Here is a 54,389-nt window from a genome sequence, read left to right on the forward strand (position 1 = left end):
CCCTGCGCGAGCGCTCGCGCCGCACGCAGTACCCCGAGGAGAGGACCATCGTTGGCTGACCGCCTGACCCCCGTCGCCGTCATCGGGCTCGGCCGCTTCGGCACGGCCCTCGCCCTCGAGCTCGTCCGACGCGGTGCCGAGGTGCTCGCCGTCGACCGCGACCCCGTCGTCGTCCAGCGGATGGCGGGCCAGATCGGCCAGGTCGTCGCCGCGGACTGCACCGACCGCGAGGCGCTCGAGGAGCTGGGCGTCGCCGACTTCGAGCGCGCCGTCGTCGCCGTCGGCAGCGACCAGCACTCGAGCATCCTCACGACGGCGCTGCTCGACGAGCTCGGCGTCGAGCACATCTGGGCCAAGGCCCTCGACCGCCAGCACGAGCGGATCCTGCGCCGCGTCGGCGCCCACCACGTCGTCCTGCCGGAGGAGGAGATGGGCGCGCGCCTGGCGCACCTCGTGTCCGGCGAGGTCAGCGACTACCTGCAGGTGAGCCGCGACTGGGTGCTGGCGACGGCGACCCCGCCGCAGGACCTCGTGGGCGTGCCGCTCGGGGAGAGCGGCCTGCGGCGCCGCCACCGCGTCACGGTCGTCTCCGTCAAGCACGCCGGGGCCGAGGAGTTCACCTACGCGGACGCGAGCACGACCCTCGCCTACGGCGACGAGGTCCTGCTCGCGGGGCGCACGGCCGACGTCGACCGCTACGTGCGCTCGCGGTAGCCGGCCCGGCGACCCCCGGGCGAGGGGGCTCCTCGGGACGACGAGGGGCCCGCACCCGTGCGGGTGCGGGCCCCTCGGGGCGTGCGGGTGCTCAGGCGGTGAGCTTGCGGCTCACCGAGATGGCGCGGGTGACCATGTGGTCGAGGGCGCCGTTGGTGACGTCGTCGACCGGGGCGTCGTTGCCGCCGCCGGTGACGTGGCCGACGCCGTAGGGGTTGCCGTCGACGAACTTCGAGCCGTCGGTGTAGCCCGGGGTCACGACGATGCCGCCGAAGTGGTGGATGGTCGTGTAGAGGCTGAGCAGGACGGCCTCCTGGCCGCCGTGCAGCGTCTGCGACGCCGTGAAGCCGGCGTACACCTTGTCGGCGAGCAGGCCCTTCGCCCACAGGCCGCCCAGGCTGTCGATGAAGACCTTGAGGCGGCCGGCCACGTTGCCGTAGCGCGACGGGGAGCCGAAGAGGACGACGTCCGCCCACTCCATGTCGTCGGCGGTCGGCTCCTGCGGGCGGTCCGTCGAGCCCTCGGCGCCGGCGGCGTCCTCGCGGCCCACGGCGAGGAGGCGGACCTCGGCGCCCTGCTCCTCGGCCGTCGCGGCCAGGCGACGGGCCATCGTGTCGATGGTGCCGGTCATGGAGTAGTAGATGATCGCGACCTTCGTCGCCATGGGTCCTCCAGGGCTGGGGGCGGCGCGCCGGCCGGCGACCGCTTATGTGAACGTTGGACTACCTGGAGGGTAGACGAGGGCGGCGACGACGTCGAGGCCGGTCGCCCGTCGTCCGCGACACGTCCTCCGGTCGGGCGGGTGCGGGGTCCCCGCGCCGGCGCCCGAGCGCCACGCCCGCGCTCGCCGTGCTGACGAGGGCCAGCGCCACGAGCTCGGCCGTCGCCAGGCCCTGCCCCAGCACCACGAGCCCGGCGATCGCGGCGGCGACCGGCTGCAGGCTCATGAGGACGCCGAAGACGCGGGTGGGCAGGCGGCGCAGCGCCGCGAGGTCGGCCCCGTAGGGCACGACGGAGGACAGGAGCGCCACGGCCAGGGCGGCGAGCAGCAGGCCCGGGCGCTCGACGACCCCGAGCGCGCCCCCCAGCCCGAAGGGGGCCACGAGGACGGCGCCGACGAGCAGCGAGACGGCCAGCCCGCCCGTGCCCGGCACGAGGCGGCCGACCCGGGCGCTGGCGAGGATGTAGCCCGCCCAGCACGCCCCCGCGGACGCGGCCAGCACGAGGCCGAGGACGTCGAGGCCCTCGCCGGCCGCGGCGTCGCCGAGGGCCCGGACGCCGAGGAGCACGACCCCGGCCAGGGCGAGCGCCGACCACAGCGCGTCCTGCGCGCGGCGGGCCTGCACGACCGACAGGACGAGCGGGCCGAGCAGCTCCACGGACACCGCGACGCCGAGGGGCAGCTGCTCGATCGAGAGGTAGAACAGCGCGTTCATGCCGGCCATGGCGGCCCCGAGCAGCGCGCACCCCGCCAGCGCGCCCGCCGACCAGCGGTGGACGCGCGGGCGCAGCAGCACCGCGAGGAGGCCGCCCGCCAGCAGCAGCCGCAGCAGGACGGTGCCCGGCGCCCCCAGCGCCGGGAACAGCGTGCTCGCGACGGCGCTGCCGAACTGGACGCTGCCGATCGAGACCGCCATGAGCAGCGGCGCCGGCACCCGGTCGACCGGCCCCAGGACGGGAGGGGCTGCGGGAGGGGGCGCGGCGCTCACCCGAGGTTCCTACCCCGGGCAGCCCCGGCGGCGGGCGGCGGGGCCGCTGGGCGGACGCCGGTGGCGTCCGCGGAGGAGGGCCACGGCGTCCGCCGCGCGCGGCGGAGAAGGGCTACGAAGGCCGCCTCTCGGGGCTCGCGCGGCGGAGGAAGGCTACGAAGTCCGCCCGCGGGAGCCTCCTCGGTGGAAGAAGGGCTACGACGTCCGCCTCCGGGGAGCCCGCGCGGCGGAGAAGGGCTACGACGTACGCCTCCGGGGAGCCCGCTCGGGGAGACGCGCGACGGCGCCTCCCCGACGGAGGCTCAGCCGCGGCTCTCGCCCTCGGGGTCGTCGCGCTCCTCGCCGTCGACCGCTGCGTCGTCCGGCGTCGCCTCGTCGGCCGGCGCGGCCGTCCCCTCCGGCGTGGCCCCGCCCTCCGGCGCCGCGGGGTCCTCGGGCGCCCAGGGGCGGTCGCGGTCGTCGCCGGAGGCGTCGAGGCCGCGCAGGTAGGCCTCGAGGTCGGCGGCCAGCTCGTCGCCGTCGGGCATCTCGTCGGCCGGGAGCGACGGCGCGAGCAGGCCCGGGCCCTCGAGCGCGCGGCCGGCGAGGACGGCGTCGTAGGTGTGCTCCATCGCCGTCACCGCGCTGCGGGTGTCCTCGTCGCCGGCGACCTGGCGGTCGACCTCGGCGAGGACGTCCTTCGACGCCGCGACGAGCGGTCCCGTCGGCAGCTCGAGGTCGGCCGTCTCGCCGAGGGCCTCGAGCAGCGCGATGGCGGCCGGCGGGAAGTCCGCCTGCGCGAGGTAGTGCGGCACGTGCGCGGTGAAGCCCACGGTCGGCAGGCCCGCCTGCCCGAGGCGCTGCTCGAGGAGCGCGCCGACGTGGCCCGGCACCTCGACCTCGCCGATCCAGCGCGGGCGCCCCGCGATGAGGGACCGGTCGCTGGCGTGCGGCGTCAGCCCCACGGGGCGCGTGTGCGGCGCCGCCCAGGGGATGCCGTGGAGACCCACGACCATGCGCACGTCGAAGCGCTCCGCGAGGAGGCGGACGGCGGCCGTGAAGCGCTCCCACTGCAGGTCCGGCTCCGGCCCCGACAGCACGAGGAAGGGCCGCCCGGCCGCGTCGCGGACGGCGTGCACGAGGATCTCGGGCATCGTCACGGCGTCGAAGCGGTCGGTGCGGAAGGTCATGCGCGGCCGGCGGTCGCGGTAGTCGACGAGCTGGTCGGCGTCGAAGCGCGCGACGGGCTCGTTCTCCAGCTCGGCCAGGAGCGTGCTGACCGCCAGCGAGCTCGCGGACCCGGCGTCGACGAAGCCGCGCAGGGCGTGGACGAGCACGGGCCGCTCGCCGGGCGTGAGGTCGGAGGTCTCGTAGACCTCGACGAGGTCGTGGGGATCGAGCATGTCCTCCCCAACGCGCGAGGGGCGCTCCTGCATCCCGGCGCCGCCGTCAGGGGCTCCGGCGTCCCCCGTCCGGCCCGCCCCGAGGGCGACATGGCCACACGTCGCCCCAGTCGCGGGGCACCGGAGGGCGACATGGCCACACATCGCCCGAAGGGAGGTCGGGAGGGCGACATGGCCACACGTCGCCCCGAGGGGAGGTGGGGGAGGGCGACATGGCCACACGTCGCCTCGAAGGGGAGGTGGGGAGGGCGACATGGCCACACGTCGCCCTGGAGGTGCGGGGAGGGCCGCGGCGCCCAGGACGCCGAGCCCCCGCGGCGGCACACTCGCGGGCATGACCCCGCCCACCGGAGACCGCCACCCCCAGGAGGACGGCGCCCCCCACGACGCCGCCCCCCACGACGACCGGCGCCCCGGCGCCCGGCCGGACGACGTCGAGGCGGGCCGCCCCGACCCCCGCGACCCGGCGCTCGGGCTGCGTCTGGAGGCCCGTCAGGTGACCTCGCCGCTGGCCCACCACGGCGAGGGCCCGGTGTGGGACGAGCGGGTCGGCGCGCTGCGCTGGGTCGACATGCTCCGCGGCGACCTGCTCTCGTGGACGCTCCCGCAGGGGTGGGACGGCGAGCGCGCCGCGGACGACGACGTCGAGCGGCACCACCTCGGCGACGTCCTCGCCGTCGTGCGCCCCCGCGAGCAGGGGGGCTTCGTCGTGGCCCTCGAGCGCTGCCTCGCCCTGCTCGACGAGGGCGACCTGGGCCGCGTCCCGCCGCGCCGGCTGCCCGACGTGTGGGACGACCCGACGATCCGCTTCAACGAGGGGGCCTGCGACCCGCAGGGGCGCTTCTACGCCGGGTCGATGGCCTACGACGCCCGCGAGGGCGCCGCGACGCTCTACCGCCTCGACCCCGACCACTCGGTGCACGTCGTCCTCGAGGGCCTGACGATCTCCAACGGCCTGGCCTGGTCCCCCGACGGGTCCTGCGCGTACTACCACGACACGCCCACCCAGCGGCTGTGGCGCCTCGTCGTCGACGACGACGGCGAGGTCGTCGACCGCCGCGCCCTGCGGGAGACGCCGGAGGAGAAGGGCGGCCCGGACGGCCTCGCCGTCGACGAGGAGGGCTGCGTGTGGGCGGCCCTCTTCGGCGGCTCGGCGGTCCACCGCATCTCGCCGGACGGGGACCTGCTGGCGGTGGTCGACGTCGGCGCCCGGCAGGTCACCGCGTGCGCCTTCGGGGGCCCGGACCTCGCGGACCTCTTCATCACGACGTCGGCCGAGGGCCTCGAGGAGGCCGAGCCGGGTGCCGACCCGGCCGCCGACCGCGACGACGACCCGCTCGCCGGGGCGCTCTTCACGGTGCGACCGGGGGTGCGGGGCCTGCGGGTGCGGCCCTTCGCGGGCTGAGACCCGCGCCCGATCGCGCCGGGGGGCGCGACCGCCGCCCCGTAGGGTGGGCCGGGACGGCCGACGGGTCGGGCGCCCTCCTCCTGCGGGGCCGCGGGCACGCCGCGGCCGACCACGGGGGACGGCGACCGAGGTCCCGGCCGGTGCGCGGCGCCGCCGCGCGCAGATCCGCACGGGTCGGGCCCCTCGGGCCGGGCCCACCGACCCGAGAGGCCGGGTGCCCGTGATCGCTCTCGTCGGCGCCCACGCCGTGGCCGCGCTCGTCGCGCCCGCCCTCGTCCGCGTGCTCGGGCGCCGCGCCTTCCTCGTCCTCGCGCTCGTGCCGGCCGCGTCGCTGGCGTGGCTGGTGCACCTGCTCGTGGCCGAGGGGCCGGGCGTCGAGCGGTCCGAGGTGGTGCCGTGGGCGCCGTTCCTCGACCTCGAGCTGGCCTTCCGCGTCGACCCGCTGTCGCTCGTCCTGGCCCTGCTCGTCACGGGCGTCGGCGCGCTCGTCCTCGCCTACTGCACGTCGTACTTCGACGACGGCGAGGAGGGCCTCGGCCGCTTCGCCGGGGTCCTCGTCGCCTTCGCGGGGGCGATGCTCGGCCTCGTCCTCGCCGACGACGTCCTGCTCCTGTACGTCATGTGGGAGCTGACGACCGTCTTCTCGTACCTGCTCGTCGGCCACCTCACCGAGCAGCGCGCGAGCCGGCTGGCGGCCATGCGGGCGCTCGTCGTCACGACCTTCGGCGGGCTCGCGATGCTCGTCGGCCTCGTCGTCCTGGCCGAGCGGGCGAGCACCTACCGCCTGTCCGAGATGGTCGCGGACCCGCCCGTCGTCGACGCGGCCACCACGACGGGGCTCGTGCTCGTCCTCGTGGGCGCGCTGTCGAAGTCGGCGATCTGGCCGTTCTCGCTGTGGCTGCCGAGCGCGATGGCCGCGCCGACCCCCGTCAGCGCCTACCTGCACGCCGCGGCGATGGTGAAGGCGGGCGTGTACCTCCTCGCCCGGCTGGCCCCCGGCTTCGCCGATGCCCCCGGCTGGCACCCCGTCGTCCTCGGCCTCGGCGGCGTGACGATGCTCGTCGGCGGCTGGCGGGCGCTGCGCCAGTACGACCTCAAGCTGCTCCTCGCCCACGGCACCGTGAGCCAGCTGGGCTTCATGACCGTCGTCGTGGGGCTCGGCGGGCCCGACGGCGCCCTGGCCGGCCTGGCGCTCGTCTGCGCCCACGCCCTCTTCAAGTCGGCGCTCTTCCTGTCGGTCGGGGCCATCGACCACGCCACGGGCACGCGCGACCTGCGCCAGCTCTCGGGCGTCCCGCGCCGCCTGCCCGTCGTCACGGCCGCCGCGCTCCTGGCGGCGGCCTCGATGGCCGGCGTCACGCCGCTCGCCGGCTTCGCCGCCAAGGAGTCCGCCTTCGACGCCCTGCTGCACCGCCCCGAGGGGTGGGCGACGGCGGCCCTCGTCGTCGTCGTGGTCGGCTCGGGGCTGACGGCGGGCTACACCATCCGGTTCTGCTGGGGCGCCTTCACCGCCAAGGGCCGCGAGCCCTCGCCGGCGCACGGCGTCGGGCTCGGCCTCGACGCGGTGCCCGCGGTCCTGGCCCTCGGCGGCCTCGCCGTCGGCCTGGCCACCGGCCCGTGGGAGGCGCTGCTGGCGCCCTACGCCGAGAGCGCCGGCGGTGAGCCCGAGGTGCACCTGGAGGCCTGGTACGGCCTGTCGCCGGCCTTCGGGCTCAGCGTCGCCTCCCTGGCCCTCGGCGCCGCCCTCTTCGCCGCCCGCCGCGCCGTCCTGCGGGTGCAGGCGGCCGCGCCCGTCCTCGTCGACACCGAGCGGGGCTACGCGCGCCTCGTCCGCCTCACCGAGCGCCTGGCCGTCGAGGCCACGGGCGCCACGCAGCGCGGCTCGCTGCCCGCCTACCTGGCCATCATCTTCACGGTGCTCGTCGTCGGGCCCGGCCTCGCCGCGGCCCTCTCGGGCGCGTGGGACGTGCGCGTGCGCTGGTGGGACACGCCCGCGCAGCTCGCGGTCGCCGTCGTGGTCGCGGCGGCGGCGGTCGCGACGACGCGCTCGCGGCGGCGTCTCAAGGCGGCCGTGCTGCTCGGCGTCACCGGGTACGGGACGGCGCTGCTCTTCGCCCTCCACGGCGCACCGGACCTGGCCCTCACCCAGGTCCTCGTCGAGACGGTGAGCCTCGTCGTCTTCGTCCTCGTGCTGCGCCGCCTGCCCCCGTACTTCTCCGACCGGCCGCTGCGGCGCAGCCGCTTCCTGCGCGCCGGGCTCGCGGTGGCCGTGGGCGCCGCGGTGAGCGCCCTCGGCCTCGTCGCGGCGGGCGCCCGCACCGCCGTTCCCGTCTCCGAGCCCTTCGCCGACCTGGCCTACGACGAGGGCGGCGGCCGGAACGTCGTCAACGTCATCCTCGTCGACATCCGCGCGTGGGACACCGTCGGCGAGCTGTCGGTGCTGCTCGTGGCCGCCACGGGCGTCGCGAGCCTCGTCTTCCTCGGCCGCCGCTTCGGCCACCTCGACGTGGAGGAGGGGCGCGAGGCCGCCGTCGTGCCCGCCGCCTCCTTCCCCTCCGCCCGGGCGGCCCGGGCCGAGGCGCCGCTCGCCCCGCCGCTCGGCGCGGCTCCGGGCGACGGCGGGGGACCGGGCGACGGCGCGGGCGACGACGCCGAGCCGCCGGACGCGGGCGTGCCGGACTCCCGCGAGGAGGCGGCGCCCCGCAGCTGGACGCGCACGGCGCCGTCCCTGCCCGCGGAGCGGCGCTCGGTCATCTTCGAGACGGTCACGCGGCTGACCTTCCACACCGTCGTGCTCTTCTCGCTCTACCTGCTCTTCGCCGGGCACAACCAGCCCGGCGGCGGCTTCGCGGGAGGGCTCGTGGCGGGCCTCGCGCTCATGGTCCGCTACCTGTCCGGGGGCCGGCGCGAGCTCGACCGCGCGGCGCCCGTGCCCGCGGGCCTGCTGCTCGGCTCGGGCCTCTTCCTGTCCGCCGGCGTCGGCCTGGCCGCGGCGCTGCTCGGGTACACGCCGCTGCAGAGCGCGGTGCGCGACCTCGAGGTGCCCGTGCTGGGCGAGGTGCACCTCGTCACGGCCCTGTTCTTCGACCTGGGGGTCTACCTGCTCGTCATCGGCCTCGTCCTCGACGTCCTGCGCAGCCTCGGCGGCGGCGTCGACGCCCACATCGAGGCCGACGCCGAGGAGGGCCGCGCGACGGCCGCGCTGTCGGTCTCGGGCCCGCTCGCCGGCTCGGGGGTCGCCCCGGGGCCCGACGGGGGCGGGGCGGGAGCCGCGCCGCCCGACCGCGAGGAGGTCGTGCGCGCCGCCGCGGCGCCGGGCCGGGGCCCGGGTGGTGCCGGCGACGACGCCGGCCACGACGCGGGGGAGGGGCGCCCGTGAGCCCGGCGCTGGTCCTCGTCGCCGTCGTCTTCGTGCTCGTGGCGACGGGCGTGTACCTCGTCCTCGAGCGGAGCCTCACGCGCGTGCTCGTCGGCGTCATCCTCATGAGCAACGGCATCAACGTGCTCTTCCTCGTCGCCAGCGGGGCGGCGGGGGAGCCGGCGCTCGTGGGCAGCGCCGAGCCGGTGCGGATGAGCGACCCGCTGCCGCAGGCGATGGTGCTGACGGCCATCGTCATCACCCTCGGGCTCACGGCCTTCCTGCTCGCCATGGCCTACCGCAGCTGGCAGCTGCACGGGCACGACGAGGTGCAGGACGACGTCGAGGACCGGCAGGTCCGCGGCCGCGCCGTGCGCGACGAGACCTCCGGCAGCTACGACCCGGACGACGAGGAGGCCCCCGTGGAGGAGCGCTCGGAGGACCGCCGGCGCGCCCACGCGAGCCCCTCGCCCCGCGACCCCTCGCCGGGCGACCGGTCGCCCGGTGACGGCCCGCGCCGCGCCGCGCAGCGCCGGGAGGAGGGGCCGTGAGCGGCGTCGGGGCCCTCGCCGCCGCCCACCTCGGCGGGACGCTGCACGGCCTGCTCTCCCTCGGCGCCGACGACGCCCCCACGGGTCCGCAGGGCCTGGGGCTGCGCGCGACGCAGGGCCAGGTGCTCGAGTGGCCGACGCTCGTGCCGCTGCCCGTGCTCGTGCCCCTCGTGGCCGCCGGCCTCGCGCTGGCGCTGGCGCGGCACCGCCGGGCCCAGGCGGTCGTCAGCACCGTCGCGCTCTCGGTCGTCCTCGCCACCTCCGTGGCGATGCTCCTCGCGGTGCAGGACGTCGGGACCCTCGTCGTCACGGTGGGCGGCTGGCCCGCCGCCAGCGGCATCTCGCTCGTCGCCGACCAGCTGTCCACCCTCATGCTCAGCGTCTCGAGCGCCGTGACCCTCGGCGTCCTCGTGTACTCGGTGGCGCAGGGCGCCGCGGACGGCGACGACGGGGCGCCCGTCGCGATCTTCCACCCGACCTACCTCGTGCTGTCGGCGGGCGTCTCCAACGCCTTCCTCTCCGGCGACCTGTTCAACCTCTACGTCGGCTTCGAGATGCTGCTCGCGGCGAGCTTCGTGCTGCTCACGCTCGGCGGCACGAGCGCCCGCATCCGTGCCGGGTCGACGTACGTCGTCGTCAGCATCGCCAGCTCGCTCGTCTTCCTCGCCGCCATCGCGCTCGTCTACGCGGCCACCGGCACGGCCAACCTCGCCCAGCTGCCCGAGCGCCTCGACGCCCTCGACGACGGCGTGCGGCTCGCCCTGCAGCTGGCGCTGCTCGTGGCCTTCGGCATCAAGGCGGCCGTCTTCCCGCTGTCGGCGTGGCTGCCCGACTCCTACCCGACGGCGCCCGCCCCGGTCACGGCCGTCTTCGCCGGCCTGCTCACCAAGGTCGGCGTCTACGCGATCATCCGCACGCAGACGCTGCTGTTCCCCGAGGGGCGGCTCGACGACCTCCTGCTCGTCGTCGCCCTCGCCACGATGCTCGTCGGGATCCTCGGCGCCGTGGCGCAGAGCGACGTCAAGCGCCTGCTGTCCTTCACGCTCGTCAGCCACATCGGCTACATGGTCTTCGGCATCGCCGTCGGCTCGGTCGCCGGCCTGGCCTCGGCGATCTTCTACGTCGTCCACCACATCACCGTGCAGACGACCCTCTTCCTCGTGCTGGGCCTCGTCGAGCGGCGGGGCGGCTCGACGTCGATGGACCACCTGGGCGGGATGGCGAAGCTGTCGCCGCTGCTCGGCGTCCTGTTCTTCGTGCCGGCGATGAACCTCGCGGGCATCCCGCCGCTGTCGGGCTTCCTCGGGAAGGTGGGGCTCATCCAGGCGGGGGTGGCCGACGGCGGGGTCCTGCCGCTCGTGCTCGTCGGCGGCAGCGTCCTCACGAGCCTGCTCACCCTCTACGCCGTCGCCAAGGCGTGGAACCGCGCCTTCTGGAGCCGGCCCGCGACGGTGGGCCGCGAGGAGGAGACCCGCGCCGACGACGACGAGGCGCCCGGTGCCGCGACGACGCTGTCCGGCGTCGGCGAGGTGAGCCAGCGGCAGGACGCCGTGGAGCGGGCGCAGGGCGTCTCGGCCCTCGCCACGGAGGAGGACGACGAGGCCGCCGCCGCGGGCGCGCTCACCGGCGCCGCCGTCGACCCCGAGCGCACCCCCGTCGAGATGACGCGCGTGCCCCGCGGGATGGTCGCCCCGACGGCGGCGCTCGTGGCGCTGGGCCTGTCCCTCACGGTGCTGGCGGGGCCGCTGCTGCGCGTCGCCGAGGACTCGGCGCTCGAGCTCGACCAGCGCCAGCCCTACGTCCGCGCCGTCCTCGGGCAGGCGGCGGCCGACCGCGTCGCGCCGACGACGCAGGTCGGCCCGGCGGGGGGCTCGCGGTGACCCGCGCGCGCCGCGCGGTCGTCCAGTGGCCCGTCCTCGTCTGGACGGCCCTCGTCTGGGTGCTGCTGTGGGGCGACCTGTCGGTGGCCAACGTGCTCGCGGGCGCGGTGCTCGGCCTGCTCGTCGTCCTCGTCTTCCCCCAGCCGCCGGTGCGCTTCCCCGGCGCGGTGCGCCCGGGGCCGGTCCTGCGCCTGCTGCTGACCTTCGCCCTCGACGTCGTCCGCGCGTCGCTGCAGGTGGCCGCCCTCGTGCTGAGCCGGCGCACCCCGACGAGCTCGGTGCTCGAGGTGCACCTGCGCACGGCGAGCCTCGCGCACCTCACCGCCACGGCCGAGCTCATCTCGCTCGTGCCCGGCAGCGTCGTCGTCGAGGTGCGGCCGGGCACGCAGAGCCTCTTCGTGCACGTCATCGACACCCCGGACGCCGCCGCGGCGGAGCGGGAGCGGGCGGCGGTCCTGGAGCTCGAGGCGCGGGTCGTGCGGGCCTTCGGCACGGCCGAGGAGGTCGCCGACGTCGAGGCGGGCGACGCCTCCGGACGCGGCCGGCACCCGCGGCCGCCGGTGCGCCGCCGCGTCGTCGAGGGCGGCGCCCGCGCGGGCCGCTCGCCGCGGCCCGGCGAGCCCGTGCACGAGGTGGGCGAGCCCGGCGAGGACTCCCCGCGCCGGGAGGCGCCCGACGACGCCGCGGCCGCTGACGAGGGCGCGACGACGGGTGGCCAGGGAGCGGACGGGAGCACGAGCGCAGGCGTGGGCGCGGACGCGAGCAGCAGCGAGGAGGAGCGGTGAGCGGGGTGCTGGAGGCGGTGGGCCTGGGCGGGGCGTCGGACGGCGGCGGCTGGTCGGGGGTGCTCGTGCTGCTGGCCGGGGCGGCCCTGCTGGTCGCCGGGCTCTGCGTGCTCGTGCGCGCGGTCGTGGGGCCGACGGTCCTCGACCGCGTCGTGGCGCTCGACGCGCTCGTCGTCGTCCTCGTCGCGGCCTTCGGGCTGCAGGCGGCGGTGACCCGCAGCACCGCGACGCTGCCCGTGCTGGTCGTGCTCGCCCTCGTGGGGTTCGTCGGGTCGGTGTCCGTGGCGCGCTTCGCCGCGAAGGAGACCCGGTGAGCGGCGGCGCCGTGGGCGCGGTCCTCGACGTCCTGGCCGGGCTGTGCCTCGGTGCCGGCGTCCTGCTCGCGCTCGTGGCGGCCCTCGGGGTGCTGCGGCTGCCCGACGTCCTCACCCGACTGCACGCGGCCGCGAAGCCGCAGGCCCTCGGCGTCGTGCTCGTGGCCGTGGGCGTGGGCCTCGCCGTCCGGACCCCCACGGCGATCGGGGTCGTGGCGCTCGTCGTCGTCTTCCAGCTCGTGACGGCGCCCGTGGCCGCGCACATGGTGGGCCGGGCGGCCTACCGGACGGGCAAGGTGCGCCGCGACCTGCTGCTCGTCGACGAGCTCAGCGACCTCGAGGGCGGCGAGGCGCCCGAGGGCGGGCTGCCCGACGGCTGCACCGTCCGCGACGGCGAGCCCGCGCCCTCCGCCACCCGCTCCGACCACGAGGAGCCCCGGCGGGCCTGACGCGGGTGGACCTCGTGGGCCGGGGCCCTCGCGGGTGGACCCCGTGGGCCGACGCGCCGTGCGCCGTCCCACGGGGTCCACCCGCGGTGGCCGGTGCCCCACGAGGTCGACCACCGGCGCGTCGCCGGGTCCGGGTCAGGGCTGCTCGACCACGGGGCCGACCGACGACGTCGCCAGCCGCAGGTCCGTGAAGGACCCGGCAGGGCCAGCGAGCGTCCGGATGCGCAGGGCGCTGACGTCATGGACCCCGGAAGCGTCCCGTCGGTCGTTGACCCGGAGGGACAGCGCTCCGCTGACACCGGCCAGCGCGGCCGCGGTCGCGGGACGGACCGCTGCGCGGACAGGTCCGACGGCGGTGACCAGCTGGGGCACCACTCCCGTCGGTGGCGTGAAGAGGGTGGTGTTGAGGGAGCTGGCGACGCCGGCGAGGAGCCCGGGGCTGTCGATGAAGCCGCCGATGGTCGTCGTGAGGCTCAGCAGGGTCGTGCCGGTGAGCGGAGCTCTGACGACGATGCTGAGGGACGAGGCGCGGATGTCGGCGGTGAGGGCAGCCGCGAGGTCGACCAGCCACTGCTGGAGCAGCGCGTCGACCTGGCCGGCGACGAGGTCGAGGAGTGCCTGGTCGACGATCTCGGTCCCCGGCGGCTGTCCGTTGAGGCCTCCTCGGGACGCGAGCAGCCGCTCGAGGTCGACCTCGACCGCACCCCTCGCGAGGTCGACCACCACAGGACCGGATCCGCCCAGTCTCCGCGACAGCTCTGCTGCGCTCTTCGTGGACGTGGTGCCGATGGCGACGGTCGCCGTGCCCCCGAGCACCGGACCGATGGATGCGGCGAGCGAGGCCTGGAGTCCGGCGACCGTCGCCAGCGATGTCCCGACCCGCTCACCGGCGAAGCGGTGGAGCTCCTCGACCTGTGGCGAGGCGAGCCGGAGCCGCAGCGCAGCCACCCGGTAGTCCCTCGTCGGACCGGCGCCCTTCTCGTCGCGCAGGCAGCCGTCGAGCACCGCCGCGGACGACAGGGCGCCGACCTGGAGCCTGAGCTTGGCGAGCGCCGGGAGGCCGAGCCTGTCGAGGTCGACGACCGCCTCGCCGGGGAGCTTCCCGTCGGCGTTCGGCTCGCTGGACGTCGTGCTCACCGCGCCCGCGTCCGTGACGGCCCCGGCCGCGGAGCGCGCCTCGCCGTCGCTCGCGGCGTACGCCGTCTGGTTCAGCAGGGCGGCCTCCTGGCCGGCGGCCGGCAGGACGACGACGGACGCCGCCTGCCCGCTCGCCACGCCGCTCAGCGCGGTGACCGAGAGGGGGGCGGCGTGCGCGTCGGGGCCGACCGAGGGGGCGGTGCTCGGCGTCGCGACGGCGCTCGTCCCCGGCGCGCCGGTGTGCTGCGTCGTCACGCCCGACAGCGCGACGACGGGGGACAGGTCCGCGCCGAGCAGCGTGCCGGAGAGCATCCGGGCGTCGGCGCGCGAGGCGTACCGGTAGGCGCGGTCGCAGTCCCGGGCGCCGCCGAGGAGCTCGGAGCGCACGTGCTCGGTGTCGAGCCACGAGGCGTCGGTGAGCCCCAGGGCCGGGAGGCCGAGAGGCCCGTCGCCGTCGGCCGCCCGGCCGAGGGCCGGCAGCAGGGCGACGGCGACGGCGAGCGCGCCGGCGCCGGCGATCACGCGCGCGCGGGTGCCATCGGCTCGGGAGCGACGGCGGGGGTGGCGGCTCACGGGGTCCTCCGGCGGGTGCGGGTGCGGGCGACGCGGCCGAGGAGCAGGCCGGCCGCGACGGCGGCCGCGGCGGCGGCCGCGGCGGGCAGGGCGTCGGCGCCCGTGCGGGCGAGGCGCTGGGGCAGGGACAGGGAGGTGGCGCCGCTGCTCGTGCCGGCGGTGTCCGTGCGGGCGCCGCTGCGCGAGAGCGGGAGGAGGTCGGCGCCGCCGGTGGAGGCGCCGAGCGGCAGGGCGCCGCCCGCGGTGCCCCCCGGCGTGCCGGCGACGTCGCCCGTGGCGCCGGGGACCCCGCCCGTGGTGCCGGGCGCGCCTCCCGTCGTGCCGGGGACGCCGGGCGTGCCCCCGGGGGTGCCGGGAGCGCCGGGGGTGCCCCCCGGTGTGCCGGGAGTGCTGGGAGGGCCTCCCGGGGCACCCGGCGTGCCCGGGCCCGGAGCGGGCGTCGGGCCGGGGTCGGGCGTCGGACCGGGTGCGGGCGTCGGGCCGGGGCCCGGCACGGGGTCGAGCTCGTCGCCGATCGCCGTGACGCCGACGCCCATGAAGGACCGCTCGCCCTGGAGCTCGTCGGGCGCGTCCCTCGGCAGCGCCAGGGTCATGAGCAGGTGCTCCCCCTGGCGGGAGGTGATGGACCGGTGCGGGATCGACGTCTGCCGCGGTGCGGCACCGAGTCGCTGCGGCGGCAGGACCACCCGGAGCCCCGACGGGCACACGGGCTGGGCGTCCGAGGTCGGGTGGAGCTTGCGCGAGACGCCCGTCCAGGGCTCCGCGCAGCCCGCGAGGGAGATGATCAGTCCCCGCGGGTGGTCGACCATGACGCCCTCCGCCACGAGCTGCAGGCTGAGGTCGCCGGTGGGCGCCCCCTCGATGCGGGCGTCGATCGTCCAGTCCACCTCCTCGCCCGGCGCGAGCCGGCTCAGGGCGTCCGGGTCGACGGTCGAGACGAGGCGCAGCACGTCGACCTCCTCCCGCGGCACCGAGCTCGCGGCGGCCGGGGCGGCGGCGAGGACGGGGGCGAGCGCGGCCACCGCCACCACGGCGACGACGGCGCGGGACGCGGCGCTCACCGGGCCACCTGCTCGTGCTCGTGCGCCGCCTCGTCCTGCCGCCGCGGCCAGACGGCGAGGACGACGAGACCGGCGACGGCCGCCGTGGCGGCGCCGAGGACGGCGGGGCGCTGGGCGGTCTCGACCCAGGTGCCGAGGTGCGGGAGGGCCCACACCACGCGGCCCACCCGGGTCACCTCGTAGGGCATGGGGTCCACGGAGCTGTTGGCGTCGCCGCGCAGGACGAGCCGGGCGCCGCCGGGCACCGCCGGGTCGGGGTCCGCCTGCACCACGCGGTGCGTGATGGGCAGCCGGCCCTCCCGGGTGACGGTGACGACGTCGCCGACGCCGACGTCCAGCGCGTCGACCTGCCGGACCACGGCCAGGGCCCCGGTCGGCATGGTCGGCGACATGGAGCCGGTCTTGAAGACGACCAGCGTGGCGTCGAGGACCGCGCCGAGGAGCACCAGCGCCAGGCACGCGCAGCCCAGCACCGCTCCGGTCGTGAGGGCGGCCTCGCGCAGCCGCTCGCTCGTCGTGCTCACGTCCCACCCCCGTGTGACGGTCGTGCGGGGCGCCGGCCCGCGCAGGGCCGGCGCCGCGCTCAGCGGGACTGGCTGGTGAAGGACCAGACGGGCGTGGCGCCGAGATTCTGGAGGGAGTCGGGCGAGCCGCCGGGCAGCGTGATGGCGAAGCACAGGTCGACCGGGGCGCCCGGGGCGTCGGCCGTGGCCGCGCCGAGCGAGAGGGCGCCGGTCGTGGAGCCGGTGGCGAGGGCGCTGCTCGTGACGAGCGGGCTGCCGAGGGCCGTGCTCGACGCGAAGGCGGCAGCTCCGCACTGCTCCTTGGGCACGCCGCTGCGCACCGAGTAGCGCAGGGCGTCGAAGAACGGCTGGGTCCCGTCCCCGAGGACGGCGGGGGCGAGGGTGACGTCCGCGGCAGCGCTGCGGATCTTCGTCCGCAGCTGCATGGGTGCGTAGACGAGGTCGCCCGGCGAGAGCGTCTGCGCCTGCAGCGGGGAGAAGGAGAGGGCGCCAGCGGCGCCCTGGGTCTCGCGGTCGACGAACTGGGCGGTGCCGCCGACGCCGTCCCAGACGTTCTGCTCGACCTCGAAGACGCTCGCGGCGACGCCGCTGACGCCGCCGTCCGCGGAGCCGTCGCCGTACACCCACTCGGTGTCGGTCCAGGCGGCCAGGGTGGCGGCGGAGCCGACGCCGAGGACGAGGCCGCCCGCGAGGAGCGCCCGGACGAGACCGCGGCGGCGCCGAGGCTCAGGACGAGAGGTGCGGCGCCAGCCGTAGGCGGCGGCCGGGCTGCTGGTGCTGCTGGTGCTGGCGTCGGTGCTCACGTCGGGACCCCCCGGTCGTCGGACCGGGGCTCTCCCCGGGTCCTGCTGTGCCAGGGGTCTCGGCACGCGGGGAGGAGGACCTGCGTCGTTGAAAGATGGATCTCCACCGCTCGGGGTAACTCACCGGGTGGGGAGACGGTGCTCGCCGCGCCCGGTCGGCCGGTCTCGTACCGACGAGACCGACTGCGCCGCAGGCCGACAGGAGAGGGCGGCGCCTCAGGTGAGGAGCTCGAGCAGGCCCCGCAGCACGGGCACCAGCGTGGGGATCAGTGCGGCGACCAGACCGAGGACGAGCAGGACGGCCACCACGCGCACGCCCCGCGACGGCCCGCCCTCGGGGTCACGGAGCGTGCGGAGGACCACGGGTTCAGTGGGCCTTCTCGAGGTTGCCGGGCAGGTGGCCGGTGCTCTTGCGGTAGTACGACGCCGCGTTGCGGCGGAAGGCGAGGCGGGCGACGCCCACGACGGCCCCCGACAGGAGGGCCCAGGCGATGGCCTCGGCCCACGTCGTCTCGTCCGACTCGGGGTTGATCGGGGGGTCGCCGCCGAGGCTCTTGCGCCACACGGCGGTGAGGACCTTGTTGGCGGCGATCCCGGCGGCCACGGCGCCCCCCGTGCCGACGACCTTCCAGATGGCGTCTCCCATGCGGCTCACCCTGCCGCCGCCCCCGCCGGCGGGCAAGGCAGGACGTCGCGGGTCCTCTCGCCGGCCCGGCGCCGCGCCCCGGCACCCGTCACGCTGAGTGCCGACTTCGGACAGCCAGTGGCCAGATGGGGGTCCCTGGGGGGACCATGCCGGGGGCGCCGTCGCCCGACGGCGCCGCCGGACCCGTCCGCCCCCCGCGCGGACGCCGCGGGAGCCGTGCTGACGGCCGAGAGGAGCACGTCCATGAAGGTCTTCCGCTGCGGCGACGTCGTGCCGGGCTGCACCACCGAGCTCCGCGGGGACGACGAGGAGGCGGTGCTCGAGGCCGTCGATCGCCACGCCCGCGCCGACCACGGCGTCGTGCCGGACGCCGGGCTCGTCGGGGCCGTGCGGGACCGGGTGCGCGAGGGGTGACGGCCGTGAGCACCGTTCCGGAGACCGCCGGGGGGCCGGCACCGGGGGCCGACCCCCGGAGCGCCGCCCGGCGGGCGCTGGCGGCGGTGCTCGCCGAGCCGGGGCTGCTGGGGTGCGCCGTCCAGCCCGTGGTCGGGCTCGAGAGCGCCACGGTGGCGGGCTACGAGGTGCTCGCCCGTCCGGCGGCCCACCTCGGGGTGGGCCCGGCGCCGCTCTTCGCCGCGGCCGGCGACGCGGGCGCGCTCGCGCAGCTGCACGTGCTCGCGCTGCGGCTGGCACGACCCCTGCTCGCGTCCCTGCCGCCCGACACCTTCCTCACCGTCAACGTCGACCCGCTGGCGCTCGCCGAGCCCGCCGTGGTCGACGAGCTGCTCTCGTGGGGCGACCTCGGCGGCCTCGTCGTCGAGGTGCTCGAGGGGCGATGGCCGGACGACCACGCCCGCGTGCTGGCGCCGCTCGACGCGCTGCGGACGGCGGGCGCGCTCGTCGCGCTCGACGACGTCGGCGCGGCCTGGGCCGGGCTCGCGCGCGTGCTCGAGGTGCGCCCCTCCTTCGTCAAGCTCGACGGGCGGCTCGTCGCGCAGCTCGGGCGGGACCCGGCCGTGGAGGCCGCGGTGCGCGCCGTCGGGGACATGGCCGCCACGCTCGACGCCTGGGTCTGCCTCGAGGGCGTCGAGCGGCGCGAGCAGCTGGCGACCGCCGTCCGCCTCGGGGTGCCGCTGGCGCAGGGCTACCTGCTCGGGCGCCCCGAGCGGGCGTGGCCCGCCGGGGACCTCGACGACGCGCGGGACCTGGCCGCGGCGGCGCGTCGCGGCGACGGCCTGGCGGACCTCGTCCGCAGCCCGTCGGCCGAGGAGCTGCGCACCGACGCGCGGGGCCGGCCGCTGGCCGTCCGCACGGCGCTGCCCGGCGGCGGCCGGCACGAGCATCCCGTGACGTCCCTCTCGCCCGCCACCGCGCCCCACGAGGCGCTGGCCCGCGCGATGGCGCGGCCCGAGCACGAGCGCTTCGCGCCGCTGGTCGTCACCTCCGCGGACGGGCGCGCCCTCGGGCTCGTGCACGTGGACGTGCTGGCCACGGCGGTGGCGACGGCGGCCCACCGCGCCGCGGCGGGCTGACGCCGCCGGGGTCGCCCCCTCCTCCGGACCTCGGCTGCGGGCGCTCGCCGCGCGGGACTAGCATCGGCGGCGGACGACAGGGGAGCGCCGGAGGGCGCTGAGAGTGCGGCGAGCGCCGCAGACCCTCGAACCTGACCCGGTTAGCACCGGCGTAGGGAGTCGGGCTCGACGCCGTCGCGCACCCGCGCGCGGCGTCCCCCTCGTGCACCGCACGGGAGGAGCACCACCATGTCCAGCACCGAGAGCACCACCGCACGCCCCACCGGACGCAGCCGCCGCAGCTGGCGCGTCGTCGACATCGTCACCTGCGCCGTCGTCGGCGTCGCCGCGGGCGTCGCCCTCTGGGCGTTCGGCGCCCTCTACGAGCCGATCACGGCCCCGCTGGCCTTCCTCGCGCCCCTGGCCGGCCTCGTCAACGGCGGCTTCCTCTTCCCCGGCCTCCTCGGCGCCCTCGTCGTGCGCCGGCCGGGGGCGGCCGTCTTCGCCGAGGTGCTCGCGGGCGTCACGTCGATGCTCATCGGCACCCAGTGGGGGGTCACCGTCCTCGTGTGGGCCCTCGTGCAGGGCCTCGCGGCCGAGATCGGGTTCGCCGTCCTCGGCTACCGGCGGTGGGGGCTGCCCGCCGCGCTCCTCGCCGGGGCCACCTCGGGCGTCGCCGTGGGCCTCATGGACACGACCTTCACCAGCTCGGTGACGTGGACCGCCGGCTGGAAGCTCATCTACATCGGCTCCTCGGTCGTCTCCGGGATCGTCCTCGCCGGCCTCCTGGCCCACCTCGTCGTCCGGGCGCTCGCCCGCACCGGGGCGCTGTCCGCCCTGCCCTCGGGCCGCACCGCCGAGCGGGTCTGACCGCCGTGCCCGCCCTCACCGCCGCGGCGGGGGCCCGCGGCGGCGGGCGGGCCGCCCACCGCTCCCCGGACCGGACGGCGGACCGCTCCTCCGGTCGCCCCGACGACGGCGCTGCGGAGCCCGTGGGCGTCGTCGCCCGCGGGTGGTCGTGGCGCCACGGCGGCCGCCGCCGCGCGGCCGTCAGCGGCCTCGACCTCGTCGTCGACCCGGGGGAGCGCGTGCTCCTCCTCGGCCCCTCGGGGTCGGGCAAGTCGACGCTCCTCGCGGGGCTCGTCGGGGTGCTCCCCGACGCCGACGCGCAGGGCCCCGGCGACGAGGGGGCCGAGGGCGAGGCGACCGGTGAGCTCCTCGTCGGCGGGGCTCCCGCCGGCGCGCGCCGAGGGCGCGCCGGGCTCGTGCTGCAGGACCCGGAGAGCCAGGTCGTGCTCGCGCGGGTGGGGGACGACGTCGCCTTCGGCTGCGAGAACCGCGAGGTGCCGCCCGCGGAGATCTGGCCGCGGGTGCGGGCGGCGCTCGACGCCGTCGGCCTCGACGTGCCCCTCGACCACCCCACGGCCGCCCTGTCGGGCGGCCAGAAGCAGCGCCTGGCGCTCGCGGGCGTCCTCGCCATGCGGCCCGGGCTCGTGCTCCTCGACGAGCCGACGGCCAACCTCGACCCCGCTGGCGTGCAGGAGGTCCGCGACGCCGTCGTGCGGGCGGTGGGAGCCACGGGGGCGACGCTCGTCGTCGTCGAGCACCGCGTCGCCGTGTGGGCCGACGTCGTCGACCGGGTCGTCGTCCTCGGAGCTGGTGGGGGGGCCGGTGCGGGGGGCGGGGGCGCGGTGGTGGCGGACGGGCCGCCGGAGCGCGTCCTCGCCGAGCACGGCGACGAGCTGGCGGCCCGCGGCGTGTGGGTGCCGCCCCGCTACCGCTCCGGCCCGCTCGTCCCGGGGTGGGACGCCCCGGAGCCCGGCGGGGAGCTGCTCGCCGCCCGCGCGCTGGCGTGCGCCCGCCCGGGCGGCCCGGTGGCCGTGCGCTCCGCCGACCTCGCGCTGCGGGCCGGCTCGGCCACGGCGCTCACCGGCCCCAACGGCGCGGGCAAGACGACGCTCGCGCTGACGCTCGCGGGGCTGCTGGAGCCGGTCGGCGGCGCCGTCCGCGCGTTCCCGGACCTCGTGGGGGACCACGGTCCCGGTCCCGCGCCCGGCACCGCGCCCTGGCGCTGGCGCTCGCGCGACCTCCTCCGCCGGGTCGGCACCGTCTTCCAGGACCCGGAGCACCAGCTCGTCGCGGCGACGGTCGAGGGCGAGCTGGCGCACGGCCCCCGCCTGCTCGGCCGGCCCGAGGCGGAGGTCCGCCGCCGCACCGACGAGCTGCTCGAGCGCCTCGGCCTCACCGCGCTGGCGCGCGCCCACCCCTTCACCCTCTCCGGCGGCGAGAAGCGCCGGCTGTCCGTGGCCACGGCCCTCGCCGTCGGGCCGCGCGTCGTCGTCCTCGACGAGCCGACCTTCGGCCAGGACGCGCTGACGTGGGCCGGCCTCGTCGAGCTCCTCCGCGAGCTCGTCGACGGCGGGGCGGCCCTGCTCGCCGTCACCCACGACGCCGACCTGGTCGGCGCCCTCGGCGCCCGGGTGCACCACCTCGCGCCGCCGGACCCGGCGGTGCCGCTCGCGCCGCGGGAGGACGACGGCCGGAGCGCCTCGGGGCTGCGGCGGCTCCTCGGCCGGAGGCGGGCGTGAGCGGCGCCCCCACGACCGGCACCTCGGCGACCGCCGCCGCGGCGGGTGCCCCTGCACCCACCGCGGGGACGACGACGCTCGGCGGGCTCGCCGGGGGCCTGCGGTCGACGCCGCTGACCCGGGCGAACCCGTTGGCCACCCTGCTCGGCGGGCTGCTCGTGGCCGCCGCCCTGCTGCTCACGGTCGACGTCGTCAGCGCGGCCGTCGCGCTGGTGCTCGAGGTGTGCCTCCTGCCCCTCGCCGGCCTGGCGCCGCGCCCGCTGCTCGTGCGGCTGCTGCCCGTGCTCCTCGCGAGCGTGCCCGCCGGCCTCGTCACCGCCGTCATCGGCCGCGACGCCGGCGCCGTGCTCGTGGGGCTCGGGCCTCTCACCGTCACCGAGGGCTCGCTGGGGCTCGGCGCCGCCATCACGCTGCGGGTGCTCGCCGTGGGCGTCCCCGGCGTCGTGCTCCTGCTGGCGACCGACCCCACCGACCTCGCCGACGGGCTCGCCCAGCGGCTGCGCCTGCCCCACCGGTTCGTGCTCGGCGGCCTGGCCGGCCTGCGCCTCGTGGGCCTGCTCGTCGTCGAGTGGCGGACGCTCGCGATGGCCCGCCGGGCGCGGGGCCTCGGCGACGCCCGCGGCCCCCTCGCGGGCACCCGCGTCGTGGCCGGCCAGGTCCTGGCGCTCCTCGTCATCGCCCTGCGCCGCGCCACCCGGCTCGCGCTCGCCATGGAGGCCCGCGGCTTCGGGGTGCCGGGCGCCGGGCGCACCTGGGCGCGCACGAGCTCCTTCGCCGCGCGCGACGCGGGCGTCGTCGCCGTCTGCGCCGCCGTCGCCGGCGCCGCGACCGCCGCCGCCGTGCTCGCCGGCACATGGGCGCCCGTGCTGGGCTGAGAGAGCCCTGCTCGCCGTGCGGGTGCGTCGTCCGTGCCTCTGCGTGACCTCGGGCTGCGGCGCGTCACACGCCGGAAACACTCCGCAACCACCGGGTGACACGCGTCGTGCACTGTCGCTCGCGTCACACCGGCTGAGCCGCAGGAGGACCCCGTGAGCGCCATGACCGTCACCGCCGCCACCGCACCGGGCCGCGCGCCGTCCCGCTCCCGGAGCGGGCTGCCCACGCCGCCCGTCCGCACCCTCGACCGCACGGCCGCCGCCGTCGCGGGGCTGAGCGCCGCCGGCCGGGCCGCCCGCGCCGAGGGGCTGCGCAGCCACCCCGCCGGCAGCCGCGCCCGGCGCGCCGGGGCTGCCGGCGTCGCGGCCCCCACCTCCACCTCCACCTCCACCTCCACCTCCACCGCGCCCGCCGCGCCCGCCTCCGCCCCGCGGGCGCGGACGCGCCCGAGCCGGGCCCTGCCGCGCCGCACCGCGCCGCCGCCCGTGCCGGTGGCCGAGGGGCTCGCCGTCGCGGGGCGCCCGTGGCACCTCACGACCACGGGGCCGGGGCTCTCCCGCGCCGCGCTCGACGACGACGCCCCGCTCGACGTCCTCGCCGGGCTGGAGGCGCGCGGCGCCGCCGGTGCCGCGCCGGCGCGCCTCGTCGTCCGCGCGGCGCAGCCCGCCGACCTGCCCGCCGTCGCCGCGATGCACGGGCGCTGCACCGGCACCACGCTGCTGCAGCGCTACCGCAGCGGTGGGCGGACGCCCTCCCTCACCGCGCTCGCGGACCTCCTGCGCGAGCCCCTCGCCCTCGTCGTCCTCGCCGGGCCGCGGCAGGTCGTCGCCGTCGCGACGGCGCGCGTGGGCGAGCGCCCCAGCGCGGACTTCACGACCGAGGTCGGCCTCCTCGTCGAGGACGGCTGGCAGGCCCGCGGCGTCGGCCGGGCGCTGGCCCGCCACGTCGGCGCCTCCCTGCGCCTGCTCGGGTACGGGCAGGTCGTGACGCGGTCGGCGACCTCGTCGCTGCCCCTCGCCCGGGTCATGGAGGGCGTCGGCACCACCCGCCACGTCGGCGCACCGGACGGTGGGGCCCAGCTCACGACGCGTCTCGACGTCGACGCCCTCGACGGCCTGGCCGGTGGCGTCGCGGCGGCGCCGGCCGGAGTGCTCGCCGCCCGCTGACGTCCCGCCCCTGCCGAGCGCGCGGAGGGATCAGCGAGGGCGCAGGACGGCGGTGAGCGCCCGGTGGTCGCTCGCGCCCGCCGGGTCGACGACCACCCCGACGGGCTCCCAGGCGGCGGCGTCGAGGAGCACGTGGTCGATGGGGGCGGCCAGGGCGGCGGGCAGCCCGGCCGGCCAGGTGCCCGGGGGCGCCGCGGCCGCCGACCCGGCCCGGGCGCACGCCGATCCCGCGAGGACGGCGTGGTCGGGCGTGGCGTTGAGGTCGCCCGCGACGACGCCGCCGGTCAGGCGCCCGCACAGGTCGACGGCGGCCGCGGTCTCCTCCCGCCACCGGTCCATGTCGAACAGGAGCGGCACGGCGGGCAGCGTGTGCACCGCGGCGAGCGGCGGCCCGTCGCCGTCGCGGGGCCGGGCCACGACGGCGCCGCCGCGCAGGTCCGGCGCCGGGGCGGCCTCGTAGGCGCCGAGGTCCTCGGCGACGAGCAGGTGGGTCTGCGGGCGCACGAAGGGCAGCAGCACCCCGCCCGCGCGCGGCCGCAGCAGCGCCTCGGCCGGGTCCGCGGACGCCTCGTCCGCGGGCTCCGGCGACGCCGCGGAGAGGAGCTGCACCGGGCGGCCGGCGCGCGCCAGGGCGTCGGCGACGTCCCGCGCGAGCGTCTCGGGCGCCTCGGAGAGGGCCAGCACGTCCGCCTCGCGCCGCAGCGCGAGCGCGACGACGTCGTCCGCGTCCGCGCCCTGCGGGCCGACGTTCAGCGTGGTGACGACGAGGTCGCCAGGCTGGCGCCCGGGCGCCCCGGCCGCCGGCGCCGCGTCCGCCGCGGGCGGGGGAGCGCGCCGCAGCAGGACGCCGGCGTGCCCCGCCGCCACCACGAGCAGGCAGGCGGCGAGCCCGAGGACCCACGGCGGCCACCCGCCGCGCGGACCGCGTCGCGGTCGACCGCGGCGTCCCCTCCGCAGGCGCACGAGCGCGGCCACGAGCGCCAGGACGAGCGCGAGCGCCAGGGAGCCCGCCGCGGTGACCGCCCGGAGCGTGACGAGCTGCGCCCAGGGCGTCCGCATCGACAGGCCGACGGCGGCAGGCGCCAGCGAGACCAGCGCCGTGGCGCCGACGACGACGGCGACGGCCGCGCCGAGCGCGTCGAGGACGCGGTCGGCCCGCGGCCGGGCGGCGCCGGCCGCGGGCCCCCGTCGGCTCGAGGGCGTGCGCACGGCCCGGAGCCTGGCGCACGACGTCCCGCCCCCCGCGCGCGGGGGGNATGGTGCCCGCCGCCTGAGCCGTCGGCAGCGCCCCCGGGCCCGCAGCCGGGGCCGCGCCCCGCGACGTCCCGCCCCCCGCGCGCGGGGGGCGGGACGTCGCGGGGCGCGGCCCCGGCTGCGGGCCCGGGGGCGCTGCCGACGGCTCAGGCGGCGGGCACCATGCCGTGGGGGTCGAGCACGAACTTCTGCGCGACGCCGCTGTCGAACTCGGCGTAGCCGCGCGGCGCGTCCTCCAGGCCGATGACGGTGGCGTTGACGGCCTTCGCGATCTGCACCTTGTCGTGGAGGATCGCCATCATCAGCTGGCGGTTGTAGCGCATGACCGGGCACTGGCCCGTCGTGAAGGACAGCGACTTGGCCCAGCCCGTGCCCAGGCTCAGCGACAGGGCGCCCTTCTTCGCCGCCTCGTCGATGCCGCCCGGGTCACCGGTGACGTAGAGGCCCGGGATGCCGAGCGCGCCGCCGGCCGCCGTGATCTCCATGAGGGAGTTGAGGACGGTCGCCGGGGCCTCCTGCTTCGAGCCCTCGCCGTGGCCGCGGGCCTCGAAGCCGACGGCGTCGACGCCGCAGTCCACCTCGGGGACGCCGAGCAGCTGCTCGATCTGGTCCTTCGGGTCGCCCTTGCTGACGTCGACCGTCTCGCAGCCGAAGCTGCGCGCCTGGGCGAGCCGGCGCTCGTCGAGGTCGCCGACGACGACGACGGCCGCCCCGAGGAGCTGCGCCCCGACCGCCGCGGCGAGGCCGACGGGGCCCGCGCCGGCGATGTAGACGGTCGACCCCGGCTTCACACCCGCCGTGTACGCGCCGTGGAAGCCCGTCGGGAAGATGTCCGACAGCATCGTGAGGTCGCGGATCTTCTCGAGCGCCTGGTCGCGGTCGGGGAAGGGCAGCAGGTTCCAGTCCGCGTAGGGCACGAGGACGTAGTCGGCCTGCCCGCCGACCCAGCCGCCCATGTCGACGTAGCCGTACGCCGAGCCGGGCCGGTCGGGGTTGACGTTGAGGCAGATGCCCGTCTTCCCCTCCTTGCAGTTGCGGCAGCGGCCGCACGCGATGTTGAAGGGGACCGAGCAGATCTGCCCCTTCTGGATGAACTCGACGCCCGGCCCGGTCTCGACGACCTCACCGGTGATCTCGTGGCCGAGGACGAGGCCCTCGGGCGCCGTCGTGCGACCGCGCACCATGTGCTGGTCGCTGCCGCAGATGTTGCTCGTGACGACCTTGAGGATCGCCGCGTGGGGCAGCTGCCGGCCGACGTTGGCCGGGTTGACGCCCGGCCCGTCCTGCAGCTCGAAGGTCGGGTAGGGGATCTCGTCGACCGAGACCTTCCCCGGGCCCTGGTACGTCACTCCGCGGTTGCCTGCCATGCCGGACCTCCTGGGTGCGCCCGGCCGCGCCGTCGCGGCCGGTGCTCCGGATCCTGCCCCTCCGGGCGCCGTCGCTCAACGGGTCGTCGGTCCCTGGTCGCGGCTGGGCTCAGAGCGCGTGCGCGGCCGACCAACGACGCCACGCGTCCGCGTCGCCCTCGACGACGACGTCGTCGCCCCGCCGCCACAGCGCGAGCAGGAGGTCGACCGCCCGGCCCCTCACGACGACGTCCACCGGGGCCTCGGCGGCTCCGGCGCCCGTGCCGACGACGGTGCTGCCGTCGGCGTCCCACCGGACGAGCCACCGCCCGCCGGAGCCGCCGTCCGGAGCCGGGCCGTCGGGGACCGTGTCGTCGGGGACCGGGGGCCGGTCCAGCTCCTCCACGAGGAGGTGGACCGGCGCTGCGGGCGGCGCCTCGGCGGTCCGGGCGACGACGCCCGGGTTGAGGGGCACGACGAGCAGGTGCTCGGCGACCCCGTCCCGCGCCACCGCGGCCGGCGTCGACGGCGTCCGGCCGGCGGACAGCGCGACGTCCGCGGCGTGGACGGCCGTCTCGTGGAGCAGCCGGCGCCGCCAGAAGCCCGCGGTCGGCTCCGGGCCGAAGGTCCAGGCCGGGGCCTGCGGGTCGCTCGCGCGCAGGGCGCCCAGGACGTCGTCGGCGCTCTCCCGCAGCCAGGTGCGGGGGTCCGGCCCGGGCGCCGGGACGACGTCGCGCCAGCGCGCGCGGGTCGTCGTGCCCGAGCGGACCATCGCCGCGGCCCAGCGGTACGTGCTGCCCACGTGCTCCAGCAGCGCCCCGACGTCCCAGCCGGGGCAGGCCGCGACCGGCGCCGCGAGGTCGACGTCCTCCGCCTCCGAGAGCAGGGCGTCCACCTGCTCGGCCAGGAGGTCGAGGTGGTCCGGGTCGTCCGCCGCGCTCACGCGCGGACCCTCCCCGGCGCGGACCGGGCGGTCAAGGACGCCGCCGCCACCACGGCCGCCGGCGCGGCGCCGGCGCCGGCGGCGGGTCGGGCGCCGGCCGGGGCGGGTGGGCCTCGCGCCAGCGCTCCAGCTGCACCTGCAGGTCCAGCGGGCCGACGGCGACCGGCGGCCCGGAGGCGGGGCGCAGGTACGCGTCGCGCAGGCGGCCGTTGAAGTCGGCGACGAGCTCGCGGACCTCCCGCTCCGAGCGCAGCGCCGGGACCGCGGCCCGGAGCTCGGCGCGCTCGCGGCGCAGGGCCAGGCCGACCGGCATCGCGGCCGAGAGGTCGGCGCCCTCGCGCTCGGCCCAGTCGAGGACCCACTGGTAGCTCGTGCGCTGCCGGTGCAGGTCGGGGATGGGCCGGCCCTCGCCGCGCAGCCCGGAGAAGGAGCCGCGCTCCTGCGCCTCGCGGATCTGCTGCTCGACGCGGTCGGCCACCGGGACCCCGCGGTGCCACCGTCGGCCGCCCCCCGACGGCGCGCCGGTGCCCCCACCACCGGTGCCCCCACCACCGGGGTCGCGGGGGCCGTCGCCGCCGCCCTCGCCGGGCCCGGCCCGGCGCTCCGGCCGTCGGTCCTCCACCACGCCCCCTCGGTGCCGTCGCCTCCACCATCGTCAGCCGCACCGCGAGCGGGCGTCCACCCGGGCCCGGCGTCGGGCCGGCTCCCGGCGCGCAGCCGTCGTGCCGGCGATGAGCCCGCGGGGTCGACGCGCCGCACACTGGCCGGGTGTTCCTCTTCTTCAGCAGCCGCACCGGCTGCCTCGGCTCCCTGCTCATCTTGCTGCTCGTGACCGGGGTGCTGCTGCTCGTCCTCCTCTGACCACCCGTCGCGCCGGCGCACGTCTGCTCGCGCGCGCCCCTCCCCGCTCGGCGGTGCCGCCCGGCAGGCGTCCCGCGGCCCGGCCGTGGAGCGCCGTTGCCCGTCCGCGAGCGGGTCCGGAGGGCCCCGGGGAACACGGCGGGCCCCGGAGGTGCTACACATGTCCGGTCGTCCAGTTTCGTGTGTCGTGTCATCCACGCTCGCGGTAACGAGGTGGCGGTGCGCACGAGGTCCCGAAAGGCGGGGCCGAGGCGCCGTCACCTGGGTCGGCCGGTCGCGCAGAGTGCGCGACCGACACCCGTGAAGGAGTGGTGGTCACATGGCACAGGGAACCGTGAAGTGGTTCAACCCGGAGAAGGGCTTCGGCTTCATCTCGCCGAGCGACGGCAGCGCTGACGTCTTCGTGCACCACAGCGAGATCGACATGCAGGGCTACCGCACCCTCGACGAGGGCCAGCAGGTCGAGTTCGAGGTCGGGCAGGGCCAGAAGGGCCCCCAGGCCCAGGGCGTCCGCCCCCTCTGATCCTCGGCAGGCTCGTGAGCCCCGGCTGAGCTCCGGCTCTCCGGCACCACGCAGTCGCAGGAGCAGCGTGAGCCCGCCTCCCCCTCGGGGGAGGCGGGCTCACGTGCGTTCACGGACGGACGTCGGCGGGCCCCTCGCCCAGGGGCAGCCCCGCCGCGACCCAGGCCTGCACCCCGCCCTCGAGGTCCGTCGCCCGCGGCAGCCCGACGGCGCGCAGCGACGCCGCCGCCAGGCTCGAGCTGTACCCGTGCCGGCACACGACGACGACCTGCAGGTCCGGGCCGGTGGCCTCGGGGATGCGCCAGGGGCTCGTCGGGTCGAGGCGCCACTCGAGCACGGTGCGGTCGATGACGAGCGCGCCCGGGAGCTCGCCCTGCTCCCGGCGGTGCGCCTCCGTGCGGGTGTCCACGACGAGCGCGCCGCGCGCGGCGGCGTCCACGACCTCGTGCGGGCGGAGCCGCCGCACCCCCTGCCGCGCCGCGGCCAGCACCTCGTCGACGCCCACGCCCGCAGCCTGCCCCACGTCGCGAGGCGCCGCTTCGTCCGTCCCGGTGCGTCAGCCCGCCTGCAGCACCTGCCGCCGCACGAGGACGGCGGTGCCCACGCCCTGCCGGGCGCCGGCGTCCGCGGCGCCGGCCCGGAGCATCTCCTCCGGCGAGCCGCCGAGGACCTCCCAGTACGTCTCGTGCGCGCGCAGGGACGCCATGCCGCGGTCCAGCGTGGCGGTCGTGTCGACGGCGTGCGTCGGCTCGGCGTCCATGACGTGCACGACCTCGCGGACGCCGCCCCACGGCTCGAGGCCCTCGTCGAGCAGCTCGCGGAAGACCCAGCGGTTCCCGGCGTCGCGGACGGCGTCGACGAGGACGGCCGCGAGGGCGCGGTGGTCGGCCTGGTCGGGGACCCCGCCCCAGTCGCGCGAGGCGTTCGCGACGACGACCTCGGGGCGCACCCGCCGCACCGCCCGGGCGATCGCGCGGCGCACCGCGAGGTCGGGCTGCAGGACGCCGTCCGGCAGCCCGGCGAAGTCGACGTCGTCGGCGCCCACCGCGGCGCAGGCCGCCCGCTGCTCCCGCTCGCGCAGCGGCGCGGACTCCTCCGGCGGCACCGTGTCGATGCCCGCCTCGCCGCGCGTGAGCAGCAGGTACGCCACCTGCCGGCCCTGGTCGGTCCAGCGGGCGACGGCGGCGGCCGCGCCGTACTCGAGGTCGTCCGGGTGCGCGGCGACGGCGAGCGCCGTCCCGAAGTCCTCGGGGAGCCAGGGGAGCGGGGGCTGGGGGCGCTGGGTGCTCGTCACCCTCCCAGCCTGCTCCGTCGCGCCGCCGCGGTCGAGGGTCGCGCCGGGTGCGGCGCCGGACGACCTGCGGAAGGGCCGACCACGGAGCGTCGTCGCAGGTCAGCGCGTCGGCGACCCCTCCTCCCCGCTGCTCCGCAGGTCGTCCGGCGGGAGCCGGCCCGGGGGGACCGTGGCGCGGCCCGCGCCCGCGCTGGCAGGCTGGCGGCATGCCGACGCCCCCCATGCCCGCCGACGTCGCCGAGCTCTTCGCCCGGCCGAACCCCGCCGTCATGGCGACGGTGGCCGCCGACGGGCGCCCGGTCAGCGTGGCCACCTGGTACCTCGTCGAGGACGACGGTCGCGTCCTCCTCGGCCTCGACGCCGGCCGCGCGCGCCTGGAGCACCTGCGCCGCGACGGCCGCGTCTCCCTGACGGCCCTCGCCGAGGGCGACTGGTACACCCACGTGAGCGTCCAGGGCCGCGTCGTCGAGATCGTCGACGACGAGGGCCTCGCCGGCATCGACCGGCTCTCGCAGCACTACACCGGCCGGGACTACCCGCAGCGGGACCGGCCGCGGGTCCTCGCGTGGGTCGAGGTCGACCGTTGGCACGGCTGGGGCGGCGCCGGGCAGGGCTGAGGCACCGCTCACGGCGTCGGGCCGGGGCCGGGCTGGTCGAGCGGGTCCGGCCCGTCCGCCTCCGCCGCCCGGCGGGCGCGGGCGCGGCGGCGCCCCTCGTGCATCGCGGCCGCCCGCGGCGGGGGGATGGTGCGCCCCTCGGCGACCAGCGTCGCGGGGACGGCCTGCGGGTCGGGCAGGGCGGCCCGCCACGGGTCCTCCCCGGCGGCCCGCCCGGCGAGCAGCGCGGCGGCCTCGCGCAGCGACGGGTGCCCCGGCGCCCAGCCGTCGAGGTCCTCCCAGCCCAGCGGCCAGGACACGGGCGTGCCGGGGCGCACCCGGGGGCTCCAGGCGCACGCGAGCGTCCCGCCGCCCGCGCGGGTCGGGTCGAGGAAGACCCGCCCGCCGCGGTCGGCGAGGAGGTAGGCCGTCGTCGCCACCTCCGGGCCGAGGCGCTCGGCGCGCGCCGCGAGCGCACGGGTGGCCGCGGCGGCGTCCTCCACCGCCAGGCCCCGCACGGGAACGACGACGTGGAGCCCCTTGGCCCCGCTCGTCTTGACGGCCGAGGCCAGGCCGGCGTCGTCGAGCGCCGCGCGCACGAGCCGGGCCGCGGCCACGACGGCGTCCGCCCCCGCCCCCTCGGGCGGGTCGAGGTCGAGGACGAGGCGGGACGCGCGGCCCTCGCCGTCCAGGACGGTGGGGTGCAGCTCCACGGCCCGCTGCCCGGCGAGCCACACGAGCGTCCGGACGTCCTCGACGAGCGGGTACCGGACGGTCCGGTGGGAGGCCTCCGACCACACCTCCCGCACCGCGACCCACGGCGGCGCCGAGGCGGGGAGGTTCTTCTGGACGAAGGGCCGCTGGCCCGGGCGCACGCGGACGACGGTCAGCGGGCGGCCCGCGAGCTCGGGCAGCAGCCGGTCGGCCGCCGCCTCGACGTGGTCGACGAGGTCGCGCTTGGTGGCGCCGGCGCCGTCGAAGAGCTCGTCGTCGAGGGAGCCGAGGGGGACGCCGTGGCGCTCCTCGACGGGTCCGGCGCTGCGGGGCACGGGCGCAGTCTGCGCCCGCGGGGGCTGGTGGCACGAGGCCTTGTGGTGCTATGCATAGCACCACAAGGTGTTGAGCCGGCGTGCGGACGCCGGGAGGAGGCGGTCGTGCGGATCGACAAGGACCTCGTGGCCGCGTCGGCGTCACCGCTGGTGCTGGGCCTGCTCGCCGAGGGCGAGACCTACGGCTACGCGCTGCTGCAGCGCGTGCGCGAGGTCAGCCGCGGGGAGCTGGAGTGGGCCGACGGGATGCTCTACCCGCTCCTGCACCGGCTCGAGCGCCAGGGCTGGGTCGTCGCCGAGTGGCGCACCCCGCCCGGCGAGCGGCGCCGGAAGTACTACGCCATCACCGACGACGGCCGCGCGGCCCTCCTCGAGCAGCGGCGCCAGTGGGGCGCCGTCGTCCGGGCGCTCGAGGGCGCGTGGCCCGCCGCCGCGTCGCCCGCGGCGGGCGGCCCTGCGCTGGGGACGGCGTGATGGCGCACGTGACGGAGCCCGGCGGCGGGGCGCCCGGCCGCGCGGACGGCGAGCTCGAGGTGCGGGTGGCGCAGTGGCGGGCCCACGTCGGCCGCTCGCCCGCCGTGTCCCCGGGGGACGTCGACGAGCTCGAGGCGCACCTGCGCGACCAGCTCGACGACCTGCGCGCCGCGGGGCTGACGGACGACGAGGCCTTCCTCGTCGCCGTGCGCCGCCTCGGTGCCGTCGACGCCCTGTCCGCCGAGTACGCCCGCGAGCACGGCGACCGGCTGTGGAAGCAGCTCGTCCTCGCGCCGCCGGGCGCGGGCGCGGGACGCCGGCGACTGCGGCGGGCGGTGCTCCTCGCCGTCGGCGCCGCCCTCGCGGTGCAGGTGCTGCGGCTGCTCGGCGGGGCGCTGGGCGAGGTGGCGGTCGCGGGCCTCGCGCCCGTCGTCGTCCTGCCCTTCCTCGCCGCCCTCGTCGGGGCCGGGCGCGAGGACGGCGAGCGCCTCGGAGCCCGCTGGCTCGTCGTGGCCGCCCCCTTCGTCGCCGGTGCGGCGCTCGTCCTCCTCCCGCCGTGGGCCGAGGGCTCGGCGACGCAGGCGCTCGTCGCCCTGCACCTGCCCGTCGTCCTGTGGGGCGCCGTCGGCTACGCGCTCGTCGGCGGCCGGTGGCGCTCGCCGGCCGCGCGCATGGACGTCGTCCGCGCCACGGGCGAGTGGGTCGTCTACTACGCGCTCATCGCCCTCGGCGGCGGCGTCCTCGTCGGGGCGACGGTCCTCCTCCTCGCCCCGCTGGGGGACGTCGTCGTCGAGCAGGTGCTGCTGTGGCTCGTGCCGTCGGGGGCGGCGGGCGCCGTCGTCGTCGCGGCGTGGCTCGTCGAGGCCAAGCAGTCCGTCGTGGAGAACATGGCGCCGGTGCTGACGGCCGTCTTCACGCCGCTGTTCGCGGTCGTGCTCACGGCCTCGGCGACCGTGTACGCGCTCACGGGGCTGGCGGCGGACTTCGACCGGGACCTGCTGCTCGGCTTCGACCTGCTGCTGCTCGTCGTGCTCGGGCTCGTGCTCTACGCGCTGTCCGCCCAGCGGCCCGACCGGCGGCCGGGCGCGACGGACGTCGTCCAGCTCGTCGCCGTCGTCGCGGCGCTCGTGCTCGACGCCCTCGTGCTCGTCGCCCTGCTGGGGCGCGTCGGCGACCTGGGCCTGACGCCCAACCGCGTGGCGGCGCTCGGGCTCAACGGCGTGCTGCTCGTCGACCTCCTCGTGGCCGCCGCGCTGGCGGCCGGCTTCCTCGTCGGCCGGGTCCGCGCCGACCGGCTCGCGCGCTGGCAGACGTCGTACCTGCCCGTGCTCGTGGCCTGGGCGGCGCTCGTCGTCCTCGTGCTGCCGCCGGTCTTCGGCTACCGCTGACCGCCTCCCCGCGGTCGTCGTCCGCGGTCCTGCGACGCCGCGCGGCGCGCCGCGCGGGCGCCGCGCTCGACCCACCCGTGCAGGTCGTCGTCGTCCGCGAGGGGCTCCGGGGCGACGAGCACCCAGCCGCGGGTGGGCCGGTCCCGCATGACGACGGGGCCGACGCCGTCCCGCCTTCCGCGGACCTGTTCGACGGAGGTGACCGTCCTCGGTCACCTCCGTCGAACAGGTCCGGCGCGCGGCCTCAGCGCGCGTGCGTCGGGTTGAGCACCCGGTCGAGGAAGTCGCGCGTGCGGGCCTCGCGCGGGGCGCCGATGACCTGCGACGGCGGGCCCTCCTCGACGACGACGCCGCCGTCCATGAAGACGACGCGGTCGGCGACCTGCCGGGCGAAGGCCATCTCGTGGGTGACGACGAGCATCGTCATGCCCTCGTCGGCGAGGTCGCGCATGACCTCGAGGACGTCCCCGACGAGCTCCGGGTCGAGCGCCGAGGTCGGCTCGTCGAAGAGCATGAGGTCGGGCTCCATCGACAGGGCCCGGGCGATCGCCACGCGCTGCTGCTGCCCGCCGGACAGCTCCGCCGGGTAGGCGCCGCCGCGGTCGCCGAGGCCCACGCGGTCGAGGTTCGCCTGCGCCCGCTGCTGCGCCTCCTCCTTGCCGACCTTCGCGACCTTCCGCTGCGCGACCGTGCAGTTGTCCATGACGGTGAGGTGCGGGAAGAGGTTGAAGCCCTGGAAGACCATGCCGACGTGGCGGCGGACGGCGTCGATGTCGCAGTCCGGGTCGGTGACGTCGGTGCCGCGCACGAGCACGCGGCCGCCGCTCGGCTGCTCCAGGAGGTTGACGCAGCGCAGCAGGGTCGACTTGCCGGAGCCGGACGGGCCGATGACGCAGACCACCTCGCCGCGCCGGACCTCGAGGTCGATGCCGGTGAGGACCTCGGTGTCGCCGAACCGCTTGACGAGGCCGTCGAGGACGACGACGACGTCCTCCCCGGTCGCTGGGGTGCTCATCGGGACCTCGCCGTCCTCGACTCCAGGCGCCGCACGAGGATCCCCAGCGGCACGGTGATGATGAGGTAGCAGGCGCCGGCCACGAGCACGGGCGTGAGGCTCCGGTACTGGGTGAGGGCCTGGCGCCCGAACTGCGCCAGCTCCTGCTGCGCCGTCGTGCTGCCGAGGAGGAAGGCCAGCGACGAGTCCTTCGTCAGCATGATGAGCTCGTTCGTCAGCGGCGGCAGAATGATCCGGAACGCCTGGGGGATGACGATGGTGACCATCGCCCGGCCCTGCGACATGCCGAGCGACCGCGCGGCCTCCACCTGGCCCCGGGGGACGGCCTGGATGCCCGCGCGGATCGTCTCGCCGATGTAGGCGGCCCCGACGAGGCCGAGCGCGAGCATGATCGTCACGTAGCGGTTGAGGAAGGTGCCGGGGAAGGCCAGCGGCACCCCCGTGCCGATCGCGAGGAAGACGAGCAGCGCCGGCAGGCCGCGGAAGAACTCGATGTAGGCGGTGGCCAGCCACCGGTACGGGCCGACGCTCGACAGGCGCATGAGCGCCAGGACGAGCCCGAGCACCAGCCCGAAGGCGAAGCCGAGCAGGGTGAAGGTCACCGTGTTGACGAGGGCGACCGACAGCACCGAGGGGAACTGCGCGGCGGCCACCTCGGGGTCGAGGAAGGCGCGCTGGATCTGCCCCCAGTCCGCGGTCAGCGCGACGAGCAGGACGACGGCGACGAGCAGGAGGTACTGCACCGTCCTGACGACCTGGCCCCGCCGTCGGGGGGAGCGCCACGCCGCCGCGAGGCCGGTCGGGCGCGCTTCGGCGGTGGTCGAGCTGGTCACCGGGCCTCCTGGCCTCGTGGGCCCGGGGGGGGGGGGGGGAGACCAGNGCGAGGCCGGTCGGGCGCGCTTCGGCGGTGGTCGAGCTGGTCACCGGGCCTCCTGGCCTCGTGGGCCCGCCGGGCGGCGACGCCGCCCGGCGGGGTCGTGGGTCAGCTGGCCGAGGCGCTGGGGGACGGCGACGACGAGGCGCCCGGCGTCGAGCCGAACCACTCGGTGTAGATCTCGTCGTAGGTGCCGTCCTCGCGGATGCGGTCGAGGGTGGCGTCGACCTGGTCGAGCAGCGCGGTGTTCCCCGTGCGGACGCCGATGCCGTACTGCTCACCGGTGTCGAACTCGGTCGTCACCGCGAGCTCGGGGTTGTCCGCGACGAAGTCGAGGAGCACGCCGTTGTCGTTGATGCCCGCGTCGACCTGTCCGGTCTGCACGGCCGTGAGGAGCAGACCCAGGTCCTCGAAGGTGACGAGCTCGGCGCCGGGGATGTTCTCGGCGGCGTAGTCGGCGCCCGTGGTGCCCGACTGGACGGCGAGCTGGAGCCCGTCGAGGTCCTCCGCGGAGCTGATGCCCGAGTCGGCCGGGACGAGCAGCGCCTGCGTCGCGTCGAAGTACGGCGTGGAGAAGTCCATGTTCTCCTCGCGCACGTCCGTGATCGTCATGCCCGCGGCCGCGACGTCGCACTGCCCGGCGTTGAGGGCCTCGCCGGACTGGATGGTCTCGAAGGGGATGTTGACGATCTCCTGCTCGACGCCGAGGTCGGCGGCGATCTCGTCGACGACGTCGACGTCGAACCCGACGACCTCGTCGCCCTCCTGGAACTGGAAGGGCTCGTAGGGCAGGTGGGTGCAGGTCGTGATGACGCCGTCGCTCACGAGCTCGACGCCGCCCGTGCTGCCGCTGCCGGCGGTGGCCCCGCCGTCGTCGCCGCCGCACCCCGCCGCGCCCAGCAGCGCCAGCGCGCTGACGGCGGCGGCGACGGTCGTCCTGGTCCTGCTCACGGGGTCCTCCGGTGCTCGGGTGCGCCCGCGCGCGTCGGCGTGCGGGGTGGGCGCACTCTGCCACCGCGGGCGTCGTCGGCGGCGGCGCCGGACCGTGGTCGTCGCGGACCGTGACGCCACCGTGACCGGCTCACCCCTCGGGAGCCGCCGCTGCCGGTGCGCGGACGTCGCGCGGTCGTCCGGCCCGACGCGCGGCCGGGGGCAGGCGGTGCACGGCGAGGGCGATGAGCGGGCTCCCGACGACGGTGGGGAGCACCCAGGCGAGCGGGCTCGACCACTGCGTGACGAGGAAGGCCGTGACGAAGGAGAGGTAGGACGCGCCCATGAGGCGGACGTGGGCCGGTAGCCAGCCCGGCGGGCGGCGGCGGGCCAGCGCCGTCCCGGCGAGCGCGCAGACGAGCGTCGCGACGGCGATGGTGGCGAGCCCCCACAGCCGGCCCGGGTCGAGGGCCGCGAGGGCGAGGGCCGTCGTCGTCATGACGACGGTGACGGACACGTGGACCCGGCCCGCCAGGCCGTGCCGGTCCCGCCGCTTCGGCAGCGCCACGACCACCGGACCGAGGAGCAGCCCGGCGCCGCCCGCGACGACGTGGGGGACGAGCAGGGCGGTGTGGAGGTCCATGACGGCTCCCGTCGTCCACTGTGGACTGTGTGAGTCCTGAGCGTGGCACCGTCTACTGTGGAACGTCAAGGCTGACGTGCGAGGACGGTGACGAGGAGGGGCCGGTGGCGACCACGCTCAACGCGACGGCGGCGTCGTTGCTGGGCTTCCTGCACGACGGTCCGCAGTCGGGCTACGACCTCGTGGGCACGGCGGAGCGGTCGATCGGCGACTTCTGGAGCCTCACGCGCAGCCAGGTGTACCGGGAGCTCTCGGCCATGGCGGGCGCCGGGCTCGTCGTCGCGCAGGAGGCCGGCCCCCGCGACCGTCGCGCGTACGCCCTCACCGACGACGGTCGCGCGGCCTTCCGCGCGTGGCTGGCCCGGCCGCCGGCCGAGGAGCAGATCCGGTACCCGCTGCTCCTGACCCTGGCCTTCGCGCGCCACCTCCCCCCGGGCGAGCTGGCGTCCTTCGTCGCCCAGCACCGCGCCGTCCACGCCGCCCGGCTCGCGGGGTACCGCCGCGAGCGCGCCGAGGCGCTCGACGCCGGCGCCCGGCCCGTCGACCTCGTGACCCTCGACTTCGGGCTGCGCTACGAGGAGGCGGTGCTCGGGTGGTTCGACGCGCTGCCGCCGGAGGTCACCGGCGGCTGAGGGCGGTGCCGGCCGGATCGGGGCCGCTCCCCGTGGCGACGGCCGGCGGCCCTACGAGGTGGGGACCGGGTCCGGGGCCGTGCACGTCCCGGCCGCGAGGTCGACCCGCTCACCCGGGCCACCCGTGGCCTCGTCGAGGACCTCGTCGTCCGCGACGAGCTGGACGGTGCCGCTCCCCGTCGTCACGGTCATCCACGTGGGCGGGTCGTACAGGGCTCCCATGCTCCCGACCGTGCGGTCGTCCTGGACGATCGCCACGTAGCCGAAGGGGTCGACGTCGGCGTCCTCGCCGACGCAGGCCGCGACGGTCATCCGCATCGCGGGCCCCACCCCGGTGCCCCCGGTGCCCCCGTCGCCCCCGTCGGCCCCGCACCCGGGGACCGCGGTCGCCGCGAGGAGCGCGAGCAGCACGGCGGTGGACCTCGTCGTGGTCATGCGCCATGGCACCACACGAGGCGCTCCCCGGAGCGGTCCGCGGCGCTCGCCCGAGCGGTCGCCGTCGGCGGTGGGTGCCACGCTCCGGGGGTGGACGACGACAGGCGGGCGCCCACCCCGCTCACGCCGCTGGTGCGCTCGTGACCGAGCCCGACCCGCGCCCGGCGGCCGGCCTCAGGCTGCGCCGCCTCGGCGAGGAGGACTGGCGCCTGTGGCGCCGGCTGCGCCGGGCGGCGCTCGCGGACGCTCCGGGGGCCTTCGGCTCGACCCTCGCGCAGTGGAGCGGCGACGGCGACCGCGAGGAGCGCTGGCGCGCCCGCCTGCGCGACGTCGCCCTCCACCTCGTCGTCGAGCGGGACGGCGGACCGGTCGGCGTCGTGGCCGCCACCGCGCCGGGGGAGGAGGACGTCGTCGAGCTCGTCTCGCTGTGGGTGTCCCCGGAGGCGCGCGGCGCCGGGGCGGGCGACGCCGCCGTCCGCGGCGTCGTCGCGTGGGCCGCCTCGGAGCACCCCGGGGTCGACGTCGTCCTCTCCGTGGCGTCCGGGAACGACGCGGCGGCGCGCCTCTACGCGCGGCACGGCTTCGTCGACGACGGGCCCTCTCTCGACGCCGGGTGCGAGCGGCGCCTGCGGCGCCGGGCCTGAGCGGCGCCTGCGGCGCCGGGGGTGAGCGGGACCGCCGGGAGACGTCCCGGCGGCCCCGTCGGTGCAGCGGCGGGGCCCTTCGCCCTCCGGCGCGGTCAGCGACCGCGCAGGCCCCGCAGGACCTTGCCGACGACGCCTCCGCCGGCGCCGCGCCCGGCCCCGGTCCTCGCCGTGCCGCCGCTCCTGGGCGCGCCACCGCCGCGGCGGCCCGCTCCGCCGGCGCCCTGCGCCGCGCCGCGGGCGCCGCCCCGGGCGGCCTGCTTCGCCGTGCCCATCAGCCTGTCGACGATGCTCATGACTGCTCCTCCTCGACCCCCGCGCCGTCGCGGGGGGTGCCTGACGCTAGGCCCGCGGCGCGGCCCCCGCTCGTCGACGCGGGGCGCCGGCCCCCTCGGGGTGGACGCCGCCGGCGGACGTCGTCACCCGGTCGGAGCAGCGGGCCCCGGGCGGGTCTCCCCGAGGGGGTCAAGTCGGGCGCCCCGGGCGACGACGAGACGGGGGTGAGACGACACCGCGACGCTGCCGCTGCCGCTGCGCCGATGCCCCGCGACGTCGAGGCGCTCGAGAAGGTGCTCCACGCCCTCGACGAGGGCGTGGCCGACGAGGCCGACGCCCACGCGCGGATCATCGGGGCCCTCGTGCCGGCCCTCCACCTGACGTACGGCGCCGTGTGGCTGCCGACGCCGGACGGCTCGCTCGCGCTCGCCCACGAGGCGGGCGAGCTCGTGGGCGCGCTCGCCACCGCGGCGGGCGGCGCGCGCGTCCTGCGCCGCACCGACGGCCTGCTCGGCGAGGCCGTGCGCACGCGCCGGCCCGTCGTCGCGACCGGGGACGGCACGAGCGCCTCGTGCCAGCGGTGGCAGGCGGCCGTGGGCGCCGGTGCCACGGGCGGGTGCGCCCTGCCGGTCCTGCAGGGCGGGGACGTCGTCGCCGTCCAGGAGTTCTACACGCGCGAGCAGCTGCCGTTCTTCGGCGCCCGCGCGGAGAAGTGGGAGGCCATCGGCCGCATCACGGCCCAGGCGCGCCAGCGCGCGCTCGTGGCCGCCGAGCTGGCCGAGGTCTCGGCGTCGCGCCTCGCCGTGACGACGGTCGTGAGCCGCATCACCGCGACCCGCGACGAGGCGGAGGCCATCACGACGGCGCTCGAGACGGTCCGGGACGCCTTCGGCTGGGTCTACGGCTCCTTCTGGGTCGTCGACGGCGACGTGCTGCGCTTCGCCGTCGAGTCCGGCTCCGCCGGTGACGAGTTCCGCCAGGTCACCCGCTCCGCGACCTTCGCCGAGGGCGTCGGGCTCGCCGGGCGGGCCTGGAAGGCGCGCGACCTCGTGCACGTGCGCGACCTCAGCCGCCTCACCGACTGCGTCCGCGCCCCCGCCGCCGGCCGCGCCGGCGTCCGGTCGGGCGTGTGCCTGCCCGTGCTCGTCGACGACCGCGTCGTCGCGACGATGGACTTCTTCACGACCGAGGAGAGCGACCTCTCGGAGTCCCGCGCCTCGGCGCTGCGCAACGTCCAGCAGCTGCTGTCGCAGCACCTCGAGCGCCTGCGCCGCCTGCAGTACGACGAGGAGAAGGCCCAGGAGCTCCTCGGCACCGTCTCGCAGGTGCGGGGCGCCACGGAGGACGCGCACGCGGTGGCGGGCGCCGCCGTCGCGCGCACCGCGACGCTGACGACCGACGTCGACGCGCTCGCGAGCGCCTCGGCGGCCATCAGCGACGTCATCGGGATCATCTCCAAGATCGCCGCGCAGACGAACCTCCTCGCGCTCAACGCGACGATCGAGGCCGCGCGCGCCGGCGAGGTCGGCCGCGGCTTCGCCGTCGTCGCGGGCGAGGTCAAGGAGCTGGCCCGCGAGACGGCCGCCGCCACCGAGCGGGTCGCCGAGCAGGTCCGCACCATCCAGGCCAGCAGCGTCGCGGTGTCCTCGGGCATCCACGAGACGAGCGAGATCATCAGCCGGATGGACGCCGTCCAGTCCCGCATCGCCGAGGTGCTCGCCCAGCAGGCCGCCATGGCCGAGGAGTTCGCGGCCCGGGGCTGACGCGAGGTCGACCCGGGGGCGCCCCGTCGCCGTCCTCGCCGCCATGATGGCCCGCGGCGCACGGACGACGAGGACCGCGGGAGGACCGGCGATGACGACGGACGCAGCAGAGGCCATCACCTCGGGGAGGACGGCCCTGGGCCTGGAGCTGGGCTCGACCCGGATCAAGGCGGTGCTCGTGGGGCCGGACCGGGAGGTCCTGGCCTCGGGGGGGTCCTCGTGGGAGAACCAGCTCGTCGACGGGCGGTGGACGTACGCGCTCGAGGACGTCTGGGACGGCGTCGCCGCGGCGTTCGGCGCGGTCGCCGCGCAGGTGCGCGAGCGGCACGGGGTCGCCCTCGAGCGCCTCGGCGCCCTGGGCGTGTCGGCGATGATGCACGGCTACGTGGCGCTCGACGCCGACGACGAGCTGCTCGTGCCCTTCCGCACGTGGCGCAACACGAGCACCGGCGAGGCCGTGGAGCGCCTGTCCGGGCCGATGGACTTCAACGTGCCGCACCGGTGGACCGTCGCCCACCTCGTGCAGGCGGCGATCGACGGCGAGGAGCACCTCGACCGGCTCGCGGCCGTCACGACGCTGGCCGGGTACGTGCACCGGCGCCTGACCGGTGAGCTCGTGCTCGGCGTCGGGGACGCCAGCGGCGTCTTCCCGGTCGCGTCCGCCGGAGGCGTGCCGGGCTACGACGCCGACCGCCTCGCCACCGCCCAGCGCCTGCTCGACGAGGCGCTGCCCGAGGGCGTCGCCGTCTCCCTCGCCGACGTGCTGCCGCGCGTGGCGGTCGCCGGGGAGGGCGCGGGGGAGCTCACCGAGGCCGGCGCCCGGCTGCTCGACCCGTCCGGCGCCCTGCAGTCGGGTGCGCTCGTGTGCCCGCCGGAGGGCGACGCGGGCACGGGCATGGTCGCCACCGGGTCGGTCGCGCCGCGCACCGGCAACGTCAGCGCCGGCACGAGCATCTTCGCGATGGTCGTCCTCGAGGGGCCGCTCGACCGCGTGCACCGCGAGCTCGACATGGTCACGACCCCTGCGGGCGACCCCGTCGCGATGGTCCACTGCAACAACGGGGCCAGCGAGCTCGACGCGTGGGCGCGCCTGTTCCAGCAGTTCGCCGCGGCGATCGGCGCCCCGGCCGACGACGGGGCCATCTTCGGGGCGCTCTTCCGCGCCTCGCTCGACGGGGCGCCCGACGGCGGCGGGATGCTCGCCTACAACTACCTCTCCGGCGAGCCCATCACCGAGCTCGAGGAGGGCCGGCCGCTCTTCCTGCGGACGCCGGGACGGCCCTTCGACCTGCCGACCTTCATGCGCACCCAGATCTACGCGGCCTTCGCGACCCTGAAGATCGGCATGGACGTGCTGGCCGGCGAAGGGGTCCGCCTCGACGGGATGTTCGCCCACGGCGGCGTCTTCGCGACGCCGGGCGTGGCCCAGCGCCACCTCGCCGCGGCCATCGGTGCGCCGGTCTCGGTGGGCGACCTGGCCTCCGAGGGCGGGGCGTGGGGCGCGGCCGTCCTCGCCACCTACGCCGCCGACCGCGCGGGCGGGCGCGACGGCGGGCTGTCGCTGGCCGACTACGTCGCCGAGCGGGTGGTCGCCGGGGCGCGGATCGAGACGGTCGAGCCGGACCCGGACGACGTCGCGGGCTTCGACGCCTACCTGCGCCGCTACGTCGACGGCCTCGCCGTCGAGCGCGCCGCCGTCGAGGCGGTGACGAGCTGACCGCCGGCGCCTCGGCCGCCGGTGCCGCGAGCGGGGGGCCCGCGGCCGCCGTCGTGCGCCCCTACCGCGAGCAGGACCGGGCGGCCCTCTACGACGTCTGCGTGCGGACGGGCGCGGCCGGCGGCGACGCGCGGGGCCGGCACGGGGACGACGAGCTGCTCGGCGACGTGTGGCTCGGGCCCTACCTGCACCTCGAGCCCGAGCTGGCCTTCGTGCTCGACGACGGCGGCCGCGCCGTCGGCTACTGCGTGGGCACCGCCTCGACGGCGCGCTTCGTGCGCGACTACCGCGACGTGTGGATCCCCCACCTCGGGAGCCGGCGGCCCGTGCCGCCCGCGCCGCCGAGGACGCCCGACGAGGAGGTGCTGGCCCTCCACCACGACCCCGAGCGCCTGCTGGTGCCCGAGCTCGCGGACCACCCGGCGCACCTGCACGTCGACCTGCTGCCCTCGCACCAGGGCGCCGGGCACGGGCGGGCGCTCGTGCACGCCTTCCTGGCGGCGGCGCGCCGGGCGGGCGCGCGGGCCGTCCACCTCGGCGTCGCCGCGGAGAACACCCGGGCCCGTGCGTTCTACGCGCGCCTCGGGTTCACCGCGCTCCCCGTGCCGGGCGCCGTGCCGGGCACCGTCCTGGGGCGCAGCACCGCCTGACGGCGCACGGCGCCGGGCCGCTGCCGCGCCTCAGGGCGGTGGGGGGTCCCCGTCGGCGCGGGAGGTCGAGCGGTAGTCGCGGGCCGTGCGGCCGAGGACGGCGCGGAAGTCGTGCGCCAGGTGCGCCTGGTCGGCGTACCCGAGGTCGGCCGCGACCTGCGCGACGGTCGTCCCCGGCTCCTCGCGCAGCCGCTGCGCCGCCTCCTGCAGGCGGTAGCGGCGGATGACGGCGAGCGGCGGCAGCCCGATGCAGCGCTCGGCCGCCCGCTGCACGGCGCGGGTCGAGACCCCGAGGTGACGGGCCAGCTGGTCCACGCGCACGAGGCCGCGGTCGGCCGCGACGACGTCCTCCAGGGCGTTCGCCAGGCGCCCGACCTCGTCGGGGGCGGGCAGGTGCTCCTCCGCCCAGGCGAGGAGCGCCGCGACGGCGCCCCGGCGGCCGGCGTCCTCGTCGGGGCGCGCCATGGCCGCGGCGACGTCCCGCTGCAGGTCCGGCGCCGCCACGGGCACGGTCGTGTCGCGCACCTCCCGGGGGCGCGGGTGCAGCGCCGCCAGGCCCGCCGGGCGCAGCAGCGCCCCGACGACCCAGCCGGTGCCCACGAGGTCGACGTGGGAGGCGCGGGTCGTCGGCCCGGCCAGCTCCACCCCGTCCGGCCCGACGACGAGGTTGGCCGCCGGGAAGGGCAGCAGGTGCTGGCGCGAGACCTCGCCCGGCGGCAGGTCCCAGCGGGGCACCCAGCACCAGCGGACCCGGTCGGCGAGCCGGGGCGGCGCGGCCTCGCGCGCGAAGACGGGCAGGCGCCCCGGGAACAGGACCCCGCGCCGGTCCTCGAGGTCGGCCACCGCACCCTCCCGACGTCGTCGCAGATCTCCAAGACGCCTGTGCGGCGGCGTCCCTACGGTCGCGCCATGCCTGATGAGCAGCCCACCGACGACAGCCCCTCCGACATCCCGCGCCCCGGCGTGACGGGCGAGCACACCACCGACGGGGTCCCGCACGGCGCGACGAGCCTGACGCCCTTCCTGGCCCTCCGCGGCGCCGCGGAGGCGGTCGAGTTCTACCGCACGGCCTTCGGCGCGCGGGTCGTCGACGTCACCGAGATGGGCGGCGTCGTCGTCCACGCCGACCTCGACCTCGGGCACGGCCACCTGCAGCTGGGGGAGCCGAGCCCCGCCTTCGGCCTCGTCCCGGCGCCCGAGGAGGGGGCCTGCTACTCGCTGGGCCTCTACTGCTCCGACGCCGACGCGCTGGTGGCCCGCGCCGTCGAGGCCGGGGCGACGGTGCGGGAGCCGCTCATGACCTTCGTCTCGGGCGACCGCTACGCCTCGCTGCTCGACCCCTTCGGCGTGCGGTGGTCGGTGATGTCCCGCGTGGAGGACCTGTCCGAGGAGGAGAGCGCCCGCCGGGTCGCCGCGTGGGCGGCGGAGCAGGCGGGGTCCGCCTGAGCCCGGCGGCTCCGTCGAGGACGTGGCGCACGGCGACCTGCGCAACGCCTCGTTCGGCGGGTGCGCGCGCCTCTGCCCTGCGACGACGGTGCGTCACCGCCCCTTCCGCAGGTCGGTGTGCGCGCGACTGCGCCGGCGGTGGGATCGGCGGCCCCTCAGTCGAGGCAGAACTCGTTCCCCTCGGGGTCGGCCATGACGACGTGGCCGGCGTCGAGGGGCGGCCGGGGCTCGTGGCGGGAGAGCCGGGTGGCGCCGAGGGCCACGAGCCGCTCGGCCTCCTGCTCCAGCGCCGCCATCCGCTCCTCGCCGGTGAGTCCCGGGGCGGCGCGGACGTCGAGGTGCAGCCGGTTCTTCCCCCGCTTCGGCTCCGGCACGCGCTGGAAGTACACGCGCGGGCCGGCGCCCGACGGGTCGACGACGGCGGAGGCGTCGTCCCACCGCTCCGGCGGCACGCCCATCGCCGCGAGCGCCTCCTCCCACGAGGCGAAGCCCGGGGGCGGGGCCTGGACCTCGTAGCCGAGCGCCTGCGCCCAGAAGGCGGCCAGGCGCCCGGGGCCGGCGCAGTCGACCGTCACCTGCAGCTCGCGGGGCACGGCCCGGAGTGTGCTCCGGCGGGGGCGCGGGCACCAGGGGCGAGGTGTCGGCGACGTGCCCCTGACGAGGGCCCTCGGAGGGCGATGTGTCGACGACGTGCGCCGGGAGGCGCGCCGTGAACGGCGATGTGTCGACGAAGTGCCCCTCAGAGGACTCCTGGAGGGCGGAGTGTCGACGAGGTGCGTCGCCGGCGTCGCTCTCGTCGCTAGCGTGGCGGGCGTGCGGTGGCTCCCCGGCGAGGTCGCCGACCCGCGAGCCGGGACGGCGGGTCCGGGGCTACCCCGGGCGCTGCAGGAGGAGATCGGCACCCCGCCGCAGGCACCGCGCCGCGCTCCGCGCGGCCGGGTGCCCGCACGACGGGACAGGTCGCCGGGAGCCGCCGCACCCCGGCAGCACACGCACGGTCGGCCGGGGTCCGCAGCCCCCGTCGGGCTGAGCACGTCGACGCGGCCCGCCGGCTCGTGACGACGGGACCCGCGGTCGCGCAGGCCCTCGCCGACGCGATGCTCGCCGAGGGCGCGTGGGACGCCGCCGCCCTCGCGCGCGCCGCGGCGCGCGTCGTGGGGCCGCGGCGCCGCTGGCTGCCGGCCCTCGCGGACGAGGTGCTGGCCACCTGCCCGCGCCCGCCGCGCGACGCGCCCCGGTACCTCGGTGCCGTCGTCGCGGACGCCCCGTCGTTCGCCCGGGCCGAGCAGCGCGCGCAGCGGCGCGGCCACCCGCTCCCCGTGCTCTCGCGCCCCGTCGTCGCCACGCGCGCGGGCGGGTCGCGCTGGCCGACGGCGCCGCTCGACGACGTCGGGGACCTCGCCGACCTGCTCGGCCTCGACGTCGGGCACCTCGACTGGATGGCCGACGTCCGGGGGCTCCAGCGCCGCGCCCCCGCCGGCCCGCTGCACCTGCACCGCTACCGCTGGGTCGAGCGGCCCGGCCGCGTCCCCCGGCTGCTCGAGGTGCCCTCGCCGCGCCTGCGTCGGGCTCAGCGCACGGTCCTGGACGCGGTGCTCGCGGGGCTCCCAGCCCACGACGCGGCCCACGGGTTCGTGCCCGGCCGCGGGGTGCTGAGCGGCGCGCGCGCGCACGTCGGGCGGGCCGTCGTCGTGCGCGCGGACCTCACCGCGTTCTTCGCCGCGGTGACCGCCGGACGGGTCTTCCGGGTGCTGCGCGCCCTCGGCCACCCCGAGGCGGTGGCGCACGTGCTGACGGGCCTGTGCACGACCCGCGCGCCCGTCCGCGTCCTCGCGGCGATGCCGCCCGGCGGGCGCGACGCCGACCGCCACCTCCTGCGCCGGTGGCTGGCCGAGCCGCACCTCGCCCAGGGCGCGCCGACGTCACCCCACCTGGCCAACCTGGCGGCGCACCGGCTCGACGTGCGGCTGTCGTCCTACGCCGCGGCCTGCGGGGCCGTCTACACCCGGTACGCCGACGACCTCGTGCTCTCCGGCGACGACGACGTCGCCCGGCGCGCGGGCGCCCTCCTCGACGGCGTCCGCCGGGTCGTGCGCGAGGAGGGCTACCGGGTCAACGAGGCCAAGACGCGGGTGCAGCCGCGCCACCGGCGGCAGTCGGTGACGGGCGTCGTCGTCAACGGCCGCCCCGGCGCCGGACGCCGGGAGACCGACGCGCTGCGCGCGCTGCTGCACAACTGCGTGCGGCACGGCCCGGCGTCGCAGGACCGGGAGAGCCGGGGCGAGGGCTTCCGCGCCCACCTCGAGGGGCGGGTGTCGTGGGTGGAGCACGTCTCGCCCCGGCGAGGGGCGGCGCTGCGCGCGGAGCTGGGGCGCATCGCCTGGTGAGGCGTCCGGCCCCGTAGTGCCGGGGCCCCGTCGTCATCCCTCGGCGGGCGGCCGCCACGGCTGCACGAAGTCGTTGGCCGGCCAGCCCTCGACGGCGGCCAGCAGCGAGGTGCTGCTCGCGCCGTCCAGCTGCTCGCGGACGATGTCGGCGTGGCCCGCGTGCCGGGCGACCTCGGTGACGAGGTGGACCATCCGGTAGCGCTCGACGGACGGCGTCGGCTCCGTCCGGCCGAACCACGGCGCCGGGGGCTCGAGCGCGTCGCCGCCCGGGTCGGTGCTGCCCCAGCGGTCGAGGAGCTCGGCGCGGACGCGGTCGAGGTCGGCCACCGCGCCGGCCAGCGTCTCGTCGTCGCCGAGGGCGAAGCTCGCCGCGAAGCGGGCCCGGTCCTCCGGGGTGGGCGCGCCGTCGGCGACGAGCCGGCCGCCGAGCACGTGCGCCACGTGCTTGACGAGCCCGCCGACCGACAGAGCGCTGCGGCAGGGGGTGGCGCGCGCCTGCTCCTCGGTGAGGCCGTGCGCCGCTGCGCGCAGCGCGTCGAGGTGCTCCTCGAGGTGCCCGACGAGCACCTCGCGCTCCGAGTACGTGCCGGGACCGAACACCGCGACCTCCGAGGCCGGCTGCTGCTGCGGACGGGTCGAACGGTAGGACCTCGGGCCCGCCGTGCCCAGACCCCGGCGCTACCGTCCTGCCCGTGGTCCTCCAGGTGCCGGTGGACGTCGCCCGCCCGGCTTTCGCCGACTCCGTCAGCGCCGTCCTCGCGGTCGTGGAGGGCCTCGACGAGACGGCCCTCCTCGGCGCCTCGCGCTGCCACGGGTGGACGCGGCTCGACGTCGTCGTCCACGTCCTCGGGGGGTGGCAGGAGGTGCTCGGCGGCCTGGTGTCGCGCACCGCGCAGGCGCCGACCGTCGACGCCGCGACCTACTGGCGGGCCTTCGCTGCGAGTGCGGCCGCCGAGGACCCCGTCGCGGAGCTCATGGCGCAGCGGCGCCGCACCGCGTCCTACGCCCGGCCGTCCTCGGCCGTCGCGCACCTGCGCGACGTGGGCGCGGCGCTGCTGCGGGGCGCGGCCGTCCCCGACGACCGCCACGTGTTCCAGGGTGACGTGCTCACCACCGGAGACTTCCTCGCCACCTGGGCCGTCGAGCACGCGGTGCACCACCTCGACCTGCTCGTCGACCAGGCGCCGCCGTCGTCGGCGCTCGCCCTCGCGCGGGCCACGGTCGAGGCGCTCGCCGGCGGCCCGCTGCCCACGAGCGACGACGTCGGGGCCGTGCTCGTCGGCGCCGGTCGCCGGCCGGTGCCCGAGGGCTGGGGCGAGCTCGGGCGGCGGCTGCCGGCGCTGGGGTAGCGACCCTCAGTCCGTCGCGTCAACCTCCACGGTGACCAGGGTGTCGTCGAAGCAGACGTGCCCGGCGGCCAGCAGCACGTCGTGCAGCGGCTCCTCGTAGCTCCACGCGGCGTCCTCGACGACGCGCCCGGAGGGGGTGCGCAGCGACCAGTAGGTCGACCAGCCCTTGTACGGGCAGGCCGTCTTCGTCGACGAGACGTGCAGCGCGGCGACGACGTCCTCGCGCGGCAGGTAGAAGCGCGGTGGCAGCTGCGCCTCGAAGACGGCGACCGGCTCGGTGCTCTCGGCGAGCAGCTCGCCGTCGAGCGTCACCCGCACCCGGCGAGCGCTCGGCAGGGCGTCGACCCGGTGGAAGGGGTCGCGCGGGTGGCCGACGTTCTCCTCCTCCTCGTGCCACCAGGGGCCGAGGGCGTCGAAGTCGAGGAGCACCAGGCCCGCGAGGTCGTCGTCGTCGGGCCGGAAGGCCGCGCCCGGGCGCACGACGCCGCCCGCGGACAGGTCGAGCTCCGTCCCGGCCGTGGTGTGGGCGGCGAAGGGGACGTCCGGGCCGAGCATCCCGTCGGCGGGCGCCGCGTCGGCGAGGTCGCGGGCGGGCGCGAGCTCGGCGCGCACGTCCTCCTCCGGGACGGCGTACTGGCACAGGAACCGTCGCGGCTCCCACACCGCGACGGCCCGCGTCGTGTCGAGCACCACCCCGCCCCCGAGCGCCGCCCGCACGCGCTTGCCGAGCGGCTCGAACCGCAGCGCGTCGATCGCGCCGCCCAGGACCTGCTGCTGCCTCGTCGCCATGCCGCCATCGTCGGACGCCGGCGCCGGTGCCACACCCCGGGGGCCTGGTGGGGGAGGCTCGGCAGCGGTCGGGGCAGCGGTCGGGGGGGGGGGGGGGGGGGGGGGGGGGGGGGGGGGGGGGGGGGGGGGGGGGGGGGGGGGGGGGGGGGGGGGGGGGGGGGGGGGGGGGGGGGGGGGGGGGGGGGGGGGGGGGGGGGGGGGGGGGGGGGGGGGGGGGGGGGGGGGGGGGGGGGGGGGGGGGGGGGGGGGGGGGGGGGGGGGGGGGGGGGGGGGGGGGGGGGGGGGGGGGGGGGGGGGGGGGGGGGGGGGGGGGGGGGGGGGGGGGGGGGGNGGCCCGCGCCGCCGGCCGCGGCGAGGGCGGCGCCACCGACGAGCGAGGCCGTGGGCACGCCGCCGGCGGTGCCGCCGTCACCGGCGTCGGCGCCGCCGCCCGGCATCGCCATCGAGGCGACGTCGAGCGTGCCGCAGGCGGCCGGGTCGGTGGCCTCCTCGGGCAGCGAGGGGTCGAGGTCGGACATGACGTCGCCGTCGTACGTGCCCGAGCCGTCGAGGTCGACGCCGTGCAGCACGACGACGCCGTCACCGTTGGCGATCTGCTGCGCCACCTCCGGCGAGACCTCGAGGGTGCGCGAGTAGGACGCGTCCCCGACCGGGAAGCGGTCGACCGCCAGCCCCGAGTCGGGGGAGGAGTCGCCCTCGGTGGTGAGGGAGACGGCGATGGCGCCGTAGGAGCCGGCGGCGTCGCTCACCTGCAGGGCGCCGTCAGCGCCGGAGCCCTCGGTGTCGTTCGACGGGCAGGAGTTCGTCCCGCCGATGTGGATGTGCTGGGCGTGCGGTGCACCGGCGAGCAGGCCGCTCGGCGTGATGCTGATGGTGAGCTCGGTGCCCGAGATCGAGCCGGTGACGTCGGCGGTGACGCCCGAGTCGTTGAGCTGGGTGAGCGAGCCCGTGAGGTCGGTCGAGCTCGACGTCGAGGCCATCGCCGGTGCGGCGAGCGGCAGGGCCGCGAGGCTCAGGGCGGCTGCCAGGGCGAGCGTGCGCTTCGGGTCCATGGGGCGCCTTCCGTGGTGGTGACCGCTCACCCGGCGCAGAGCGCGACGGCAGCGGGGCGGGCGAGATGCCCGCATGGCGAAGAAGATCACCTGAGGGCACCTCTTGGCTACCCCTCGTGACAGGGGATGACGCGGTGTGATTCTCGGCGCGGGCCGGGACGACGTCCGCCTCTCCCGTCCCTCGCCCCGCCGTGACGCCCGGCAAGAGGCTGCAGCCGTGCGCCGGCTGGTCGTCTCCGTCCTCACCTCCCTCGACGGTTCCTACGTCGGGCCGGGGGGCGACCTGTCGGTGCTGCCCTTCGAGGACGCCTTCGACGACCACGACCTGGCGCTGCTGAGACGGGCGGGGACGCTGGTCTACGGCTCGACGTGGTTCTCCGAGAACGGGTCGCACTGGTGCGCCGTGGCGCAGGACCCGGCGTCGGGGGGCGCGACCGGGAGATCGCGCGGCTCGTGACGTCGCGGGACGCGCTCGTCGTCAGCGACGCGACCGTCGTCGACACCGGCGCCCCGTGGGCCGCGACGACGCGCGTCGTCCCGCGCGACGACGCGCCCGCGGAGATCACCCGGTTGAAGGCCGGCGACGGCGGCGACCTGCTCGTCGTCGGCAGCGCGACGACGTGGAACCCCCTGCTGGCGCAGGATCTCGTCGACGAGCTCGTCGTCCTCGTCGGGGCCGGGCTCGCCGGCGACGGCGCACGGCTCGACGCCGGGCCGCCGGCAGGGCTCCGCCTGCTCGACGCGCAGGTGCTCCCGGGCTCGCAGCTCGTCCGGCTCCGCTACGACGCGACGCCGACCGCGGGCTGAGCCAGGGCGGGCGCGCGGCGCCCCGCCGGTCGGATCAGCCGGGCGACCAGGCGTAGGTGGCGTCCGGCTCGCCCTCCTCGGTCGCGGAGCCGTCGCTCGTCCCGACGAGCACGAAGCCGGCGCGCTCGTAGAAGGCCCGGGCTCCGGCGTTGCGGGCGAACACGTGGAGCCGCAGCCCGGCGGGGCTCGCGCGCCGGGCGGCGTCGAGGAGCGCGCTGCCGAGCCCACGGCCCTGGGCGTCCGGCGCGACGTAGAGCTGCTCGAGCCACCCCTCGTGGACGGCGGAGAGCGCGACCACGCGCCCGTCCTCCTCCGCGACGGTCACGACCTGCGACGGCAGGACGAGGTCCGTGAACCAGGCGCGCGTCTCCTCGCGCGGGTGCAGCCGCGGCAGCCAGGGCATCGCCTGCTCGCGGGCGTCGTGGTGGACGTCGGCCAGCGCGACGGCGTCGGCCGGGGTGGCCGGTCGCAGGCGCGCCGCGGCGCGGCGTCCCTCGCCGTCAGCCATGGAGGGGGAGCTTGTAGCCGCGGTGCGAGGCGACGAAGCCGAGCCGCTCGTAGAAGCGGTGGGCGTCGGTCCGCGAGCCGTCGGTGGTGAGCTGGACGACCGCGCAGCCGCGCCGGCGCGCCTCGTCGACCACCCAGCGCAGCAGCGCCGTCCCGAGACCGGTGCCGCGCAGGTCGCCCCGCACGCGGACCGCCTCCACCTGCGCTCGCGTGGCGCCACGGCGCGAGAGCCCGGGCAGCACGCCCAGCTGGAGGGTCCCGACGACCTCGCCGGCGCGCTCGGCGACGACGACCTGCTGCGCGTTGTCGGCGTCGATCCGGGCGAGCGCCGTCCGGTAGGGCTCGAGGTCCTCGGGTCCGTCGAGGCGCTCGCGGCCCGCCCCGAGGTGGTCGTCGGCGAGCATGGCCACGACCTCCGGCAGGTCGCCGGCGACGGCGTCCCGCAGCACGACCGTCGTCCCGCCCACCACCAGCTCGCCCAGCACCGCCACGGGGCCAGCATGCCGCCGTCGGTGGCCCGGGTGGCGGGTCGGCCCTGGGCCCGTCCGGCGGTGCCGAGTCCGACGCCTTCCTCCGGTCCGACGCCGCTCGTCGAGTCCGACGGTGCGCAGGCCGGGGAGGACTCCCGACCCGTGCGACGTCGGACTCGAGGCACGACGTCGGACTCGGGCCCACCCGCCCGTCGACCGTCACGGCGCGAGGGGGCCGGTGCGCCTCAGGCCGCGTCGGCGGCGCTGACCTCGAGGAGGCTGCGCCACGGGTCCTCGAAGCGCAGGGTGCGCCCGTCGTGCTGCGCGGCGACGCCGTGGCGCCGCAGCCGCTCGGCGAGGGCATCGACGTCGGACGCGGAGGGGACGACGACGGAGACCTGCCCGAGCCCGATGGTCGCCGCGCGGGCGCCGGCGCCGCGGCTGCCCCAGCTGTTCATGGCCATGTGGTGGTGGTAGCCGCCGGCCGCGACGAAGATCGCCCCGTTCCACTCGGCGGTGAGCTCGAAGCCGAGGGCGTCGACGTAGAAGTCCTTCGCGGTCGCGACGTCGCCGACCTTGAGGTGCACGTGGCCCACCTCGGCGCTCGTCGCGGGGCGCTCGACGAGGTGGTCGCGCAGGAAGCCCTGCGGGTCCAGCGGCTCGGCGCCCATGACGACCCGGCCGTCGCGGTAGGACCAGTCCTCGCGGGGCCGGTCGCGGTACAGCTCGATGCCGTTGCCCTCGGGGTCGGTGAAGTAGAAGGCCTCGGAGACGAGGTGGTCCGCGGACCCCACGTAGACCGACCGCGGGTGGCGGGCGGCCGAGGCGACGACGTCGGCCAGCGCCGAGCGGTCCGGGAAGAGGAGCGCCGTGTGGAACAGGCCCGCCTGCCCCGGCGCGGGGGCGGGCAGCCCGGGGGTGAGGACGAGGACGACGAGCGCCGTGCGCCCGCGGCCGAGCACGACGACGTCGCCCGCCGCCGCGCCCGGTGCGCCGCGGTCCGTCGCGGTGCGGGCGGCGTCGCCGGAGAACTCCTCGAGGCCCAGAGCGTCGCGGTAGTACGCCGTCATCCCCGCGAGGTCGGCGACGTGGAGGGTGACGGCGTCCATCGTCGTCGCGCCGGGCAGGAGGTCGTCCGCGGGCCGGGGCGCCGCGGTCGCGCCGTCGAGGACGGCGGAGGGGGTCGGGCGGTCCGGCATGGCGGTCTCCAGAGGTTGTCGCGTGAACCAGTGAGGTCGACGGTACGCCGCTACGGTTATCGCGACAACCATCGAGGAGGTCGCATGAGCGCGGAGTGGCTCGACCGGCGCCAGCTGGCGGCGTGGGTGCGCGTGGCGTCCGTGCTCGAGGTGCTGCCCGGCGTGCTCGACGGGCAGCTGCGGCGCGACGGCGGCGTCACGCTCTTCGAGTACTTCGTGCTGGCCGTCCTCACCGAGGCGCCCGGCGGGACGATGCGCATGAGCGCGCTGGCGCAGCAGACGAACGCCACGCTCCCGCGGCTGTCCAACGTGGTGCGGCGCATGGAGTCCCGCGGGCTGCTCGTCCGACGCCGGGCCGACGACGACGCCCGCGCCACCGACGTGGGCCTCACCGAGGAGGGGTGGGCGACGACGGAGCGGGCCGCGCCGGGCCACGTCGCCGCCGTGCGCCACCACGTCGTCGACGCGCTCACACCCGAGCAGCTCGACCAGCTCGTCGCCATCACCGACGCCCTCCTCGAGCGCCTCGACCCGACCGGCGGCATGGCGGCGACGTACCGCCGCTACGACGGCTGACGACCGTCGGGCGTCACCGCAGCTGCTGCACGAGCCGGCGCTCGCCGGCGGCCGGGTCGACGACGACCTCGGCGAGGGCGCCGTCGACGAGCGCGAGCTGCGGCGGCACGTGCCCGCAGTCGACGTCGACGACGACGGGGACGTCGAGCCCGGCGAGGGCGCTGCGGACGGCGTCGTGCTGGGTGAAGGAGCCGGACGCCGGGGCGCTCGTCCGCCCGACGAGGACGGCGGAGGCGACGTCCAACCAGCCGGCGAGGCGCATGCGCCACAGGTCGCGGGCGACGTCCGTGGCGCCGTCGCCGCCGGCCTCCAGGTGGAGCAGGACTCCGTCGCCGGCGGCGTGCGCGGCGGCGAAGGCCGGGACGTCGCCGTAGGGGGTGCCCGCGAGGGTCGACGTCGTCTCGACGCACCCGCCGAGCAGGCGGCCGCGGGCGCGCACGGGCCCGGCGCCGGGGTCGAGCACCTCCCACGTGCCGGCGCGGTCGTGGGTGGGCTCGCTGACGGCGGGGTCCGCCTCCCAGTCGTCGAAGCCCTCGGCGCGATGGGCGGTCGAGGGCCCCTGCACCAGAGCCGTTCCCGCCGGCGCGGAGACCAGGTCGAGCCAGGGGAGCAGCGGCTCGGGCACCCGGTAGGGCGTGTCCAGGAGGTTCGGGCCGTGCAGCGTCGCCCACCCGAGCCGGGTCGTCAGGGCCAGCGTGAGCGTCGAGGTGTCGGAGTAGCCGACGAGCCACGTCGGCTCGGCGGCGGCGAGGGCGTCCCAGTCCAGCAGCGGCAGCACCTCGACGGCCAGCTCGCCGCCCCACGGCGGGACGACGGCGCGGACCTCGGGGTCGACGAGCATCGCCTGCAGCTCCGCGGCGCGCTCGGCCGCCGGGGCGCTGACGTGCTCGCCGTGGCGCAGGCCCGGCCGGTCGACGACGCACGCGCCGACCCGCACGCGCAGGCCCCACCGGCGCAGGACGTCGACCGCGGCGTCGAGCCGCGGCACCAGCGGCGCCGGCACCCCGCTGGACGGCGCGGTCACCCCCACGACGTCGCCGGGGCGCAGGGGGCGGGGGAACCGGA

General features: G+C 77.8%; 61 protein-coding genes and 1 riboswitch (1 of these 62 cut by a window edge). Of the genes, 31 read left to right on the plus strand and 30 right to left on the minus strand.

Features of this window, described 5'->3' with window-relative positions:
• Window positions 1-51 precede the first annotated feature (51 nt).
• The gene (locus WDV85_RS15230; protein ID WP_339571436.1) at window positions 52-714 is read left to right on the plus strand and encodes a potassium channel family protein; all 663 of its coding nucleotides are present in this window, start codon (window positions 52-54) and stop codon (window positions 712-714) included.
• Window positions 715-805: 91 nt separating this feature from the next.
• Here WDV85_RS15230 and WDV85_RS15235 read toward each other — a convergent pair whose 3' ends face one another.
• The 3 genes from WDV85_RS15235 to WDV85_RS15245 all read right to left on the minus strand — a co-directional run bounded on the left by WDV85_RS15235 (window position 806) and on the right by WDV85_RS15245 (window position 3,805).
• Complete coding sequence (locus WDV85_RS15235) at window positions 806-1,378, minus strand: flavodoxin family protein (RefSeq protein ID WP_298803582.1); 573 nt, start codon at window positions 1,376-1,378, stop codon at window positions 806-808.
• Window positions 1,379-1,436: 58 nt separating this feature from the next.
• Window positions 1,437-2,423, minus strand: a complete 987-nt coding sequence (locus WDV85_RS15240) for an EamA family transporter (RefSeq protein ID WP_339571437.1) — start codon at window positions 2,421-2,423, stop codon at window positions 1,437-1,439.
• Between the two features lie 302 nt (window positions 2,424-2,725).
• Window positions 2,726-3,805 carry a PAC2 family protein gene (locus tag WDV85_RS15245; protein ID WP_339571438.1) on the minus strand — a complete coding sequence of 360 codons (1,080 nt, stop codon included), beginning with the start codon at window positions 3,803-3,805 and terminating at the stop codon, window positions 2,726-2,728.
• A gap of 334 nt (window positions 3,806-4,139) precedes the next feature.
• On the opposite strand from WDV85_RS15245, the gene WDV85_RS15250 reads away from it, so the two are divergent.
• From WDV85_RS15250 to mnhG, 7 genes are all read left to right on the plus strand, one after another.
• Complete coding sequence (locus WDV85_RS15250) at window positions 4,140-5,210, plus strand: SMP-30/gluconolactonase/LRE family protein (protein WP_339571439.1); 1,071 nt, start codon at window positions 4,140-4,142, stop codon at window positions 5,208-5,210.
• Between the two features lie 223 nt (window positions 5,211-5,433).
• The gene (locus WDV85_RS15255; RefSeq protein WP_339571440.1) at window positions 5,434-8,592 is read left to right on the plus strand and encodes a Na+/H+ antiporter subunit A; all 3,159 of its coding nucleotides are present in this window, start codon (window positions 5,434-5,436) and stop codon (window positions 8,590-8,592) included.
• Window positions 8,589-9,122: a Na(+)/H(+) antiporter subunit C gene (locus WDV85_RS15260; RefSeq protein ID WP_339571441.1), complete on the plus strand. Its 534-nt coding sequence runs from the start codon at window positions 8,589-8,591 to the stop codon at window positions 9,120-9,122. The genes WDV85_RS15255 and WDV85_RS15260 overlap by 4 nt, the downstream gene beginning before the upstream one ends.
• A gap of 122 nt (window positions 9,123-9,244) precedes the next feature.
• A complete protein-coding gene (locus WDV85_RS15265) occupies window positions 9,245-11,002 on the plus strand; it encodes a Na+/H+ antiporter subunit D (protein ID WP_445263361.1) in 1,758 nt (585 codons plus the stop codon).
• Entirely contained in the window at window positions 10,999-11,787 is a 789-nt protein-coding gene (locus tag WDV85_RS15270) for a Na+/H+ antiporter subunit E (RefSeq protein ID WP_339571443.1), read from the plus strand. The genes WDV85_RS15265 and WDV85_RS15270 overlap by 4 nt, the downstream gene beginning before the upstream one ends.
• The gene (locus WDV85_RS15275; protein ID WP_339571444.1) at window positions 11,784-12,101 is read left to right on the plus strand and encodes a monovalent cation/H+ antiporter complex subunit F; all 318 of its coding nucleotides are present in this window, start codon (window positions 11,784-11,786) and stop codon (window positions 12,099-12,101) included. Before WDV85_RS15270 ends, WDV85_RS15275 begins: the two co-directional genes overlap by 4 nt.
• The gene (gene mnhG, locus WDV85_RS15280; RefSeq protein WP_339571445.1) at window positions 12,098-12,550 is read left to right on the plus strand and encodes a monovalent cation/H(+) antiporter subunit G; all 453 of its coding nucleotides are present in this window, start codon (window positions 12,098-12,100) and stop codon (window positions 12,548-12,550) included. Before WDV85_RS15275 ends, mnhG begins: the two co-directional genes overlap by 4 nt.
• Before the next feature lie 135 nt (window positions 12,551-12,685).
• Here mnhG and WDV85_RS15285 read toward each other — a convergent pair whose 3' ends face one another.
• From WDV85_RS15285 to WDV85_RS15310, 6 genes are all read right to left on the minus strand, one after another.
• The gene (locus WDV85_RS15285) at window positions 12,686-14,209 is read right to left on the minus strand and encodes a choice-of-anchor G family protein (RefSeq protein WP_339571446.1); all 1,524 of its coding nucleotides are present in this window, start codon (window positions 14,207-14,209) and stop codon (window positions 12,686-12,688) included.
• A gap of 47 nt (window positions 14,210-14,256) precedes the next feature.
• Window positions 14,257-15,321: a hypothetical protein gene (locus WDV85_RS15290; RefSeq protein WP_339571447.1), complete on the minus strand. Its 1,065-nt coding sequence runs from the start codon at window positions 15,319-15,321 to the stop codon at window positions 14,257-14,259.
• Window positions 15,318-15,845 carry a signal peptidase I gene (locus WDV85_RS15295; protein WP_339571448.1) on the minus strand — a complete coding sequence of 176 codons (528 nt, stop codon included), beginning with the start codon at window positions 15,843-15,845 and terminating at the stop codon, window positions 15,318-15,320. Before WDV85_RS15295 ends, WDV85_RS15290 begins: the two co-directional genes overlap by 4 nt.
• Window positions 15,846-15,904: 59 nt before the next feature.
• Window positions 15,905-16,648 carry a SipW-dependent-type signal peptide-containing protein gene (locus WDV85_RS15300; protein ID WP_339571449.1) on the minus strand — a complete coding sequence of 248 codons (744 nt, stop codon included), beginning with the start codon at window positions 16,646-16,648 and terminating at the stop codon, window positions 15,905-15,907.
• A 216-nt stretch (window positions 16,649-16,864) separates the two neighbouring features.
• Window positions 16,865-17,011 (minus strand): hypothetical protein, encoded by a 147-nt coding sequence (locus tag WDV85_RS15305; protein WP_339571450.1) that lies wholly within the window; start codon window positions 17,009-17,011, stop codon window positions 16,865-16,867.
• A gap of 4 nt (window positions 17,012-17,015) precedes the next feature.
• Entirely contained in the window at window positions 17,016-17,294 is a 279-nt protein-coding gene (locus WDV85_RS15310; protein WP_339571451.1) for a DUF4235 domain-containing protein, read from the minus strand.
• Between the two features lie 243 nt (window positions 17,295-17,537).
• Here WDV85_RS15310 and WDV85_RS15315 point away from each other — a divergent pair, with 243 nt between their 5' ends.
• The 6 genes from WDV85_RS15315 (at window position 17,538) to WDV85_RS15340 (ending at window position 23,435) form a co-directional block, all read left to right on the plus strand.
• A complete protein-coding gene (locus tag WDV85_RS15315) occupies window positions 17,538-17,708 on the plus strand; it encodes a DUF1059 domain-containing protein (protein WP_339571452.1) in 171 nt (56 codons plus the stop codon).
• Between the two features lie 5 nt (window positions 17,709-17,713).
• Window positions 17,714-18,826 carry an EAL domain-containing protein gene (locus WDV85_RS15320; protein WP_339571453.1) on the plus strand — a complete coding sequence of 371 codons (1,113 nt, stop codon included), beginning with the start codon at window positions 17,714-17,716 and terminating at the stop codon, window positions 18,824-18,826.
• Between the two features lie 68 nt (window positions 18,827-18,894).
• A riboswitch (TPP riboswitch) is annotated at window positions 18,895-19,001 on the plus strand.
• 53 nt (window positions 19,002-19,054) lie between these two features.
• Window positions 19,055-19,675 carry an ECF transporter S component gene (locus WDV85_RS15325; RefSeq protein ID WP_298803622.1) on the plus strand — a complete coding sequence of 207 codons (621 nt, stop codon included), beginning with the start codon at window positions 19,055-19,057 and terminating at the stop codon, window positions 19,673-19,675.
• A gap of 5 nt (window positions 19,676-19,680) precedes the next feature.
• Window positions 19,681-21,393, plus strand: a complete 1,713-nt coding sequence (locus tag WDV85_RS15330; protein WP_339571454.1) for an ABC transporter ATP-binding protein — start codon at window positions 19,681-19,683, stop codon at window positions 21,391-21,393.
• Complete coding sequence (locus WDV85_RS15335; protein WP_339571455.1) at window positions 21,390-22,268, plus strand: energy-coupling factor transporter transmembrane component T family protein; 879 nt, start codon at window positions 21,390-21,392, stop codon at window positions 22,266-22,268. The genes WDV85_RS15330 and WDV85_RS15335 overlap by 4 nt, the downstream gene beginning before the upstream one ends.
• Window positions 22,269-22,421: 153 nt before the next feature.
• Window positions 22,422-23,435, plus strand: coding sequence for a GNAT family N-acetyltransferase (locus tag WDV85_RS15340; protein WP_339571456.1), 1,014 nt, complete (start codon window positions 22,422-22,424; stop codon window positions 23,433-23,435).
• Between the two features lie 30 nt (window positions 23,436-23,465).
• On the opposite strand, the gene WDV85_RS15345 is transcribed toward WDV85_RS15340, so the two are convergent.
• From WDV85_RS15345 to WDV85_RS15360, 4 genes are all read right to left on the minus strand, one after another.
• Window positions 23,466-24,644, minus strand: coding sequence for an endonuclease/exonuclease/phosphatase family protein (locus tag WDV85_RS15345; protein WP_339571457.1), 1,179 nt, complete (start codon window positions 24,642-24,644; stop codon window positions 23,466-23,468).
• A gap of 191 nt (window positions 24,645-24,835) precedes the next feature.
• On the minus strand, window positions 24,836-26,056 hold the full coding sequence (fdhA, locus tag WDV85_RS15350; RefSeq protein ID WP_339571458.1) for a formaldehyde dehydrogenase, glutathione-independent: 1,221 nt from the start codon (window positions 26,054-26,056) through the stop codon (window positions 24,836-24,838).
• Between the two features lie 109 nt (window positions 26,057-26,165).
• Window positions 26,166-26,978, minus strand: coding sequence for a maleylpyruvate isomerase N-terminal domain-containing protein (locus WDV85_RS15355; RefSeq protein WP_339571459.1), 813 nt, complete (start codon window positions 26,976-26,978; stop codon window positions 26,166-26,168).
• A gap of 31 nt (window positions 26,979-27,009) precedes the next feature.
• Window positions 27,010-27,600 carry a DnaJ family domain-containing protein gene (locus WDV85_RS15360; protein WP_339571460.1) on the minus strand — a complete coding sequence of 197 codons (591 nt, stop codon included), beginning with the start codon at window positions 27,598-27,600 and terminating at the stop codon, window positions 27,010-27,012.
• 558 nt (window positions 27,601-28,158) lie between these two features.
• On the opposite strand from WDV85_RS15360, the gene WDV85_RS15365 reads away from it, so the two are divergent.
• Complete coding sequence (locus tag WDV85_RS15365; protein WP_339571461.1) at window positions 28,159-28,362, plus strand: cold-shock protein; 204 nt, start codon at window positions 28,159-28,161, stop codon at window positions 28,360-28,362.
• Window positions 28,363-28,471: 109 nt separating this feature from the next.
• Here the strand turns inward: WDV85_RS15365 and WDV85_RS15370 are convergent, their stop codons facing one another.
• Both WDV85_RS15370 and WDV85_RS15375 read right to left on the minus strand, forming a co-directional pair.
• Window positions 28,472-28,867 carry a rhodanese-like domain-containing protein gene (locus WDV85_RS15370; RefSeq protein ID WP_339571462.1) on the minus strand — a complete coding sequence of 132 codons (396 nt, stop codon included), beginning with the start codon at window positions 28,865-28,867 and terminating at the stop codon, window positions 28,472-28,474.
• Window positions 28,868-28,918: 51 nt separating this feature from the next.
• Window positions 28,919-29,656 carry a PIG-L deacetylase family protein gene (locus WDV85_RS15375; RefSeq protein WP_339571463.1) on the minus strand — a complete coding sequence of 246 codons (738 nt, stop codon included), beginning with the start codon at window positions 29,654-29,656 and terminating at the stop codon, window positions 28,919-28,921.
• Window positions 29,657-29,862: 206 nt separating this feature from the next.
• On the opposite strand from WDV85_RS15375, the gene WDV85_RS15380 reads away from it, so the two are divergent.
• Window positions 29,863-30,273, plus strand: coding sequence for a TIGR03618 family F420-dependent PPOX class oxidoreductase (locus WDV85_RS15380; RefSeq protein WP_339571464.1), 411 nt, complete (start codon window positions 29,863-29,865; stop codon window positions 30,271-30,273).
• 8 nt (window positions 30,274-30,281) lie between these two features.
• On the opposite strand, the gene ligD is transcribed toward WDV85_RS15380, so the two are convergent.
• Window positions 30,282-31,301, minus strand: a complete 1,020-nt coding sequence (ligD, locus tag WDV85_RS15385) for a non-homologous end-joining DNA ligase LigD (RefSeq protein ID WP_339571465.1) — start codon at window positions 31,299-31,301, stop codon at window positions 30,282-30,284.
• A 105-nt stretch (window positions 31,302-31,406) separates the two neighbouring features.
• On the opposite strand from ligD, the gene WDV85_RS15390 reads away from it, so the two are divergent.
• The gene (locus WDV85_RS15390) at window positions 31,407-31,775 is read left to right on the plus strand and encodes a PadR family transcriptional regulator (RefSeq protein ID WP_339571466.1); all 369 of its coding nucleotides are present in this window, start codon (window positions 31,407-31,409) and stop codon (window positions 31,773-31,775) included.
• Window positions 31,775-33,163, plus strand: a complete 1,389-nt coding sequence (locus tag WDV85_RS15395) for a permease prefix domain 1-containing protein (RefSeq protein WP_339571467.1) — start codon at window positions 31,775-31,777, stop codon at window positions 33,161-33,163. Before WDV85_RS15390 ends, WDV85_RS15395 begins: the two co-directional genes overlap by 1 nt.
• A gap of 244 nt (window positions 33,164-33,407) precedes the next feature.
• Here the strand turns inward: WDV85_RS15395 and WDV85_RS15400 are convergent, their stop codons facing one another.
• The 4 genes from WDV85_RS15400 to WDV85_RS15415 all read right to left on the minus strand — a co-directional run bounded on the left by WDV85_RS15400 (window position 33,408) and on the right by WDV85_RS15415 (window position 36,625).
• Window positions 33,408-34,178, minus strand: coding sequence for an amino acid ABC transporter ATP-binding protein (locus WDV85_RS15400; RefSeq protein ID WP_339571468.1), 771 nt, complete (start codon window positions 34,176-34,178; stop codon window positions 33,408-33,410).
• Window positions 34,175-35,011 carry an amino acid ABC transporter permease gene (locus WDV85_RS15405; RefSeq protein ID WP_339571469.1) on the minus strand — a complete coding sequence of 279 codons (837 nt, stop codon included), beginning with the start codon at window positions 35,009-35,011 and terminating at the stop codon, window positions 34,175-34,177. Before WDV85_RS15405 ends, WDV85_RS15400 begins: the two co-directional genes overlap by 4 nt.
• Before the next feature lie 149 nt (window positions 35,012-35,160).
• Window positions 35,161-36,003 carry a transporter substrate-binding domain-containing protein gene (locus tag WDV85_RS15410; RefSeq protein WP_339571470.1) on the minus strand — a complete coding sequence of 281 codons (843 nt, stop codon included), beginning with the start codon at window positions 36,001-36,003 and terminating at the stop codon, window positions 35,161-35,163.
• A 130-nt stretch (window positions 36,004-36,133) separates the two neighbouring features.
• Window positions 36,134-36,625, minus strand: coding sequence for a hypothetical protein (locus WDV85_RS15415; protein ID WP_339571471.1), 492 nt, complete (start codon window positions 36,623-36,625; stop codon window positions 36,134-36,136).
• A gap of 104 nt (window positions 36,626-36,729) precedes the next feature.
• On the opposite strand from WDV85_RS15415, the gene WDV85_RS15420 reads away from it, so the two are divergent.
• A complete protein-coding gene (locus tag WDV85_RS15420) occupies window positions 36,730-37,257 on the plus strand; it encodes a PadR family transcriptional regulator (RefSeq protein ID WP_339571472.1) in 528 nt (175 codons plus the stop codon).
• Between the two features lie 51 nt (window positions 37,258-37,308).
• Here the strand turns inward: WDV85_RS15420 and WDV85_RS15425 are convergent, their stop codons facing one another.
• Entirely contained in the window at window positions 37,309-37,692 is a 384-nt protein-coding gene (locus WDV85_RS15425; RefSeq protein ID WP_339571473.1) for a hypothetical protein, read from the minus strand.
• A 140-nt stretch (window positions 37,693-37,832) separates the two neighbouring features.
• Between WDV85_RS15425 and WDV85_RS15430 the strand changes: the two genes are divergently transcribed.
• On the plus strand, window positions 37,833-38,336 hold the full coding sequence (locus WDV85_RS15430; RefSeq protein WP_339571474.1) for a GNAT family N-acetyltransferase: 504 nt from the start codon (window positions 37,833-37,835) through the stop codon (window positions 38,334-38,336).
• 95 nt (window positions 38,337-38,431) lie between these two features.
• Here the strand turns inward: WDV85_RS15430 and WDV85_RS15435 are convergent, their stop codons facing one another.
• Window positions 38,432-38,632, minus strand: coding sequence for a hypothetical protein (locus tag WDV85_RS15435; RefSeq protein WP_339571475.1), 201 nt, complete (start codon window positions 38,630-38,632; stop codon window positions 38,432-38,434).
• A 243-nt stretch (window positions 38,633-38,875) separates the two neighbouring features.
• Between WDV85_RS15435 and WDV85_RS15440 the strand changes: the two genes are divergently transcribed.
• From WDV85_RS15440 to WDV85_RS15450, 3 genes are all read left to right on the plus strand, one after another.
• The gene (locus WDV85_RS15440; protein ID WP_339571476.1) at window positions 38,876-40,375 is read left to right on the plus strand and encodes a methyl-accepting chemotaxis protein; all 1,500 of its coding nucleotides are present in this window, start codon (window positions 38,876-38,878) and stop codon (window positions 40,373-40,375) included.
• Window positions 40,376-40,466: 91 nt separating this feature from the next.
• Window positions 40,467-42,092: an FGGY-family carbohydrate kinase gene (locus WDV85_RS15445; protein WP_339571477.1), complete on the plus strand. Its 1,626-nt coding sequence runs from the start codon at window positions 40,467-40,469 to the stop codon at window positions 42,090-42,092.
• Between the two features lie 53 nt (window positions 42,093-42,145).
• A complete protein-coding gene (locus WDV85_RS15450; protein ID WP_339571478.1) occupies window positions 42,146-42,742 on the plus strand; it encodes a GNAT family N-acetyltransferase in 597 nt (198 codons plus the stop codon).
• Window positions 42,743-42,772: 30 nt separating this feature from the next.
• On the opposite strand, the gene WDV85_RS15455 is transcribed toward WDV85_RS15450, so the two are convergent.
• Window positions 42,773-43,585 (minus strand): AraC family transcriptional regulator, encoded by an 813-nt coding sequence (locus WDV85_RS15455; RefSeq protein WP_339571479.1) that lies wholly within the window; start codon window positions 43,583-43,585, stop codon window positions 42,773-42,775.
• 66 nt (window positions 43,586-43,651) lie between these two features.
• On the opposite strand from WDV85_RS15455, the gene WDV85_RS15460 reads away from it, so the two are divergent.
• On the plus strand, window positions 43,652-44,188 hold the full coding sequence (locus tag WDV85_RS15460) for a VOC family protein (RefSeq protein ID WP_339571480.1): 537 nt from the start codon (window positions 43,652-43,654) through the stop codon (window positions 44,186-44,188).
• 155 nt (window positions 44,189-44,343) lie between these two features.
• Here the strand turns inward: WDV85_RS15460 and WDV85_RS15465 are convergent, their stop codons facing one another.
• Window positions 44,344-44,781 (minus strand): VOC family protein, encoded by a 438-nt coding sequence (locus tag WDV85_RS15465; protein WP_339571481.1) that lies wholly within the window; start codon window positions 44,779-44,781, stop codon window positions 44,344-44,346.
• Window positions 44,782-45,243: 462 nt separating this feature from the next.
• On the opposite strand from WDV85_RS15465, the gene WDV85_RS15470 reads away from it, so the two are divergent.
• Window positions 45,244-46,575, plus strand: a complete 1,332-nt coding sequence (locus WDV85_RS15470) for a reverse transcriptase family protein (protein WP_339571482.1) — start codon at window positions 45,244-45,246, stop codon at window positions 46,573-46,575.
• Between the two features lie 33 nt (window positions 46,576-46,608).
• On the opposite strand, the gene WDV85_RS15475 is transcribed toward WDV85_RS15470, so the two are convergent.
• Window positions 46,609-47,175, minus strand: coding sequence for a DinB family protein (locus WDV85_RS15475; RefSeq protein WP_339571483.1), 567 nt, complete (start codon window positions 47,173-47,175; stop codon window positions 46,609-46,611).
• Window positions 47,176-47,267: 92 nt separating this feature from the next.
• On the opposite strand from WDV85_RS15475, the gene WDV85_RS15480 reads away from it, so the two are divergent.
• The gene (locus tag WDV85_RS15480) at window positions 47,268-47,924 is read left to right on the plus strand and encodes a maleylpyruvate isomerase N-terminal domain-containing protein (protein WP_339571484.1); all 657 of its coding nucleotides are present in this window, start codon (window positions 47,268-47,270) and stop codon (window positions 47,922-47,924) included.
• 6 nt (window positions 47,925-47,930) lie between these two features.
• On the opposite strand, the gene WDV85_RS15485 is transcribed toward WDV85_RS15480, so the two are convergent.
• Complete coding sequence (locus tag WDV85_RS15485) at window positions 47,931-48,713, minus strand: DUF427 domain-containing protein (RefSeq protein ID WP_339571485.1); 783 nt, start codon at window positions 48,711-48,713, stop codon at window positions 47,931-47,933.
• 381 nt (window positions 48,714-49,094) lie between these two features.
• Here WDV85_RS15485 and WDV85_RS15490 point away from each other — a divergent pair, with 381 nt between their 5' ends.
• The 4 genes from WDV85_RS15490 to WDV85_RS15505 all read left to right on the plus strand — a co-directional run bounded on the left by WDV85_RS15490 (window position 49,095) and on the right by WDV85_RS15505 (window position 50,572).
• Entirely contained in the window at window positions 49,095-49,349 is a 255-nt protein-coding gene (locus WDV85_RS15490; protein ID WP_339571486.1) for a hypothetical protein, read from the plus strand.
• A 144-nt stretch (window positions 49,350-49,493) separates the two neighbouring features.
• Window positions 49,494-49,787 carry a hypothetical protein gene (locus WDV85_RS15495; RefSeq protein WP_339571487.1) on the plus strand — a complete coding sequence of 98 codons (294 nt, stop codon included), beginning with the start codon at window positions 49,494-49,496 and terminating at the stop codon, window positions 49,785-49,787.
• 195 nt (window positions 49,788-49,982) lie between these two features.
• On the plus strand, window positions 49,983-50,222 hold the full coding sequence (locus WDV85_RS15500) for a hypothetical protein (protein ID WP_339571488.1): 240 nt from the start codon (window positions 49,983-49,985) through the stop codon (window positions 50,220-50,222).
• The gene (locus tag WDV85_RS15505; RefSeq protein WP_339571489.1) at window positions 50,219-50,572 is read left to right on the plus strand and encodes a dihydrofolate reductase family protein; all 354 of its coding nucleotides are present in this window, start codon (window positions 50,219-50,221) and stop codon (window positions 50,570-50,572) included. The genes WDV85_RS15500 and WDV85_RS15505 overlap by 4 nt, the downstream gene beginning before the upstream one ends.
• Window positions 50,573-50,606: 34 nt before the next feature.
• On the opposite strand, the gene WDV85_RS15510 is transcribed toward WDV85_RS15505, so the two are convergent.
• The 3 genes from WDV85_RS15510 to WDV85_RS15520 form a co-directional block, all read right to left on the minus strand.
• Window positions 50,607-51,080, minus strand: coding sequence for a GNAT family N-acetyltransferase (locus tag WDV85_RS15510; RefSeq protein ID WP_339571490.1), 474 nt, complete (start codon window positions 51,078-51,080; stop codon window positions 50,607-50,609).
• Entirely contained in the window at window positions 51,073-51,483 is a 411-nt protein-coding gene (locus WDV85_RS15515) for a GNAT family N-acetyltransferase (RefSeq protein WP_445263362.1), read from the minus strand. Before WDV85_RS15515 ends, WDV85_RS15510 begins: the two co-directional genes overlap by 8 nt.
• A 311-nt stretch (window positions 51,484-51,794) precedes the next feature.
• Window positions 51,795-52,748: a VOC family protein gene (locus WDV85_RS15520; RefSeq protein WP_339571492.1), complete on the minus strand. Its 954-nt coding sequence runs from the start codon at window positions 52,746-52,748 to the stop codon at window positions 51,795-51,797.
• An 84-nt stretch (window positions 52,749-52,832) separates the two neighbouring features.
• Between WDV85_RS15520 and WDV85_RS15525 the strand changes: the two genes are divergently transcribed.
• A complete protein-coding gene (locus WDV85_RS15525) occupies window positions 52,833-53,324 on the plus strand; it encodes a MarR family winged helix-turn-helix transcriptional regulator (protein ID WP_339571493.1) in 492 nt (163 codons plus the stop codon).
• Between the two features lie 13 nt (window positions 53,325-53,337).
• Here WDV85_RS15525 and WDV85_RS15530 read toward each other — a convergent pair whose 3' ends face one another.
• Window positions 53,338-54,389, minus strand: partial view of a S66 family peptidase gene (locus WDV85_RS15530; protein ID WP_339571494.1) — the 3' portion only. The gene runs 7 nt beyond the window's last position; only the last 1,052 of its 1,059 coding nucleotides appear in the window; its start codon lies beyond the right edge, outside the window; it ends in the stop codon at window positions 53,338-53,340.

It is taken from the genome of Pseudokineococcus sp. 5B2Z-1 (assembly GCF_037482305.1).
In the GTDB taxonomy this organism is placed as follows: Bacteria; Actinomycetota; Actinomycetes; order Actinomycetales; family Quadrisphaeraceae; genus Pseudokineococcus.

Coding starts and splice junctions, on each gene's coding strand:
- WDV85_RS15235 (WP_298803582.1), bottom strand. CDS start 1,378: ATGGCGACGAAGGTCGCGATCATCTACTACTCCATGACCGGCACCATC.
- WDV85_RS15245 (WP_339571438.1), bottom strand. CDS start 3,805: ATGCTCGATCCCCACGACCTCGTCGAGGTCTACGAGACCTCCGACCTC.
- WDV85_RS15250 (WP_339571439.1), top strand. CDS start 4,140: ATGACCCCGCCCACCGGAGACCGCCACCCCCAGGAGGACGGCGCCCCC.
- WDV85_RS15310 (WP_339571451.1), bottom strand. CDS start 17,294: ATGGGAGACGCCATCTGGAAGGTCGTCGGCACGGGGGGCGCCGTGGCC.
- WDV85_RS15315 (WP_339571452.1), top strand. CDS start 17,538: ATGAAGGTCTTCCGCTGCGGCGACGTCGTGCCGGGCTGCACCACCGAG.
- WDV85_RS15325 (WP_298803622.1), top strand. CDS start 19,055: ATGTCCAGCACCGAGAGCACCACCGCACGCCCCACCGGACGCAGCCGC.
- fdhA (WP_339571458.1), bottom strand. CDS start 26,056: ATGGCAGGCAACCGCGGAGTGACGTACCAGGGCCCGGGGAAGGTCTCG.
- WDV85_RS15365 (WP_339571461.1), top strand. CDS start 28,159: ATGGCACAGGGAACCGTGAAGTGGTTCAACCCGGAGAAGGGCTTCGGC.
- WDV85_RS15380 (WP_339571464.1), top strand. CDS start 29,863: ATGCCGACGCCCCCCATGCCCGCCGACGTCGCCGAGCTCTTCGCCCGG.
- WDV85_RS15395 (WP_339571467.1), top strand. CDS start 31,775: ATGGCGCACGTGACGGAGCCCGGCGGCGGGGCGCCCGGCCGCGCGGAC.
- WDV85_RS15400 (WP_339571468.1), bottom strand. CDS start 34,178: ATGAGCACCCCAGCGACCGGGGAGGACGTCGTCGTCGTCCTCGACGGC.
- WDV85_RS15415 (WP_339571471.1), bottom strand. CDS start 36,625: ATGGACCTCCACACCGCCCTGCTCGTCCCCCACGTCGTCGCGGGCGGC.
- WDV85_RS15425 (WP_339571473.1), bottom strand. CDS start 37,692: ATGACCACGACGAGGTCCACCGCCGTGCTGCTCGCGCTCCTCGCGGCG.
- WDV85_RS15435 (WP_339571475.1), bottom strand. CDS start 38,632: ATGAGCATCGTCGACAGGCTGATGGGCACGGCGAAGCAGGCCGCCCGG.
- WDV85_RS15440 (WP_339571476.1), top strand. CDS start 38,876: ATGCCCCGCGACGTCGAGGCGCTCGAGAAGGTGCTCCACGCCCTCGAC.
- WDV85_RS15445 (WP_339571477.1), top strand. CDS start 40,467: ATGACGACGGACGCAGCAGAGGCCATCACCTCGGGGAGGACGGCCCTG.
- WDV85_RS15460 (WP_339571480.1), top strand. CDS start 43,652: ATGCCTGATGAGCAGCCCACCGACGACAGCCCCTCCGACATCCCGCGC.
- WDV85_RS15485 (WP_339571485.1), bottom strand. CDS start 48,713: ATGGCGACGAGGCAGCAGCAGGTCCTGGGCGGCGCGATCGACGCGCTG.
- WDV85_RS15510 (WP_339571490.1), bottom strand. CDS start 51,080: ATGGCTGACGGCGAGGGACGCCGCGCCGCGGCGCGCCTGCGACCGGCC.
- WDV85_RS15515 (WP_445263362.1), bottom strand. CDS start 51,483: ATGCTCGCCGACGACCACCTCGGGGCGGGCCGCGAGCGCCTCGACGGA.
- WDV85_RS15520 (WP_339571492.1), bottom strand. CDS start 52,748: ATGCCGGACCGCCCGACCCCCTCCGCCGTCCTCGACGGCGCGACCGCG.
- WDV85_RS15525 (WP_339571493.1), top strand. CDS start 52,833: ATGAGCGCGGAGTGGCTCGACCGGCGCCAGCTGGCGGCGTGGGTGCGC.